The sequence below is a fragment of the Kineothrix sp. MSJ-39 genome, from assembly GCF_018917935.1.
GTDB lineage: Bacteria > Bacillota > Clostridia > Lachnospirales > Lachnospiraceae > CAG-194.
Genome location: NZ_JAHLPN010000024.1, coordinates 1 through 44405, shown reverse-complemented (window position 1 = coordinate 44405; position 44405 = coordinate 1). Strand labels below are relative to the sequence as shown.

General features: G+C 44.4%; 40 protein-coding genes. 35 read left to right on the top strand and 5 right to left on the bottom strand.

Features of this window, described 5'->3' with window-relative positions; all coding sequences use genetic code 11:
- The first annotated feature begins 795 nt into the window (after window positions 1-795).
- The 18 genes from KQI22_RS12575 to KQI22_RS12490 all read left to right on the top strand — a co-directional run bounded on the left by KQI22_RS12575 (window position 796) and on the right by KQI22_RS12490 (window position 17598).
- Window positions 796-1560, top strand: coding sequence for a hypothetical protein (locus tag KQI22_RS12575; RefSeq protein ID WP_253293634.1), 765 nt, complete (start codon window positions 796-798; stop codon window positions 1558-1560).
- 60 nt (window positions 1561-1620) lie between these two features.
- A complete protein-coding gene (locus KQI22_RS13905; protein ID WP_253293633.1) occupies window positions 1621-1803 on the top strand; it encodes a hypothetical protein in 183 nt (60 codons plus the stop codon).
- A 199-nt stretch (window positions 1804-2002) separates the two neighbouring features.
- A complete protein-coding gene (locus KQI22_RS12565) occupies window positions 2003-3511 on the top strand; it encodes a DUF6119 family protein (RefSeq protein WP_216552881.1) in 1509 nt (502 codons plus the stop codon).
- 178 nt (window positions 3512-3689) lie between these two features.
- Complete coding sequence (locus KQI22_RS12560) at window positions 3690-4037, top strand: hypothetical protein (RefSeq protein WP_216552879.1); 348 nt, start codon at window positions 3690-3692, stop codon at window positions 4035-4037.
- A gap of 162 nt (window positions 4038-4199) precedes the next feature.
- Window positions 4200-4691, top strand: coding sequence for a hypothetical protein (locus tag KQI22_RS12555; RefSeq protein WP_216552877.1), 492 nt, complete (start codon window positions 4200-4202; stop codon window positions 4689-4691).
- Between the two features lie 210 nt (window positions 4692-4901).
- Window positions 4902-5180: a helix-turn-helix domain-containing protein gene (locus KQI22_RS12550; protein WP_216552875.1), complete on the top strand. Its 279-nt coding sequence runs from the start codon at window positions 4902-4904 to the stop codon at window positions 5178-5180.
- Entirely contained in the window at window positions 5167-6303 is a 1137-nt protein-coding gene (locus KQI22_RS12545) for a type II toxin-antitoxin system HipA family toxin (protein ID WP_216552873.1), read from the top strand. Before KQI22_RS12550 ends, KQI22_RS12545 begins: the two co-directional genes overlap by 14 nt.
- 24 nt (window positions 6304-6327) lie before the next feature.
- Window positions 6328-7026, top strand: a complete 699-nt coding sequence (locus tag KQI22_RS12540; RefSeq protein WP_216552871.1) for a metallophosphoesterase family protein — start codon at window positions 6328-6330, stop codon at window positions 7024-7026.
- Window positions 7027-7058: 32 nt separating this feature from the next.
- Window positions 7059-8411 carry a glycosyltransferase gene (locus KQI22_RS12535; RefSeq protein ID WP_216552869.1) on the top strand — a complete coding sequence of 451 codons (1353 nt, stop codon included), beginning with the start codon at window positions 7059-7061 and terminating at the stop codon, window positions 8409-8411.
- Between the two features lie 44 nt (window positions 8412-8455).
- Window positions 8456-10129 carry an alpha-glucosidase gene (locus KQI22_RS12530; RefSeq protein ID WP_216552867.1) on the top strand — a complete coding sequence of 558 codons (1674 nt, stop codon included), beginning with the start codon at window positions 8456-8458 and terminating at the stop codon, window positions 10127-10129.
- Window positions 10130-10346: 217 nt separating this feature from the next.
- Window positions 10347-10661: a (2Fe-2S)-binding protein gene (locus tag KQI22_RS12525; protein WP_216552865.1), complete on the top strand. Its 315-nt coding sequence runs from the start codon at window positions 10347-10349 to the stop codon at window positions 10659-10661.
- Window positions 10662-10663: 2 nt separating this feature from the next.
- Entirely contained in the window at window positions 10664-12259 is a 1596-nt protein-coding gene (locus KQI22_RS12520; RefSeq protein WP_253293632.1) for an FAD-dependent oxidoreductase, read from the top strand.
- Complete coding sequence (locus KQI22_RS12515) at window positions 12252-12584, top strand: (2Fe-2S)-binding protein (protein WP_216552863.1); 333 nt, start codon at window positions 12252-12254, stop codon at window positions 12582-12584. The genes KQI22_RS12520 and KQI22_RS12515 overlap by 8 nt, the downstream gene beginning before the upstream one ends.
- The gene (locus KQI22_RS12510; RefSeq protein WP_216552861.1) at window positions 12577-13716 is read left to right on the top strand and encodes an NAD(P)/FAD-dependent oxidoreductase; all 1140 of its coding nucleotides are present in this window, start codon (window positions 12577-12579) and stop codon (window positions 13714-13716) included. The genes KQI22_RS12515 and KQI22_RS12510 overlap by 8 nt, the downstream gene beginning before the upstream one ends.
- Window positions 13717-13894: 178 nt before the next feature.
- The gene (locus KQI22_RS12505; protein ID WP_216552859.1) at window positions 13895-15028 is read left to right on the top strand and encodes a tyramine oxidase subunit B; all 1134 of its coding nucleotides are present in this window, start codon (window positions 13895-13897) and stop codon (window positions 15026-15028) included.
- Window positions 15029-15040: 12 nt separating this feature from the next.
- Window positions 15041-15814, top strand: coding sequence for a helix-turn-helix domain-containing protein (locus KQI22_RS12500; RefSeq protein ID WP_216552857.1), 774 nt, complete (start codon window positions 15041-15043; stop codon window positions 15812-15814).
- A gap of 21 nt (window positions 15815-15835) precedes the next feature.
- Complete coding sequence (locus KQI22_RS12495; protein ID WP_216552855.1) at window positions 15836-16186, top strand: P-II family nitrogen regulator; 351 nt, start codon at window positions 15836-15838, stop codon at window positions 16184-16186.
- Window positions 16187-16197: 11 nt separating this feature from the next.
- The gene (locus tag KQI22_RS12490; protein WP_216552853.1) at window positions 16198-17598 is read left to right on the top strand and encodes an APC family permease; all 1401 of its coding nucleotides are present in this window, start codon (window positions 16198-16200) and stop codon (window positions 17596-17598) included.
- Between the two features lie 6 nt (window positions 17599-17604).
- Here KQI22_RS12490 and KQI22_RS12485 read toward each other — a convergent pair whose 3' ends face one another.
- Genes KQI22_RS12485 through KQI22_RS12475 form a run of 3 tightly spaced genes read right to left on the bottom strand, consistent with a single transcriptional unit; the run spans window position 17605 to window position 20876 of the window.
- Entirely contained in the window at window positions 17605-18774 is a 1170-nt protein-coding gene (locus KQI22_RS12485; protein WP_216552851.1) for an ABC transporter permease, read from the bottom strand.
- Window positions 18761-19906, bottom strand: a complete 1146-nt coding sequence (locus tag KQI22_RS12480; protein WP_216552849.1) for an ABC transporter permease — start codon at window positions 19904-19906, stop codon at window positions 18761-18763. Before KQI22_RS12480 ends, KQI22_RS12485 begins: the two co-directional genes overlap by 14 nt.
- Window positions 19907-19934: 28 nt before the next feature.
- On the bottom strand, window positions 19935-20876 hold the full coding sequence (locus tag KQI22_RS12475) for an ABC transporter ATP-binding protein (protein ID WP_216552847.1): 942 nt from the start codon (window positions 20874-20876) through the stop codon (window positions 19935-19937).
- 214 nt (window positions 20877-21090) lie between these two features.
- On the opposite strand from KQI22_RS12475, the gene KQI22_RS12470 reads away from it, so the two are divergent.
- The 4 genes from KQI22_RS12470 to KQI22_RS12455 all read left to right on the top strand — a co-directional run bounded on the left by KQI22_RS12470 (window position 21091) and on the right by KQI22_RS12455 (window position 24220).
- Complete coding sequence (locus KQI22_RS12470) at window positions 21091-22173, top strand: sensor histidine kinase (RefSeq protein ID WP_216552845.1); 1083 nt, start codon at window positions 21091-21093, stop codon at window positions 22171-22173.
- The gene (locus tag KQI22_RS12465) at window positions 22164-22787 is read left to right on the top strand and encodes a response regulator transcription factor (RefSeq protein ID WP_216552844.1); all 624 of its coding nucleotides are present in this window, start codon (window positions 22164-22166) and stop codon (window positions 22785-22787) included. Before KQI22_RS12470 ends, KQI22_RS12465 begins: the two co-directional genes overlap by 10 nt.
- Before the next feature lie 36 nt (window positions 22788-22823).
- The gene (locus KQI22_RS12460) at window positions 22824-23054 is read left to right on the top strand and encodes a hypothetical protein (RefSeq protein WP_216552842.1); all 231 of its coding nucleotides are present in this window, start codon (window positions 22824-22826) and stop codon (window positions 23052-23054) included.
- Window positions 23055-23152: 98 nt separating this feature from the next.
- Complete coding sequence (locus tag KQI22_RS12455; RefSeq protein WP_216552840.1) at window positions 23153-24220, top strand: GGDEF domain-containing protein; 1068 nt, start codon at window positions 23153-23155, stop codon at window positions 24218-24220.
- A gap of 24 nt (window positions 24221-24244) precedes the next feature.
- Here the strand turns inward: KQI22_RS12455 and KQI22_RS12450 are convergent, their stop codons facing one another.
- Complete coding sequence (locus KQI22_RS12450) at window positions 24245-25123, bottom strand: LysR family transcriptional regulator (RefSeq protein ID WP_216552838.1); 879 nt, start codon at window positions 25121-25123, stop codon at window positions 24245-24247.
- A 176-nt stretch (window positions 25124-25299) separates the two neighbouring features.
- On the opposite strand from KQI22_RS12450, the gene KQI22_RS12445 reads away from it, so the two are divergent.
- The 11 genes from KQI22_RS12445 (at window position 25300) to KQI22_RS14085 (ending at window position 39396) form a co-directional block, all read left to right on the top strand.
- Window positions 25300-26634, top strand: coding sequence for a sodium-dependent transporter (locus KQI22_RS12445; protein ID WP_216552836.1), 1335 nt, complete (start codon window positions 25300-25302; stop codon window positions 26632-26634).
- 196 nt (window positions 26635-26830) lie between these two features.
- Window positions 26831-27547 carry an ABC transporter ATP-binding protein gene (locus tag KQI22_RS12440; protein WP_216552834.1) on the top strand — a complete coding sequence of 239 codons (717 nt, stop codon included), beginning with the start codon at window positions 26831-26833 and terminating at the stop codon, window positions 27545-27547.
- A gap of 12 nt (window positions 27548-27559) precedes the next feature.
- Window positions 27560-30163, top strand: coding sequence for an FtsX-like permease family protein (locus KQI22_RS12435; RefSeq protein WP_216552832.1), 2604 nt, complete (start codon window positions 27560-27562; stop codon window positions 30161-30163).
- A 106-nt stretch (window positions 30164-30269) separates the two neighbouring features.
- Window positions 30270-31754: an AAA family ATPase gene (locus KQI22_RS12430; protein WP_216552830.1), complete on the top strand. Its 1485-nt coding sequence runs from the start codon at window positions 30270-30272 to the stop codon at window positions 31752-31754.
- 210 nt (window positions 31755-31964) lie between these two features.
- Entirely contained in the window at window positions 31965-32471 is a 507-nt protein-coding gene (locus tag KQI22_RS12425; RefSeq protein ID WP_216552828.1) for a hypothetical protein, read from the top strand.
- Window positions 32472-32493: 22 nt separating this feature from the next.
- Complete coding sequence (locus tag KQI22_RS12420) at window positions 32494-34227, top strand: carbon starvation CstA family protein (protein WP_216552826.1); 1734 nt, start codon at window positions 32494-32496, stop codon at window positions 34225-34227.
- 157 nt (window positions 34228-34384) lie between these two features.
- On the top strand, window positions 34385-35575 hold the full coding sequence (locus tag KQI22_RS12415; protein WP_216552824.1) for a sensor histidine kinase: 1191 nt from the start codon (window positions 34385-34387) through the stop codon (window positions 35573-35575).
- 21 nt (window positions 35576-35596) lie between these two features.
- Window positions 35597-36313: a response regulator transcription factor gene (locus tag KQI22_RS12410; protein ID WP_216552822.1), complete on the top strand. Its 717-nt coding sequence runs from the start codon at window positions 35597-35599 to the stop codon at window positions 36311-36313.
- Between the two features lie 81 nt (window positions 36314-36394).
- Window positions 36395-37282 carry a DUF368 domain-containing protein gene (locus KQI22_RS12405; protein ID WP_216552820.1) on the top strand — a complete coding sequence of 296 codons (888 nt, stop codon included), beginning with the start codon at window positions 36395-36397 and terminating at the stop codon, window positions 37280-37282.
- A gap of 4 nt (window positions 37283-37286) precedes the next feature.
- Window positions 37287-38315, top strand: a complete 1029-nt coding sequence (locus KQI22_RS12400; RefSeq protein WP_216552818.1) for a bifunctional glycosyltransferase family 2/GtrA family protein — start codon at window positions 37287-37289, stop codon at window positions 38313-38315.
- A 25-nt stretch (window positions 38316-38340) separates the two neighbouring features.
- Window positions 38341-39396, top strand: a complete 1056-nt coding sequence (locus KQI22_RS14085) for a phosphodiester glycosidase family protein (protein WP_216552816.1) — start codon at window positions 38341-38343, stop codon at window positions 39394-39396.
- Window positions 39397-39573: 177 nt separating this feature from the next.
- Here KQI22_RS14085 and feoB read toward each other — a convergent pair whose 3' ends face one another.
- Complete coding sequence (feoB, locus tag KQI22_RS12390) at window positions 39574-41913, bottom strand: ferrous iron transport protein B (protein WP_216552814.1); 2340 nt, start codon at window positions 41911-41913, stop codon at window positions 39574-39576.
- A gap of 180 nt (window positions 41914-42093) precedes the next feature.
- Here feoB and KQI22_RS12385 point away from each other — a divergent pair, with 180 nt between their 5' ends.
- Window positions 42094-43473, top strand: coding sequence for an MATE family efflux transporter (locus KQI22_RS12385; RefSeq protein WP_216552812.1), 1380 nt, complete (start codon window positions 42094-42096; stop codon window positions 43471-43473).
- A 96-nt stretch (window positions 43474-43569) separates the two neighbouring features.
- Entirely contained in the window at window positions 43570-44286 is a 717-nt protein-coding gene (cobI, locus tag KQI22_RS12380; RefSeq protein WP_216552810.1) for a precorrin-2 C(20)-methyltransferase, read from the top strand.
- Window positions 44287-44405 lie beyond the last annotated feature (119 nt).

Sequence of the window (44405 nt, the reverse complement as noted above, 5' to 3'; positions counted from 1 at the left end):
AGAGGTCTATGGTTTAGATAAAACATTACGCGAGTAAACTCGCACCTAGCGGTTTCCGTGTGCCGGACTGACGGTTTCCGTCACTCCGGACATGCGGTTTCACCGCACAGGAATATTCAATTAGATGAAATGGATGCGGTGGAATGCCGCATAAAATCAGCATTTTTGATTTGATGATACTTCCTTTGGGAAGAGTTTGAGTGATAACGAGCCAAATACAGTTTAATAAAGACAGCATCTGCGGAGCAGATGTCGGACAATAAGGATGCGCCCTGCATGTTTACATGCAAGGGCGTATTTTTATTGCCCGTAGACCTGCATCCGATAGGATGCAGGCTGGCTTTGTTACCGGGTATTCGGCGACAACAGACATCGAGCTGAAGCGAAGCGGAAGGGAGCTGGGGAAATGTGATATATAACAGTTTTGCTATATTGCATATATGGTAGAAAGGTTTTAAAATGTCGAACATTGTCGAGCAAATAATGTTGATATAGCGAATAAAATGTTGGAATATAGGTATGTCAAACAAATGCTGCATTGATGCAAGATAATCCACAGAACTTGTTTTGAAGATTTTATGGAAAGAAAGCTTTGTGGAAAACAGATTTGTCACAAGGTATTGTTGTGAGAGCAGAAAATGAAGATGATTATTTTATCGTCATGGAATGTAGTAGATTAAATGAAGGATTTAAATACACTCAGATAATTTTGACATTAGGTGGATGCTTGTAATTTGAAACTATTTTTGCAAGAGGGAGGAGATTTCAATGTACTCTGTTACTAAACGTGTTAGTATGGTAAAACAGCCATATGGAGGATATCTAAATAAAAAGCAATTTGATATTACTACTATTGATGATGGAAAGGCATTGAATGAAGCAGAGAATATTCATGCTTCGTTAATTGGTCTTGCAGTTGACTATTTGACCCGCTTTATGATGGGAACACCCATAGAAGAAGCTTTCAAAATTTCGTTACAGGGAGCATTGTGTCTTGATTTATTTTTAAATAATGCAAGTGGCAAAAAGGGGTTGGCATTAGGAAATGCTAAGAAGTTATTAAAAGGCGTAAAAGGTCTTGATTATGAGTCTATCAGTAATGCATGTAAATTAGTTGGTTACGATGTTTGTTTCAGAGCGGGTGTAATTGGGTATAAACCAGTAGAAGAAATTGAGCCTGATAGTGATACCATTGAGAATATTGTGATTATGGTTAAACGAGGTCTGACATTTTGGAAAGAATACGGTCCTATTACAAAAGACGGATTTACTTTTGAGGGTGGTTATACGGATATAGTATCATCAGGAGATGGAGATTATTTAACTGAGGATACGTTGTGGGATTTTAAGGTGTCAAAAGAGGAACCCAAAAGTAAATACACATTGCAGTTGCTAATGTACTATATTATGGGATGTCATTCAATATATCCAGAATTTCAGAAAATAAAAAAACTCGGAATATTTAATCCGAGAAAAAACAAAGTTTATATAGCCAAGATATCTTCAATTACTCCTGAAGTGATTGAAAAAGTATCTCAGGATATTATTGGATACAAATAAAGAGTTGGGTTTATTGCTAAAAAGGAAAATGAAAATTGCTTTAGAAGCAATGTTCTAAATATGGCTTTGTTTGGAAAAACAGCAGCACAACGGAGAAGTGAAAAAGGAATAAAAGGTAAAACTCCTAATATCAGAGACTTTGCTTCTGCGGAAGAATTAGTTGTGCTTATCAATCTGAAAGATACAAACGCAGACCTGATAGGACAGAATGTGCCTAAAATTGAACGACTAAAGATATTATGAGAAAAGGCATATCAGCAACTCGAAATTCTTAAAAAGAATCAGGAAACAATACAGGTGTTGAAACGGAATCTTATTGAAGATATAGGAAAAGACAATTAGAAAACAGATATTTTGAATGCGTTCATTATACTTACAATAGAGAAGATTTCAGAGAAAATAGATAATGTGATAAATTCTTTGGGGGAAGAAGTGGGATTATATGAAGGTTAATGTTTTTAGAATTGAAAACGATAAAGTTGGCGATTTGACAGTTGAATTGGAAGATAATGGATTTGAATGTGAGGCGGATAATGAAGACGAAAACAGTTATTCGGCGTTATATTTACGGAAAAAACATTCCCTAAATAGAGGCTGGTTGGAATATTATCAGCAGTTATTATCAGAAGAAAAATTTGCATACTATACTGAAAATATAAGCAGTGAATTCGTTTCAGGACTTTTTCTAATACAGAAAAATGATTATTCATATGCATTTTCTTATGGTCAGACGCATTTTATTGTTCGTAAATATTGTGATAAAGATTTTGGATTGAATCTTGCAGAACGAATTCTTGATCCGCAGGGATTAAAAATGAAACATTCTCAAACATTTACGTCAGCAGGGAAAAAAGATATAACATCATATCTACAAAATAGAAAGTTTGATGATTCTCGTGATTATGGAGAGGCGTTTAGTTATGTGAAATGTAAAACGATAGATAAGGAACTGTGGGGCGAAAGTGCTGATTTTGGTGAATCTGCACGGTTTTCTTTGGGAAAAAGTTTTCATTTAAGTCCACTGGAACTTTATCGTTTTACAGATGAGATTGAAAAAGCATTGAAAGCAGAAGTAAAGATTAAACTTCCAAGATATCATAAAGTTATTGATAAGAATGTTCTTGATTCTTTAAATGAAGAATTAGATAAACATTTTGAGGATTTTGTTATGGATGTTGATGTTAGTGATTATTGGCTGACAGGAGTTAGTTTTAATTTTTCGAATGATTATCGATATTCACTTAAACTCCGCAAAACGGATTTGTCAGATATTAGTGATACTTTGGATATAAATTATATTCGTGAAGCAATTTCTGATAATAAAGAAAAAATTAAAGGAAAATATAATTCTATCAGGGTAATATTTTATAATGAAAATGACGAAGTTCTATTTTCTAAGAAATTGAATGAATTATTGCAAATTACTGTGGAGTTTAATGGAAAATATTATGTTTTCTTTCAAAGTGAATGGGTTGAGTTTAGTGAATCATATATTAAATTTATCCAAGAGCAAGTTGATAGTATTAATTTTTATATAAAACCATCTACAAATCAAACAGAAACGGAATTAATTGATTCGTTGGTAGCAAGTGGTAAATATACACAATTACATAAAGACAATGTGTATATTAATGGGAAATATTGCATAGAAAAAGCAGATCTTATGGATGACGAGAGTGTGGTTATGATAAAGGATCAGCATCAACAGGCGGATTTAGTTTATTTGGTAAAACAGGCTACAACATCTTTGAGATTAGCTAATGCAGGAGAAATAGGAGAAAATGTGTTTAATGGACGTAGTGTATGCTTATGGATGTTAGTTAATCGAAAGAGGTTAACCAAACTTTCAGACTTTAAATCATTTCATCTATTGGATGCATTGAATGATTTTAAAAAGGCGGCGGTGGCTCTGAATTTAACACCGGAAATTTGGATTAGTTTGGAAAAATAATTTGTGATGTGGTTCTGCTGAATGAAACAATAGATTTAAATAATAAAGCAAAAAGTATTAAAGGCTTATAGGAAGTAGCAAAATATTTTAGAAAAACTGTTACAATGTAAGTATTAGAATGTTTCTTAAGGAGGTAATAGTTGTATATGAACAAGAGTTGATTAATTCAGCATATGTATTGATTAAAGAAAAAAGTCATAAAGACGATATGAAAGCGGAAGAGGATTTGTATGTATTAGATACGATTCTCAGTGGAGTTCAGACAAACTTCAATCTTTATGCCATAGATGAAAGGTTGAGAGAAGAGTACAAAACCATAGAAATGTTGGAAAATAAGCAGTTTGAGTATGCTTTTGATGACGGAATACCTATGAAGAGAAGTATTACTGAGGAAGAAAGATTAATAAATAGGCTTGAATCGGATAGAATTGGAGTCATTACAGATGTATTAATAAAACATGCAAAAATTAAGTGTGTTGATGAAATTTATAAGCGTGTTTGTGATAGTAATGTAGCTCATATTTGATAATTTAATAGGTTTTACCAATGTAGATGATACTAACTGATGTTAGCAATATCAAACTTTTTATTGCAGAAATAACAACCAAAGACTATAATTTCCATAGGTAAACAAGCGAACTAGCAGAATTTTATTCTGTGAGTCGTAACCGAAAGGAGTTATAAATTCATGTTATTGACTGTAATTGTGGCACTGGTTTTATGCGTACTGGAAATAACGGCGCTGGTTGTGGCGAGTCCGATGATGAAGCCATCATTTCTGCTAAGTTTTCTGCCGGAGGATGTAAGGATTGCGGCAAAAGATCATCCCGAACCTCCGAAAAGCAAACAGATACTGGCATATCTGATTTTCGCTATATTTATGATTGCCATGATCGGTGGAATTATTTTCGTTGGCATGGATGGGATTCGAAGTGGTTGCGGCTTCTGGAAGCTGACGCTGCGATTTATGGTGGTGCTTTATATCAATAAGGCATTCGATATTCTTGTTCAAGATCAGTGGCTTGTCATGACAGTTGGATTTTATAAAAAAATCTTCCCAGAGACAGCAGATTGTGAAGGCTGGAAGAACAGAGGCTTTAACAACAAAAAGCAGATCGTCAGGATCATTGCATATCCTTTCCTGTGTATGATGACAGCGGGGCTATTTATGCTGCACTGAGTGGACAACAACAAAAATGAACACATTTTTATAAAAAGTATAATATAGATAGTAATAATTGGACTAAAAATAGCCAATATATTAGCTAAAATATACCTTGTAAGTTGATATTAGTTAATATATTGGCTATAATACTATTATAAATTGTTATATTATAATAAAAAGTATATATGAAACGATAATAAGAATACAGGACTGTGGAGAATAACGATGCGAAAATATGTCTGGGAAACGCCGGAAGAAATAAATATGGAAGTGGCAAAGCGTATGAAAACTTTGCGGAAGAGAGTAAAACTTTCCAGAAAGAAACTAAGTGAAGCATGTGGTGTTAGTTATAGCTCCATCAAACGATTTGAGGAAACCGGAAACATCAGCCTTTTGTCACTGACCAAGATGGCGATTGCTTTAGATGCAGAAGGGGACATAAAAAAACTGTTTTCAGAGGTGCCTTACAGATCCATACAGGAGGTAATAAATGAGCAGAAGTAATATAAAATTGGGACTGAAATCATTGTGTGTGAAATATGAGAATCGCGTTGTGGGAACATTGGCACTTGACAAGAATAAAAAAGTGGCTTTTTCTTATGATGAAGGTTGGCTTGCTGATGGTTTCTCAATCAGTCCTTTTTCGTTGCCTCTGGAGGAGAAAGTTTTTATCCCGGAGCAATATCACTACGATGGATTATTTGGTATTTTTGCTGATAGCCTTCCAGATGCATGGGGAAGACTTTTGCTAAGCAGAGTTTTAAAAGAACATCATATAGAACAGGAAATAACTGTGCTTGACAGACTCGCACTTGTTGGGAAAAATGGAATGGGAGCGTTGACATATGAACCGGATTATGAGCTGGTCACAACAGAATCGATCAATGATCTGGATTATCTGTCGGAGCAGTGTAGGCAGGTTTTACAAACTGCCTATGCAGAAGATTTAGATGCACTATATGAAATGGCAGGAAGTAGTGGTGGTGCCAGACCTAAGATCTTAACACATTTAGAGGAAAAGGATTGGATGATCAAGTTTCCTGCTCATGTGGATAGGAATGATATCGGGAAATTAGAATATGACTATTCTCTGTGTGCAAAAAAATGCGGTATTGATATGACGGAAACGAAGCTTTTTCCATCAAAGGAGTGCAAAGGATATTTTGGTACCGTATTGTTTGATCGAGATGAGAAAAAGAATAGGATTCATATGGCAACTGCCGCAGCATTATTAGAAGCTGATTTTAATGTACCCTGTATGGACTATCATACACTTATGAAGCTGACAAGAATCCTTACAGGGGAAAAGAAGCAAGATATAGAGAATATGTTTCGGCGGATGTGTTTTAATGTCTTTTCGCATAACAGAGACGACCATGCTAAGAATTTTACCTTTTTATATCATAAAGAAACGGATAGATGGGGGCTTAGTCCTGCTTATGATCTGACATACAGTAATACTTATTTTGGAGAACATACAACTTCTATTGATGGGAATGGAGCAAATCCGGGAGAAAAGGAATTGATGAATGTTGGAATAAAAGCAGGAATGAAACAGAAAGAATGCAGTGAAATCCTCCATTTTATAAAATCCACAGTTGCACATGATCTGAGAGAATATTTATAAAGTAATTTAGAGAGGATACCAGATATGGCACACCACAAAATAGCCCTCCTCGCAGATACCCATGGTCTTCTGCGTGAGGAAGTTTTACAGAAAATAAAAGACTGCGAAGTGATCTTTCATGCGGGGGATTTCGGAGGACCGGAAATCGTGGAAAGATTGCAGCAGATCGCGCCGGTTTTTATGGCACGGGGAAACAATGATAAAGAATGGGCAAAGGATATGCCTTATTTTGTCAGAGAGCAGATTGGAAACAGTACCTTTTATATGTGTCACAAGAAACAGGATCTGCCGGATGATCTGGGCGGCGTAGATTTTGTGATCTGTGGGCATTCTCATAAATATGAACTGAAACAGGAAGGCAGCATCTGTTATATCAATCCGGGAAGCTGCGGACCGAGACGTTTTCATCAGCCCATTACGTTTGCAATCCTGTATTTTGAGGATGAGGCGGCAGACTACAGGATCGAGAAGATCGATCTTTCCCCAGCATTGACAAAGGAGAATGCCCAAAAGCTTTCCCTGTCAGAAAAAGATCTGGACAGGCTGATCAGCCGTATCATAAAGGAGTTTTCAGCGGGAAAAAGCATCGAGCAGATTGCAAAGAAAAACAGGGTAGAGAAAGACCTGGTAGAAGCTGTCTGCAGAATGTATGCGACGCATCCGGGCGTGACAACAGCCGGGATCATGGAAAAGCTGGAGCTCAGAAAACTGTATGTGAACTAGATAGATATCTGAAATAGGAGTAGAAAGAAGCAATGAAAGTAACCTTATTAAACGATTCCTTCCCGCCGGTCATAGACGGTGTGGCAAATGTTGTAATGAATTATGCAAAGATCCTGCAGGAGGAGAAGCTGGCGGATGTGATGGTGGCAACACCTGCATATCCGGGCGCGGAATATCATAGTTATCCTTATTGGGTGGTGCCCTACCAGAGCTTTGATACGACGAAGATCGTAAAAGGATATCGGGCAGGCAATCCGCTGGATATCAAGGAAATTGTGACGATGAAGGAGTTTGCGCCGGATATCATACATAGTCATTGCCCGGTGTCTTCCACGCTGCTTGCGCGGACGCTCCGGTTTTATACAGATGCACCGCTTGTATTCACTTATCATACGAAGTTTGATATTGATATCGCCAAGGCGGTAAAGTCAAAGCTGCTGCAAAAAGAAGCCATACATGCCCTTGTCAGCAATATAGAGGCGTGTGACGAAGTATGGGTGGTCAGCAGAGGAGCAGGAGAAAACCTGCGCTCCCTTGGGTATACGGGAGAGTATCGCGTGGTCAGCAATGGTGTTGATTTTGCCAAAGGGCGTATTGCGCCGGAAAAGGTGGCAAAAGTAACTGACGGCTATGATCTGCCGGAAGGAATCCCGGTCTTTTTATTTGTGGGAAGGATCGTGAAATATAAAGGGCTTCCGCTCATTCTCGATGCGCTTGCAAAGCTGTCGCAGGATGGCGTTGATTTCCGTGTGGTATTTGTCGGAAGCGGTCCGGATGAAAAAGAAATGAAGGAAAAAGCAGCAAGGCTCCTGAAACCGGAGCAGTATATTTTCACAGGAGCGGTGTATGATAGAGAGCAGCTCCGTGCATGGAATACGAGAGCAGATCTGTTTCTTTTCCCGTCTACATATGACACGAATGGTATTGTCGTCCGGGAGGCAGCAGCCTGTGGGCTTGCCAGTGTACTGATCGGAGGAAGTTGTGCGGCAGAAGGTATCACGGATGACAGAAACGGATTTCTGATCGAAGAAACCCCGGATGCCATGTACCGGTTATTAAAGCGTGTGGGTTCTGACCTTGCGCATCTGTATGACGTGGGCGAACATGCAATGAATGAGATTTACATTTCATGGGAAGATAGCGTACACAGTGCATATGAGAGATATGGCGAGATCATAGAAGCCAAGAAGAGCGGAAAGCTTGTGCTGCGTCATAATGTGATCTCAGGCTCCATGAAAAATATGCAGGAAAAAGTGCAGGATTCCATAAAGGCAACTGAGGAATTTGGAGAGGAATGCAGGGAATCATTCAGAAAAGAATATGAGGAATTCCTGAAAGAATATGATAAAATAGCGGGTATTTTCCATCATCATGAAGGCAGATGATGGGGCGCGATGCGCTTGTGAAGGAACGGAAAAGAGGTATTGGTATGGAAAAAGATTGGTACAAAAGAATGGCATTTTACCAGATCTGGATCAGAAGTTTTTATGATGGAAACGGAGATGGGATCGGGGATCTGTATGGTGTTTACGAAAAACTGCCCTATATAAAATCGCTGGGGGTGGACGGCATATGGTTTTCACCGCTCTATCCTTCACCGAATGCGGATTATGGCTATGATATTTCCGATTATAAAAATATCCACCCGGATTATGGGGATCTGGAGCAGTTCCAAAAGGTGCTCGATAAGGCGCACAGTCTGGGGCTGAAGGTGATCATGGATCTGGTAGTCAATCATACTTCCGATGAACATCCGTGGTTTCAGGAAAGCAGGAAAAGCAGGGACAATCCATACAGCGACTATTATATCTGGCGCGACGGAAAGAACGGGAAGCTGCCAAACAACTGGGACAGCCTTTTTGAAGGAAAGGCATGGGAATACTGTCCGGAGCGTGACCAGTATTATCTGCACATCTTTGCCAAAAAACAGCCGGATCTGAATATGGATAATCCAAAGGTGCGGGAAGAAGTCAAAAGTATCATGCGTTTCTGGCTGGACAGGGGCGTAGATGGGTTCCGTGAGGATGTGATCACTTTTATTTCGAAAGCGGACAATCTGCCGAATGGTCTGCCATTTATTCCGGCAGCGAACGGTCTGCCATTTTATAAAGATGGCCCGCATATTCATGAGTATCTGGCGGAGTTTCGGAAAGTCTGCCAGGAATATGACTGTTTTCAGTTAGGGGAAGGCCCGATGACAAGTACAAGATCTGCGCTTTCCTATCTGACGGGAAAGAACAAATCGCTGGATCTGATGTTTCATTTTGATCATATGTTTGCCGATTGCATTTTTACGGAATATATGCAGCGTCCGTTCCATCTCAGAAGTCTGAAACATGCCTTCAGCAAATGGCAGAAAGCCCTGAACGGAAAGGCATGGAATACCTTGTATCTGGAAAACCATGACCACCCAAGAGTCATCAGCAGATATGGAAATGAAAGGTATCACAGGGTAAGCGGCTCGATGCTTGCGGTCTGCTATCTGTTCCAGCAGGGAACGCCTTTTGTATACCAGGGACAGGAGATCGGTATGACGAATATCAAACTTGCGTCTATTGATCAGTATGTGGATGTTTCCTCCCATAACAATTACCATACGTTCCATTTAAAAGACAGTGTGGAGAAGCGGATGGAGCGGATCCATGCATCCAGCAGGGATTCTGCGCGGACACCGATGCAGTGGGATGACAGCAAAAATGCCGGATTTACAACCGGCAAACCATGGTTTTACATCAATCCGAATTACAGAAGGATCAATGTTGCGGCAGAAGAAGAGCAGCCGTTCAGTATTCTGAAGCTCTATCGCAGATGTCTTCATTATCGAAAAAACAGCGAAGTGGCACTGTGGGGAGATTATAAGGAATACGATAAGTCCAGTAATCAGTTATATGTGTACAAGCGTACCTATCAGCAGAAAAGCCTTCTTGTGGTATGCTCCTTCAGCACGCATTGCCTGAAATGGCATACCATAAAAGAATTCAGAGGAAAAAAAGGAAAGCTTGTGATATGCAACTATCCAAATCCCGTACATGGCATGCTGAAGCCGTATGAAGCAAGAGTCTACGAATATGACAGTGCGTGTGGAGAAACTGGAAAGCGATAAAGCAGGTTGTATCGTTTTTTACAATACAACTTACAATTTAGCCGTTATAATAAAAGCCAAGTTAAGACAAGGGCGTCAATCCAAGTGATTGACGCCTTTTTTGTTATGGCGACGAGGAAAATGCACGCATTTATGCGTTGCATTTGACGACCGCTAATCAGAGCGAGATTCGCAGCGCGTATCTCGTCTCTGTATCATCAACAGGGAGGTTTGCAATATGGGAAGAATAGAAAATCATCCAATCCTCGGGGCGAGCCCGGAAGGGAAACTGGTAACCTTTTATTATAACGGAAAACCGATGGAAGGCATGGAAGGGGAACCGATCATGGCAGCATTGAAGGTAAACGGCGTGATGGTACATCGCTATACGGCAAAAACACATGAGCCGCGAGGGGTGTTCTGTGCCATCGGCAGATGTACAGACTGCGTTATGGTTGTAGATGGCAAACCGAATATCCGCACCTGCATTACACCACTGAAAGCAGGGATGAAGGTGGAAACGCAGTATGGCGTAAGTGCAAAGGAGGCGTGAGTATGGACATCAGACGTTATGATATGATCGTGATCGGCGCAGGACCGGCAGGACTTTCAGCAGCGATCGAGGCTGCAAAGCATGGCGTAAAGCCAATCGTATTCGATGAAAATGCAAGACCCGGCGGACAGCTTTTTAAGCAGATCCATAAGTTTTTTGGCTCCAAGGAGCATAAGGCAAAGATCAGGGGATTTAAGATCGGTGAGGAGCTTTTGGCAGAGGCGGAGAAGTTCGGTGTGGAAGTTGTCTTAAATGCAACAGTTGTCGGGCTTTACCCGGATAAGGAAGTAACGGTAAAGATCGGAGAGGAAATCCAGCATTTCAAAGGGGACAGTATTCTGGTAGCAACAGGTGCTTCGGAAAATATGGTCAACTTCAAGGGATGGACATTGCCGGGTGTCATCGGCGCAGGCGCGGCCCAGACGATGATGAACCTGCATCATATTCTGCCGGGTAAGAAGGTGCTGATGCTCGGAAGCGGTAATGTCGGATTGGTTGTCAGCTTCCAGCTTATGCAGGCAGGCTGTGAAGTGGTAGCACTTTGTGATGCAGCACCGCGGATCGGCGGATATGGTGTACATGCGGCAAAGGTAGCACGCTGCGGTGTTCCGTTTTATCTTTCTCATACGATCATCGAGGCAGAGGGCGATGAATATGTGACAGGTGTTACGATCGGTGAAGTCGGACCGGACTGGAAGATCATTCCCGGAACGGAAAAGCATTTCGACGTGGATACGATCTGTCTGGCAGTCGGGTTATCCCCGATGTCACAGCTTCTGGATCAGGCGGGCTGTCAGATGAAAGATACCAGAGGCGGTTTTGTCCCTGCTTGTGATGCAGAGGGACAGACAAGTGTGCCGGGAATCTATGCGGCAGGTGATGTATCAGGCATTGAGGAAGCAAGCTCCGCTATGATAGAAGGAAGGATCAGTGGTATCACGATCGCGGAATATCTTGGATTTGCAGAAAAAGAGGAAAAGGAAAGCCGGATCAGTGAACTGGAAGCACAGCTCGATACACTCAGACAGGGAATGTTTGCACCGGCTAACCGAGGCAAGAAGATCGAGAAAACAGAAGAGGGCATTGCAATCTCCGAAAATCTTCTGGTAAAGGGATTTGTTTCAGATGAAGAGATCGGTCGTTTCCCGGGGGTAACCAAACAGAGAAAGATCCATCCGGTCATGGAATGTACGCAGAATATTCCGTGTAATCCATGTCAGGATGCATGCAAGAGGGGCTGTATTTCTATTGGCAGCAATATTACATCGCTTCCGGTTGTGGATAAGGAACATGAATGTATTGGCTGTGGCTTATGTGTGGCAAGCTGTTCCGGTCAGGCAATCTTTCTGGTAGAGGAGGATGTGGAACCGGGTTACGGAGAGGTAACGATGCCATACGAATTTATGCCACTGCCTGTTGTAGGGGAAAAAGGAATTGCCTGCGGACGCGACGGCAAAGCAGTTTGTGACTGTGAGGTAACAAAGGTGCGTACTTCACCGGCATTTGATCATACGAATCTGCTGACGATCAAAGTTCCGAATGACATGTTGATGAAGGCTCGTTTTTACAGAGCCAAAAAGGAGGCAGCTTATGATTGATATCAGACAAAAATTAGAAGAGATCGGTGCTTTTGAGCCGCATGCGGACGATGGACTTTTAGTATGCCGTTGTGAGGAGGTAACAAAAGGCGAGATCAGAAAAGCCGTACATGAGGGGATTTTTACGATCGAGGAAATGCGCCGGTATCTGCGGAACGGTATGGGACTCTGTCAGGGACAGACCTGTGGCAGGCTGGTAAAATCGATCATGGCAGCAGAACTGAAGGAAACGCCGGATTATGTGGAACCGGCGAGTGCACGGGCTCCGATGCGGCCGATCGAAATGGAGATTTTAGGAAAGGATCAGGGTGGCGCGTATGAATAAAACAGCAGATGTGATCATAATTGGTGGCGGAGTTGTCGGATGCGCTACCGCTTATTACCTGGCAAAGTCAGGAACGAAACAGGTAATCGTACTGGAAGCATCCAAGAGCATCGGACATGGGGGGAGCTGTCGAAATGGCGGAGGTGTCCGCCAGTCAGGCAGGGATGTCAGGGAACTGCCATATGCCATGTATGGTATACAGCATCTGTGGCCGACTCTTTCCGAAGAACTGGGCGTGGATGTGGAATATACACAGAAGGGAAATCTGAGACTTGGAAAAACACAGGCGCATTTGGAAAAGCTGCAAAAGCTGGCAGATAACGCCAAAGCAGTAGGACTTGGTGTGGAGATGGTAGATGCGAAAGAGGTACAGGAGATCTGTCCGTATCTTTCCAAAGATATCATCGGAGCAAGCTGGTGTCCGACAGACGGACACGCCAATCCACTGACAACAACGCTTGGGTATTATAAGCGTTCTCTGGAAATGGGCGTCAGCTATTACACAGATGCCAAGGTGGCACTGCTGAAAAAGGTAAGAGGAAAGGTTCGTCAGGTCATTTTGACGGACGGAACGGTTTTTGAGGGGGAGCACATTGTACTTTGTGCAGGCTATGAAAGCCGTGCGATCGCGAGAACAGTCGGCGTGGATCTGCCAATGACAAAGCTGATCGATGAGATGTTTGTGACGGAGATGCAGCCACATATGTTTGACATCATGCTTGGTACGGCAAGTGCTGATTTTTACGGACATCAGGCACATCACGGCTCCTTTGTGTTCGGTTCCGAATGCGGATATGAGGAAGTGACGGATATGGAGGATCCTTCCAAACTGTATACAAATGCCATGACATTATCCGCAAGTTGTCGGGCGGTTATGGACTATGTACCATGTCTGAAGGGTGCAAAAGTCGTCAGAAGCTGGTGTGGCTGGCTGGATAATGCATTTGACGGGGTTCCGTTCATCGGGGACTGCAAGGATGCAGAGGGATTGACGGTTGCCTGTGGCTTCACCGGTCATGGCTTTGGAACAGCACCTGCCGTGGGACTGATGCTTTCCCGGATCGTGCATGGAGAAAAGACAGTGGTGGATATCAGTGCACTGGCACCGAACCGTTTCAAACCAAACAAATAAAGAAGGGAACCATTGTATCGTTTTTTACAATACATAGAACAAAATGTGCGTTATCATAAAAATAACAGTTGAACTATCAAAAGCACTGTGGTAAATTAAAGAGGACAAAGGCGTCAGGTATATTACCTGACGCCTTTTTTCTCTTTTATGCACAAGCGTCGTAAAGGAGGATGAAGTTATGGATACAAAAATTGACTTTCTCTATCTTTCAGAGCCTGATATGATCAAGGCCGGTGTCAAGGATATGAGCAAATGTGTAGACTGCATGGAGGATCTGCTGCTTACGCTGAATAAAGGTGACTACATGATGGGCGGAGAAAATCATAATTCACACGGCTGTATGATCATGTTCCCGGATGATCCAAAGTTTCCGGGCATGCCAAAGAACGGACCGGACAGGAGATTTATGGCAATGCCGGCATATCTGGGTGGCAGTCATCAGCTTGCAGGCATGAAGTGGTACGGTTCCAATATTGAAAACCGTGAAAAGGGATTGCCCCGTTCCATTTTGATGATGATGCTGAACGATAAGGACACAGGCGCACCACTTGCCCTGATGTCCGCGAACCTTGTCAGTTCCTACCGTACAGGCGGTATTCCGGGCGTGGGCGCCAGATATCTTGCAAGAAAAGATGCAAAAGTGGTATCGATCATCGGACCGGGTGTTATGGGAAAGACATCTCTTGCAGCATTTATGGCGGTTTGTCCGCAGCTTGATACATTGAAGGTCAAGGGAAGAGGCGCGAGGTCGCTGGAAGATTTTGTATCCTGGGCAAAAGCGGAATTTCCGCAGTTAAAAGAGATCACTATCTGCAAAGATAATGAGGAAGCAATCCGAGACAGTGATATCATCAGCTTTACGACCACGGTACTGAATGATGTATCGACATTTCCGGAGATCCGGGAAGAATGGGTCAAGAAGGGGGCACTCATTTCCATGCCTTCTGCAGCAAGATTTGACAGCAAAGAATTTGTGGCAAAGAAATGCAAAATGGTTGTTGACAATTCAGCCCTGTATGAAGCCTGGGAGGAAGAATATCCGTATCCGACCTATGATACGGTCTGTATTGTAGGTTCTTTATTTACGGATCTGGTGCACGAAGGGCTGGCAAAGAAAGAGGATATTATCGATATCTCGGACATTATTACAGGAAAGCATGCCGGAAGGGAATCGGATGATGAGATCATCATCTTCTCCGTAGGTGGTATGCCGGTCGAAGATATTGCATGGGGACATGAAGTGTACAAAAATGCGATAAAGGAAGGAATCGGCATAAAGCTGCCTCTGTGGGAGAAACCTGATATGGCATAAGAGGTATGGAATATGAATCTGATGCAGCCATTTGTACAAAAAAATGCGAAAGGATATCAAAGCATCCGGGCAACAGTGCCGGAGATATTTGAATTTTATTCGTTTTTGGAGGAACCCAAGGCACAGCCGCTGAATGCGGTACCGGATGGCTGCGTGGATCTTTTATTCGGGATCGGAGAGAAAGACGTCAGATGTTATATCGGCGGAACAGTCCTGAAAATGAAATACTGGCCGTTTGATGAAAACAGGAGATACTTTGGTGTCCGCTTTTTACCGGGGCAATGCATCCTGCCAAAGGATCTGGGGATCGCTGACATTATCAATACAGATATTGAAATTCCGGTCAGTGCATATGGCAGCGATATATCGCAGCAGCTTTATGAGGCAGACTCTATCGGAAAAAAGGCAAAGGTTGTAACAGAGCTGTTAAAGAAGGCTGACAGACGCCCGGCATTTGATACGGGAGAAGAAATAGAAAGCTACATCAGACGGCGTATTTACGAAACAAACGGTACTTTGTCGATCAGGGAGATCTCCGAGGAAACCGGTTATTCGGAATGTTACACGCGCAGAGTATTTCATAAAACGCATGGGATCAGCCCCAAAACGTTTGAAAAGATCGTCAGATTCCAGAATATATTAAGTGAAATGGCAAAACTGCCTTCCACAGATTACTATGCACTGGCACTGGAAAGCGGCTATTATGACCAGTCCCATATGGTAAAGGAATTTAAAAGTTTCATGGGGGCAACGCCGGAGCAATATAGAAAATACATGGCTGAATGATAGCGGAACGGAGGAGTAAATATGGCATCTGGATTATCGAAAATTGAGATTATTACGAATTTTACCAAATTTGCGGAGCTGCAGAGTGAGCTGGGACATCTCGGTGTCCGTGGCATGACAGTTTCACAGGTGTTAGGCTGTGGGATCCAGAAAGGTTCTGCGGAATATGCAATCGAAGAAAATGAGGAGATCGTGCTGCTGCCAAAGCAGATGATCACACTGGTAGTCGAGACTGAAAAGGTGCATGATATCGTGGAAGCAGTCAAACAGACATTGTATACAGGACATATCGGAGACGGCAAGATCTTTGTTTCCTCTCTGGACAATGTTATCAAAGTACGGACTGGTGATGAAGGCGTGGATGCATTATAGGAGGTAGGCTTATGGAGGAGAAAAAACTGGGACTGGGAAGTGTTATTTCTACTTCCGTAGGACTTGTCATTGCGACGAGCTGTCTTGTTTCTCTGGGACAGGGAGCAGGCTCTGTTGGGATCGTATTTATCGGCGCAATGGTTGTTGCCTGTTTATTGAATATGACAACGATCGGTTCATTATCGGAGCTGAATGCACTGATGCCAAACATCACAGGCGGACTGGCACAGTATACGCTTGCCTGTATGGGTCCGCTCCCGACGATCATTTCCATGGTAGGTGGTTATCTGATCTGCAATATCTTATCTGCCGGTGTTGAGGCATCTATTTTTGCTTATGCCATGGCAGAGGTGATTCCACTTCCTATCCCGAGTATTGTATATACGGCGGTCATGATGATCGTAGTCATGGCAACGAATCTGATCGGCGTGGATATGTTTGCCAAGGTGCAGGATCTGGTGGCATTTCTGCTTGTCGGTTCCATGGTATTAATGGGACTGATCGGCATTTTTAAGCTGGGAACAGGCACAGTAGTTGTGCAGCCGGCGAATATGGCATCCAGCCCCGCAGAGGTTATTTCCATGACGGCAGTTGCTTTCTGGCTGTTCATCGGTGCTGAATTTGCCATTCCAATCTCCGGGCAGGTCAAAAATGCAAAACGGAACGTACCGCTTGGCATGGCGCTGGGCTTGATCGTGATCCTGCTCATGCAGGCGATCATGGTACTCGGATTTTATCATTATACACCATGGGATGCACTGGCAGATTCCGCAGCACCGCATATGCTGTACGGCGAACTGCTGCTTGGAAAAGCAGGCAAGATCTGGATGGCATTTGTAGCAGCACTTGCGGTAATCAGTACACAGAATTCAGGTGTGAACGGACTGGCATATATCGGACAGGGCATGGCAAAAATGAACATGCTGCCACAGATCTTCGCAAAGACAAATAAGCGCGGTGTTCCGTACATTGGCGTGATCTCTATTTCCGCTGCCATGTTCCTTTTTGCTTATATTAGTGATGGTTCTTCCGGTATGATCGAGTTCCTGATTCTCGTAGGATCGGTATTCTGGATGATCACTTACATATTTGCCCATATAGATGTGCTGATCCTGCGGAAAAAGCTCCCACATGCACCGAGAAGCTTTAAAGTGCCATGTGGTCCGCTGTTTCCACTGATCGGCATTATCGGAACAAGCTATATGATCTTTTATATCTCAACAGATCCGCATGAACGGCTTATGATCTGGCTGATTACCGGTGTGACCATGCTTGTGCTTGGCATTTACGCTTTCTTCTGGACGAAATATAAGATGAAAATGCCGGTGCTTAAAGCAGTACCGATCGAAAAAGTAATGGCAATGGATAATGAAATGTACTACAAGATCCGCAAGAAGCGCGGTATCTGGTAGAACATTTTACGCAAGACTTGCCCTTTTCCGCTGTTTATTTGCCACAAGGTATACAGAGAAGATCGCAACGAGGAAAATACACTGCATACCGATATATTTCCAGTAATTTGCCAGAGAGTAACTTTCTCCTGACCAGCCTGTTACCATGTTGATGATCTTGATATACCAGTAAGCCGGGAGAAACTTTGCAACGGCTAAAACTCCGGTGCTCAAATACCACTGTGGTACAAAAATACCGCAAAGGAAGCTCATACCGATTCCGATGATATTCGAGATCAGGTTGAGGGAATTGTCCTTCAGACCAAAGGTACTTAACAGCAGCGTGATCGCAACACAGATCTGCGTGAATACAAAACTGTTTAACATACATAACTGTCCCTGTTGGGAAAAAACATTTTTCGGGCCAAAGAACAGAACTGCAGCCAGTGTAAAGACAAGCCATGTCAGAATACTGTAGCAGATACAGCCAAGTCCGAGCTGCAGGGTACGCGATTGGGCAGGCAGGGCAGAGCAGGAGATCCGGGCACTGACATCTGTCTGCTGGAATGTCACAAGGATCGGCACCAGACTGAGGGAGAAGATCATCAAAAAGATATAGCTCATGTACTGGAACCAGTAAAACATGGTGGTGTTCCCGCTGTCTGCCGTCTTTTGAAAGGTAATGGCTTCCACCTTCGGAGAAGCTGCCAGATTTTGATCGGTAGCAGCAATGGCATCTGCCAGGGAATAGCCGCCTGTGCAGTATAGGGAGATAGAATCCAAATAGCTGTTCAGCTGCTCGTTGACGAAAAAGCCGTTCGCATTGTCCTGCCTGATGCTGTGTGACAGCTTCAGGGGCGAATCCGTCAGAAAATGCGCCTCAAATCCCTGGGGAATTGTCAGGACATAGCTGATCTGCTGATAAAAAAGATTGTCTGTCAAAGATTCCGTATCTGTTTTCTCAAGCGTTACCAGATTGTGACGGGAGCCAAGGTAGTCACGTATGCTCTGGCTGAGCACGGAGTGATCCTCGTCCAGTATGGTAATATCTATCTTCTTGGCGCTGAAATCACCGCTCAGTGATCTGGACTGCGAGATGCTCATCAGAAAGATGAGGATCAGGAAAACACCCGAAAAGATAAATACCTGTCCAAGATGTTTCTTCGCAATTTTAAAAAAAATGTTAAATACTTGCATAGCGGGACCTCCTGGTTTTCAAAATACCCAGACCGATAAAGAGAACGGATAAAAGAAGCAGTGTTACAATATTCCGGGTGTATCTTGCATGCCCTTCAAAAATGCTCAGGCAGTAAAAGCTGTCTGCGATCAGGGCAGCAGGATTGATGCGGTTGACAACGGGCGCGATACGGTCAATGAGGACACGCATATTGCCGACCATAAGACCGCTTAAAAAGCACAGGGGCATGATCATGGCAAAGATGAGACCTGTCTTTTCTTCTTTTCCTTTTTTGCCCAGTGTGCCAAAGAAAAAGCCGAGGGATACGCCGGTCAGAACGCCGGTAAACAGTGACAGGACTGCATACGGAAGCTGTGCATCAACGCCGACCTTCAAAATATAAGCAAGGTAGAAAAAACCGGCAAGATTCATGATAAATTCAAAGAAGGCCGCTGCGATCAGTTCGCCGATGACCAGCGTGGACTTTTTCTGGGCAGAAACTGTTTTACGTGCGGCAAGTGTGGAAAGATTGCCCTGATTTTCCACAGCAACGATCACACCAGCCATAGCGGCATATAAGCATGCCATGGCGAGCAGGTTATAAAAATACTGTGTATAAGTATCCACATTCGGATTTTTCTGTAAGGACACTTCCTCGTTGAAAGCATGCGGATTCTGAAAAGCAGAGATCACCATCTCGGCATTTTCAGGATGCTTCTGCATCGTATCGATCAGCAGATCACAGCGGAGATTGAACTCCTCCACGAAAGCTGCCAGAATACTCTGTTTGATATTATCCGCTGCTGTATTGGCGGAAACGCTGAGCTTTGCCTGACTGCCACTTTGGATCATACCGCACACATCGCCGTTTTCCAAAAGCTTTCGTGCTTCCTCCTTGGAGCAGAACGTAGTGTCCAGGAAGGGATCCTCTCCTTCGGAAAGCTGTGTCACGGTCTGCTTGAGGGCTTCTCCATAGTAATCATCGGTAAGGACGACCGCCACAGGAATCGTGCTCATGGATTCTGATGCACCGAGATTGGAAAATGCAATATAAAAGAATGTGCCCAGAACGATCGGAAACACTAAAATCCAGAACATATTTGTTGTATTGCGCAGCAGCCGTTTCAGGCTGCAAAAAATAATCTGTATCATGACTGTACTCCTTTCTGAATCCTATCGTTTAATCGCGCAGCTCTTTGCCGGTAATTTCCAGAAAGACATCATTTAAAGAAGGAAGCTCGGAATGGACATAGCCAAAGGAGTAGTTTTTCTGTTGCAGATAATCAAGCACATGAATGAGATTGTGCTGACCGCCGCTGCAGAGAACCGTTAGCTTATGCTGATCAAAGCTGACCTCATACACATGCGGCAGGTGCCGGATGGCGGAAAGATCTTCTTCTGTCAGAGTGAGGATATCGATCGTGATGATCTCACTTTTCTTGATCAGTTTTTTCAGTTCTTCGGTTGTGCCAAGTGCCAGGTTCTTGCCCTGATCGATGATGGCAATGCGGGAACAGACCTGTTCTACCTCGTCCATATAGTGGGAGGTATACAGGATCGTTGCCCCGCGTTTGTTCAGTTCGACGATCCCTTCCAGAATCTTATTACGGCTTTGCGGATCGACCGCAACGGTCGGTTCATCTAAAATGATCAGTTTTGGCTTGTGTGCGATCCCACAGGCAATATTCAGACGGCGGAGCAGACCGCCGGACAGCTTTTTCGGATAAAACTTTCTGAAATGTTCCAGCCCTACAAAAGAAATCGCTTCTTCTACATATTGTTTTCTAAGTGCCTTATCACGGATATAAAGGCCACAGAAATAATCGATGTTCTCGGAAACGGTCAGTTCATCGAAAACCGCAACATTCTGCATGACAACACCAATTTGAGACTTGAGTTTATAATTGGTTGGTGTGATCTCCTCGCCGAAAATTTCAATGTCTCCTTTGTCATAAGAAAGAAGAGAAAGCAGACAGTTGATCGTAGTTGTTTTTCCGCAACCATTCGGGCCGAGAAGACCGAAGATCTCGCCTTCGCGGATGGTCAGGTTCAAATGATCTACGGCGATGACTTCACCGTATCGTTTGACCAGATTTTCTATTTTAACTGCTGTGTTTGCCATAAATAACCTCCAGATTGTATGATATTGTTGCGCAGATTATCCTGCATGAGAAAAGTATAGAAGGTTTTCTGCCTGATTTGTAGTAATAAATGTTAAGACCTGATATGACATTTGTCATATTTTCATTCTTTCATTATACTATTTGCGCGATCTGTGATAGGATGAATCTGACGGGGAACATTTACGGAAATCACGAAAAGGAGGAGAACATCGGATGCAAAAAGCGATAGATAAACATGTGATACTGATGATGGGACTTCTTTTTCTGCTGAACCGTAATCTGACCTATGAACCGGTGATCACATTTCTGGCAGCACTCATTTCAATGGAACTGATCATTTATCTGGAAAAAGATGTTGTCTTTTATGGGATTGCAGCGGTTTATGTGCTGGCGTGTTTCTTTGCACCGGGACTGATCTTTTTTCTGCCGGTACATATTTATGAGTTTATCTATAGAAAGAAATGGTGGGGCTGTCTTTCCGGCGCATTGGTTTTATACAGAATTTCTTTATTTCAGGAACCGTGGCAGATCCTGTTGTGGTTCGTGACCGTTATGCTGGCAGTTCTTCTGGCGGTCAGAACGAGGCAGCAGGTACAGGAGCATGCTGCCTTTTTGAAACTACGGGACAGCAGTGTGGAAGAACAGACAAAAATGAAGCAGCGCAACAAAGAACTGCTGGAAAAGCAGGATTATGAAATCAGGGTTGCGACGCTGTCCGAGCGGAACAGGATCGCACGGGAGATCCATGATAATGTCGGACATATGCTGTCACGCTGCATCCTGCAGCTTGGAGCTCTCATGATGGTGCATAAAAAAGAAGAAACACTTTATGCACAGCTTTCCAGTGTGAATACATCCTTAAATGAAGCCATGAACAACATCCGGGAAAGTGTGCATGATCTGCACGATGAATCGGTAGATCTGAAACAGGCTGTTGTGGAGGCAACTTCCCAGATGCGTCAGAATTATGAACTGCAGCTTGTGTACGATATGTCACCGCAGATCCCGAGAAATGTGAAGTATGCCATGATCGCTATTGTGAAGGAAGCCATGGCTAACATTATAAAGCATTCCGATGCGACAAAGGTATCAGTCATGCTGCGGGAGCATCCGGGATTTTACCAGCTTCTGATAGAAGATAACGGAACGAAGATCAGCAAAAATAAACAGCCTGGCATCGGGCTTACCAATATGCGGCAGAGAGTGGAGGCACTTGGCGGCAATATCCATTTCAGAACAGAAGCAGGATTTGCCATTATGGTATCGATCAGAAAGGAAATGAAAGAATGCGGGTAATCGTAATTGATGATGATCAGCTTGTGGAGATGTCGCTTACGACAATCCTCGGGTCAGATGAAGAAATAGAAGTAGTGGGCAGCGGACATGACGGAGCGGATGCTGTCGCGCTGTATCAACAAGAAAAGCCGGACGTTGTCCTGATGGATATCCAGATGCAGGAAATGAGCGGACTGGCAGCGTCGGAAGAAATACTTGCCATGGATAAGGCGGCGAAGATCCTGCTGCTTACCACTTTTTCGGATGAAGAATATATTGTAAAAGCACTTGGGATCGGCGTCAAAGGCTATATACTAAAGCAGGATTTTGAAGCGATCATTCCGGCACTGAAAGCGGTTTACGGCGGACAGAGTGTATTTGGCGGTGAGGTGGTATCCAAGATTCCCGCACTTACAACGGCAAAGCATGCATTTTCTTATGCAGACTATGACATCGGGGAAAAGGAACAGGAGATCATTGAGCAGGTGGCGATGGGGAAATCCAACCGGGAGATTGCGCAGAGCCTCTTTTTGTCCGAAGGGACAGTCAGAAATTATATCAGTGCGATCCTGGAAAAACTGTCCCTGCGCGATCGTACACAGCTTGTTGTATTTTATTTTACGAAAATATGTTAACATCCCACAAAGACGATAAAAGAAAAGAGGAATACTATGTTTTATCCAAAAGATAATTCTTACAATGATATCCGGGAAAAGTCGTTAAACAGCTGGCTTTCTGAAATGGAGCAGCATGAGGATCTGGCGGTGCGCGGCGGTGTCAGACTTGCCCGGGAGTACATGCAGTATTTAAAGGATGAAAATAAACGGCTGCTGGAGGAGAATGAATTGAAGAACAGCTATTTGAAGAAAATGGCAGGAGATAAATCAAAAAGAGAAATCTGATCCGGATTCAATTGCCTGAATGGCTTACAGGTGCTATACTATCCTTCGAGACAGGGAACAGGGCGAAATGCTTTGCAAAATGAGGAGAAAAAGTACAAATGGAGATGTATTATACAGCAACGACTGCAATGATAGTGGTCTGTATGCTGATCATGCTTGTATCAATTAATTTTAATATTGGACTGAAGGCAAAACAAAAACAGACATCAGCTATTTTGTTCGGACTGATCATCTTAGGTGTGTTATGCGAATGGTGCGGTGTAATGTTAAACGGACAGGAAGTATCGCAGATCCCGTTACACAAACTGGTAAAAGTGATCGAGCTTTCTTTTTCACCGTTTATCGGTCTGGCATGTGGAAAGAGTTTTGGTGATTCCAAATGGGAGAAACCGTTTTTCTACTGCTTATGCCTGAATGTGGTCTTCGAAGTGATATCTGCCTTTACAGGATGGGTATTTTATGTGGATGCCAATAATATCTATCATCATGGCCGGTTTTATGTGATTTATCTGATCTCTTATGTATTGGGATTTGTCTATTTCATGGCACGTGGTATGGCAATATCCAAGAATTTTCAGGGAAATTACGGGCTTTCCATATTGGGTGTAGTGGTTTTTGCAGCCGCCTGCATTGTGATGCAGACGATAGACAGCAGTGTCCGGATCGATTGGCTTGCGATTGCAATGAGTGCGATCATGCTCTATAAGTTTCATGGAGATATGCTGTTGCAGATAGACGGACTGACAGAGCTTCTGAACCGTTTCAGTTATGAGTACACGCTGCAGAACATTTCACGTAAGGCTGTAGTCCTGTTTTTTGATGTAGATAAATTTAAACAGATCAATGATACCTATGGACATGCATTCGGAGATTTCTGCCTGCAGACGGTGGCAAAATGTATGCATAAAGTATATGGCAATTACGGAATGTGTTTCCGCTACGGCGGGGATGAGTTTTGTGTGGTACTGTACCGTTCGCCGGAACAGGCAGAAAAGCTGAATAAAGATTTTTACACAGCCCTGGAACAGAAACGGAAAAAGGAAAAAAATCTGCCGACGGTTTCTTATGGTTATGCACTCTATGATCCACAAACGGATAAGATTGCAGATACGATGAAGAAGGCAGACGATATGATGTATCAATATAAGCAGGCAAACAGAAAATAACAGCGTTTTAAAAAGAGCAGTGGGCTATGCCTGCTGCTCTTTCAGATATTCGATCACACAGGTGAGCTCAGGAGAGATCCATTTATTGCGGTGATACAGAAGTTGACGCCAGATGCCCGGTGCAGGCATGTCGCTGACTGGCAGACTGATCAGCCGCCCGTTTGCAAGATCTTCCTGCACGACAAATTCTGGAAGATAGGAAATGCCGATATCCTGACGGAGCAGGCTGCAGATCAGCTGGGTATCGCCTGTTTCCATGGCAGGGGTTGTTTCGAGCCCTCTGGCAGCAAGGATTTCGTCCAGTATCGCGCGATAACTCATATTTTTTTCGGTCAGAAGCAGTGGATAGTCGAGTAGATTCTCGATGTCCACTTTTTTTGCTTTGGCGAGCGGATGGTGGGGGCTGGTGACAAAATGGATGTTGACAGGTGCTTCCAGTGCTGTCCTGTAATGATGGCTGTAAATACGACGATCCAGTGTATAGACAATGTCAACCTGATTCTGTCCCAGCATCTGGAACATATCATCCGTGCTTGCGGCGATCAGCTTTAAGCGGATGCCCGGATAGCGGTTGTGAAAATCCTTGAAGTGGCTGTGGAACTGCCAGCTGGAAAGCGATTCTGCGATCGCGATCCTGACAATGCCCGCAGGCGCGGTATTGCCTGCAATATGACCGGCTTCTGCCCAAAGCCGCAGGATCTGATGTGCAAGCGGAAGCAGCTTCTGTCCTTCATTTGTCAGGGTGACTGTATGGCTGATCCGTTCAAACAGCGGAATGCCCAGTTCATTTTCGAGCTGCTTGATCTGAAAAGAAACGGTGGACTGGGTAAAGCCGAGCCGCTGTGCAGCCTGCGTAAAGCTTTTCAATTCGTTGACCATGACAAAGGTCTCTAAATTTTTCATATCCATAGGAAGACCCCTTTCTGCTTGTGTATCGATAAATTCGATAGAAGCTATAAAAATCATTTGTTATACAAATGATAATACAAATTGTATAATAAACAGTACGGAAAAACAAGCTATGGTTTGGAAAGACAGATCACAGCAGCAAAAGAATAGTAAGATTGGGAAGGTATTTTATGGAAAACAGAGAAAGACTGGGGAGCAGACTGGGGTTTATCATGCTCTCCGCAGGATGTGCGATCGGATGCGGTAATGTATGGAAGTTTCCGTGGATGTGCGGACAGAACGGCGGCGGCAGTTTCATGCTGCTGTATATCATTTGTCTGCTGGTGCTGGGACTGCCGGCTATGGTCATGGAGCTTTCGGTCGGAAGAGCGGCGCAGACAAGCCCGCTTTATATGTATGGAAAGTTGTCCGGCAAGAAAAAATGGAACATACTCGGTATCATATGCCTGATCGGTAATTTTTCCATCATGGCATTTTATACGGTTGTTTCCGGCTGGATGCTGTATTATTTTATAAAGTTTCTGACAGGGCAGAATCAGAACTTTGGGTTTGAACAGATGATACAAAATCCGGCGCTCAATGTATTTTATCTGTTTATGACAGTACTGATTGCCTTTGTGATCTTAAGTTTTCATCTGCAAAAGGGGCTGGAACGGATCACCAAATACATGATGTCCGCACTTATTGTGCTGATGCTTGTGCTGGCGGTGCACAGCATGACCTTAAAAGGAGCAGGGCAGGGTTTATCCTTTTATATGATCCCTGATTTTTCCAAGATCAACGGCTCCGTTATTGTGGGTGCCATGAACCAAGCATTTTTCACATTGTCAGTCGGAATGGGTGGCATGGCGATCTTTGGCAGTTATATTGATAAAGACAGATCTCTGATGGGGGAATCGGTTCATATTATCGTGCTGGATACACTTGTGGCGGTCATAGCGGGAATCATTATTTTCCCGGCATGTTTTACTTACGGACTGGAAGTACAAGCAGGCCCAAGCCTTTTGTTTGATACGATGGCGACTGTATTTAACAATATGGCAGGCGGTCGCTGGTGGGGCACGCTGTTTTTCCTGTTCATGGTGTTTGCGGCATTATCAACCGTACTTGGCGTTTGTGAAAATCTGCTTGCAATGGTAAGAGAATATACCGGCTGGTCCAGACCGAAGGGCTGCATTGCCTGCGGAACTGCAATTTTTCTTGCAGCCCTGACGACAGCACTCGGCTACAGTGTATTTCATTTCCAGCCGTTTGCAAAAGGAACCGCATGGCTTGATTTCTGGGACTTCATCGTATCAAACAATGTATTGCCGCTGGGTTCTTTGATGCTGGCAATATTCTGCTGCTATAAGATTGGCTGGGGCTGGGACAGGTTTCTTATGGAAGCAAATGAAGGAAAGGGTCTGAAAGTAAAGAAATGGATGCGTCCGGTCTTTCAGTATGTGGTACCGCTTGTGATCGTATTTATATATATTTATGGTATGTTTACATTTCACTGGAAATAATTACAATCTAAAAACGTTTAATATGCAAAAGATACTCGGAAAAGAATAGTATGATAAGAAGGCACTTACTGATAAAAAATATCAGCAAGCGCCTTCTTTCTTGTAATGAAAAACAATTATGCTATACTGATCCTGACAATTAGATATAACTAACCACAGGAGGCGGATCATTCTGCCCTGTAGAAATGAGGAGAGTATGGCAATAGAAGAGAAGAAATTTTTAGAGATTGTAGACCTGAAAAAGGGATTTGGAAGCGGAGAAACAAGACAGGAAGTTTTACGAGGGATGAGCTTCTCTGTTGCGAAGGGAGAGTTCTGTGTCCTGTTAGGACCGTCCGGTTCCGGAAAGTCTACTTTGTTAAATATTCTGGGAGGCATTGATAATGCAGATTCCGGATACATAAGCATAGGCGGAGATAAGCTGGAGGACATGGGTGAGAAAAAACTGACGATGTATCGCAGAAAACATCTGGGCTATGTGTTCCAGCTTTATAATTTGATCGCAAACCTGAATGTAAAGGAAAATATAGAAGTGGGTGCTTATCTTTCCGACAGCCCGCTGGATATTGATGATCTGTTACATACGCTGGGACTTTATGAGCATCGTTATAAGCTGCCAAACCAGCTTTCCGGCGGACAACAGCAGCGTGTTTCCATCGGGCGTGCGATCGTAAAGAATCCGGATATCCTGCTTTGTGATGAACCGACCGGAGCACTTGACTACAATACATCAAAAGAAATCTTGAAGCTGATCGAGGATGTCAATCAAAAATACGGTAATACGGTCATTATGGTAACGCATAACGAAGCGATCAAAAACATGGCGGATCATGTGATCAAGCTGCGTGACGGTATGGTACGGCATAATGAGATCAACACAAATAAGATTTCCGCACAGGATCTGGAATGGTAAGGGGTGGACAATATGAAGAAAAGAACCAAAAATCCCCTGATCAAAAGAATCCCGCGGGAACTTTCCGGTGACTGGAAGAAATATCTGGTAGTGGCACTTTTCCTGATCCTGACGATCGGCTTTGTATCCGGTATGTATGTGGCAAACGGAAGTATGCTGAAAGCCGCAGAGGACGGAAAAACAAAGTATAAGCTGGAGGACGGTCATTTTGAACTGCAGAAAAAGGCAGATGCAGATCTGCTTGCTGCGATCGAGACCGGCGAAAAGGCAGATGTAAAGCAGTACTATCTGGACAAAGCAACCAAAGAACTGGATGAGAAGTTCAAAAAAGAATTTGATGAAAAATTTGATGCGCAGATGGCAGAAACCATGTCGCCGGAAATGCTGGAGGCTGCAAAACAGACGGGCGCTTATCAGACCGCTTATGATGAGGCATATCAGGAAGCCTATGAGAAAGCACTGCAGGAGATCCGGGATAAGATAGACGATGAATATGCGGATGCGGAAGAAAAATATGAATTAAATGATCCGGATTTTCGGGCGGTAAAGACAACGGTTTATGAAAATTCCTACCGGAATGAAGAGGAAGATTACAACAATGACGGTGAAACGGACGGAACCATCCGAGTTTATGCCAGAACGGATGCAGTCAACGAGGCCTGCATTCTGGACGGGCAGCTTCCGGAGAAAGCAGACGAAATTGCCATTGACCGTATGCATGCGGACAACGTTGGCATAAAGGTGGGAGATACCGTTTCCGTATCCGGAAAGAAGTTTCGTGTAACCGGGCTGATCGCCTATGTGAATTATGCGACACTGCATGAAAAAGCAACGGATTTTATGTTCGATGCACTGAAATTTGATGTGGCAATGGTGACAGAGGAAGGCTTTAGCAGTTTGCATAAAAAAGTTCATTTCACATATGCATGGGTTTATGAGGAAAAACCGGCAGATGATGTGGCAGCCAAAAAACAGTCCGATGATTTCATGCGTGCACTCCTGACCCAGACGGTCGCTTGTGACAATGAGATTGCAGACTATGTACCTGCTTATGCAAATCCGGCGATCACCTTTGCAACAGAGGATATGGGATCGGATGAGGCAATGGGCGGCGTTCTTTTATATATTCTGATCGGTATTATCGCGTTCATCTTTGCAATCACAATCAATAATACGATCGTAAAGGAAGCCTCAGCGATCGGAACACTGCGCGCATCCGGCTATACAAGAGGAGAACTCGTCAGACATTATCTTTCCATGCCGGTGATCGTAACGTTGTTTGCGGCTGTGATCGGAAATGTACTTGGCTATACGGTATTTAAAAAAGTGGTTGTTTCCATGTATTATAACAGTTACAGTCTGCCAACGTATGAAACCATATGGAATGCGGAGGCATTTGTGAAAACAACTTTGATTCCGGTCATTCTGATGCTGGTCGTGAACCTGCTCATCATTACCGGAATGATGCGTCATACGCCGCTGCAGTTTTTGCGTCATGATCTGAAGAAAAACAAGCGGAAGAAAGCAATGAGATTGCCACGCTGGAGCTTCTTAAACAGATTCCGTCTGCGTATTCTGTTCCAGAATATTCCCAATTATCTGGTTCTGTTTGTCGGTATCTTCTTTATAATGGTACTGCTTGCCATGGCAGTCGGTATGCCAAGTACCCTGCAATATTATAAGGACAACGCCGAAAGTATGATGTTTGCAAAATATCAGTATGTGCTTTCCGATTATGAGGATGAGGATGGCAATACGGTCACAACAGAAAATGCGGATGCGGAGAAGTTTGATATGACATCCCTGCAGAAGAAGAGTGACACGTTTGATGAAGAAGTATCGGTCTATGGTATAGAAGATGATAGCCGGTATGTACAGATCGACGGACTTTCTGCCCTGAAAGAGGGAGAGGTTTATATCGCAAAGCCGTTCAGTGAAAAATACAACCTGACGAAAGGTGATACAGTAACACTGGATGAGAAATACGAAAACAAACAGTATACGTTCAAAGTTGCGGGCATTTATGAAAAGTGTCAGAGTATTGCGGTCTTTATGCCGATCAGTCAGTTTGGTAAGGTATTTGATCTGAAAGACGGGCAGTTTGGTGGTTTCCTTTCCGATACCGAGATCACGGATCTGGCGGAAGATCAGGTCGCAACGGTGATCACGATCCGTGATATCACAAAGATGTGCGACCAGCTGGATCATTCCATGGGAAGTTATATGACCTATTTCCAATATTTGTGTATTCTGCTTGCGATCGTTATGATCTACCTTCTGACAAAGCTGATCATTGAGAAAAACGAAAATGCCATTTCCATGACAAAGATCCTGGGGTATAAAAACAGTGAAATTGCAGGACTTTATCTGATGGCGACTACGATCGCCGTGGTGCTTATTGATGCAGTTACCGTCTTTCTGGGTGAAAAAGTGATCGTTTACGTATGGGCGGCCATGATGGCAACTTACAGCGGATGGTTTACTTTTATGGTGGAGCCGGCCGGATATCTGAAGATGTTTGTATTCGTTCTGATCGGTTATCTGATCGTGATGTGCTTTGATTTTAACCGTATCAAGAAGATCCCGATGGATGAAGCACTCAAAAATGTAGAATAAGGATGACTGATTTGCAAAATCCGGAATTGTAAAATTCCGGATTTTGTGGTTTCATAGAAGAAGAGCGTGTACAAAGAATACTTAGGAAAGAAAAAGGAGATAAAAAATGCCGGTTTTTGATTTTAGTGGAAAAGGGACAGGAAAGATAGAGGATGTCTGTACTTATACAACGTTTCTGTCAGACGCAAAGGAGAAAAGCCCGGAGGATCCGATCCTTGTGATCAGTAACAAAGAGCAGCAGTGGAAACATCATACAAACGGTCTTTTCACCAATCAGACAAAAAGAACCTCTTTTGAATTCAAGGAAGAAGGAGAAACCTATCCGGCCGATATTTTAAAGGTAGATGCCAGATTTGTGAATCTGATCAAGTGGCTGGGAGAGAACCGGATCAATGTCCGTCTTTCCGGCAAAAATACAGAGGATGGTTATGCGGTATACAGAATCCGTGAAACTGCATTTGGCGGTGGGACAAAGCTCTCCGCAGCAGACGGATTTTTACAGTATATGATCGAAAGACTGTTGTCCATGACAGCAGTGGAAGAGATTGAAGAGGATGATGATGCGGAAGAGGAAGGCGATGATATGAAGATCACCAGCCTGCAGAGTATTTCCGATTTCATGACCTGCGCAGGCAGAACACTTCCCGATAATATCAGACTCTGGGCAAGACGGAACCTTGCTGTGGCAAGATCCCATGAGGTTTCCCCGGAGGAACGCCGTCATGCACAGCGTGCTCTTTCCATTATGATGAATGTACAGTGGAAGAGCGATTATTTTGAGGCGATCGATCCGGTAGAAGCCAGAAAGATCTTAGATGAAGAGCTGTACGGACTGGAACGCGTGAAGCAGCGTATCATGGAAACGATCATCCAGATCAACAGAACGCATACACTGCCTGCTTACGGCCTTCTGCTTGTCGGCCCTGCAGGAACCGGTAAATCCCAGATTGCCTATGCGGTAGCGCGTATTTTAAAACTGCCGTGGGCTACACTTGATATGAGCTCCATCAACGATCCGGAGCAGCTTACAGGAAGCTCCCGTATTTATGCAAATGCAAAGCCGGGTATTATTATGGAAGCATTCTCCATCGCCGGGGAATCCAATCTGGTATTTATCATCAATGAGCTGGACAAAGCAGCTTCCGGCAAAGGAAACGGCAATCCGGCAGATGTTCTTCTGACCTTGCTTGATAACCTTGGCTTTACGGATAACTATATTGAATGTATGATTCCGACATTTGGTGTTTATCCGATTGCAACTGCAAACAATAAAGAGGATATCAGTGCTCCACTGATGTCACGTTTTGCCGTGATCGATATCCCGGATTATACATTTGAGGAAAAGAAAGTGATCTTCAGCAGATTTGCACTGCCAAAGGTACTGAAACGGATCGGGCTCTTAGAAAATGAATGTATTATCACAGATGATGGACTGGATCAGGTGATCACGCAGTTCACCGATACAACAGGTGTCCGTGATCTGGAACAGGCAGCAGAACATATTGCAGCCAATGCCCTTTATCAGATCGAGGTAGATCACAAAAAGCAGGTTACTTTCGACGCACAGGCGGTGAAAGAACTGTTTGCGTAGAAAATAAAATCAATATCATTCTAAAGAAAGTAATATCGTTGTAAAAAAGGCGGCAAAACTTGATACAAAACGACATGTTTTGTATATTTTCCGCCTTTTTTTGATATTTTTTTTCAAAACAGGTTGCGAAAATGGACGCAACATATTATTATAAATAGGTTATAGTTTATAAAGTTTTTATAATTGAGTATATGGAGTGAATTGAACAACATGGATTATACAAGAGAAACCGCGATAGAACGGCTTTTGAAGAGCTACAGATCCAGTTATAACATTCATCCGGACGAAGATGACCGGAACCCGATCACAGCGCGCTGTGATTTTTTTGAGCATTCAGGGCAATATGTCATTTCCAAAAAGGCTGAGCTTTGGACTGCTGATACAGAAGAATTCTTATATTTTTTGAATATCCCGCATCTCACTCTTGAGCTGTATCAGAAGTGGAGAGATTTTGTACATGAAGATGGCATGAACCGTCTGCATGTCGGACCGGGACATATGGCGTCTTATATTACGCCTGTCTTCATCTGCGATACTTGCGATGAAGATGCCAGAAAGGCACTGAAAAAGTGCCGCATATCAAAAAGTTTTCATTTTTCACTGCATGGCTGGATGGATCACCATACTGCACTTGTAGAGCTGTCAACAGGACAGATTGACGCGAACAGGGGCGGCCGCCACACAGCGAAATTTATGAAAAAGGTACTATATTCGTAAATATTGAAGGGAGAAAGAGTAAATGAATTCATTAGTACTTCTTCTCATCTGTGTTGCCATTCTTGTAATCGGCTACATCTTCTACGGTGGATGGCTTTGCAAGCAGTGGGGCGTTGGTGAGAGCAAAACTGAGACACCGGCTCATACAATGGAAGACGGTGTGGACTATGTTCCGGCAAAAGCACCGGTTCTGATGGGACATCATTTTTCATCAATCGCAGGTGCAGGCCCTATCACAGGACCGATCGGCGCAGCAATCTTTGGTTGGCTGCCTGTAACTCTTTGGATTCTCATCGGAGGTATCTTCTTCGGTGGTGTGCATGACTTTGGCGCACTTTTTGCATCTGTCCGCAATAAAGGCCAGTCAATTGGAGAGATCATCTCCGCTAACATGAGCAAGCGTGCAAAACAGCTGTTCATTATTTTCTCATACCTGACACTGATCCTTGTTGTAGCTGCTTTTGCTTCAATCGTAGCATCAACATTCGGCGCTGTATATGATGAAAGTGGTGCACTGGATGTAGCTAAATCCGCTACACCTGCATCTGTTGCTATGATCTCTGTATTATTCATCCTGATCGCTATCGTATTCGGTTTCTTTGTATACCGTAAGAATGTGCCAATGGGCGTTGCTTCTATCATCGGTGTACTTGCGATCGTTCTGATCATGGCAGTTGGTATGAATTTCCATCCGATTTATCTGTCAACAAAGACATGGATGTGGATCGTAGGTCTTTACATTGCGATCGCATCTGTAACACCTGTATGGATCCTTCTGCAGCCACGTGACTACTTAAGCTCATTCCTGCTTTATGCAATGCTTGCAGTTGCCGTATTCGCTGTTGTTGTAGCACATCCTACATTTGATGCAAGTTTCCCGGCAGTAACAGGTTTTGCAGTAGATAACGGAAACGGTATCCAGTATCTGTTCCCTGTACTGTTCACAACAGTTGCATGTGGTGCTATCTCAGGTTTCCATTCACTGGTTTCCTCAGGTACAACATCTAAACAGCTTGACAAAGAAAAAGATGCAAAGCCGATCGCTTACGGCGGAATGCTCCTTGAGTGTGTACTTGCTGTATTAACTCTTTGTGCAATCGGTTATGCTTACAAGTGGAATCAGGCAAACCCTGACAGCGCACTTGTTGGTGCAACAGCTATCTTCGGTGGTGGTATCGCTCACATGGTTGACGATGTTATCCCGGGCAGCTACACAGTACTGAACTCTCTGCTCGTACTTACATATTCAGCTTTCTGTCTGACATCTCTGGATACAGCAACACGTCTTGCACGTTTCATGTTCCAGGAATTCTGGCTTGAGCCTGGTCAGACACCAAAGGATATTAAGGAAGGCTGGAAGAAGGTTATGGTTAATCCATATTTCGCAACAATCTTAACAGTTGTACTTGGTATCTTACTTGGTATGACAGGATATGCTAAGATCTGGGGTCTGTTTGGTGCAGCTAACCAGTTACTTGCAGGTATCGGTCTGTTAGCAGTTGCTACATGGCTTGGTAATGCAGGAAAGAACAACAAGATGTTCTTAATTCCTATGGCGTTCATGATCGTTGTTACGATCTGCTCACTTGCTCTGACAGTAAAGAACCAGATTGGTATCATCGCTGCAGGCGGAGCTGACTGGGGTCCATATGCACAGGTAATTCTTGGCGCATTACTGATCGTTCTGGCTGTCATCCTTGTAATTGAAGGTATCCAGACACTGAAGGGTCAGAAGGCAAAAAAGGCTAACGCTTAATCGGAAGACGAATAACAGTTAGATACAGAAAGAGGCATTCATGGAAATGGATGTCTCTTTTTTATGCGGAAATGTATTCTGTTTAGCATTTGTTTAGAACTAACCATTGCATTTCTTTAGGGTTGTCTGTTACGATCATACAAAGGAGTGGTCTGGGATGAAAAAGACAACGGTAAGACAGAGGATCTTTATTTCCAATGCGGTAACGATATTGATCGCATTATTCGCAATGGTGCTCATCAATCTGGGTATGGTAAAGCTGTACGCGGAGTCGATCGAGAAAGAGTGGCAGCAGACCATGGAATCGGTGATCGATTCGGATCAGGTGGAAGAGCTGCTGGCAGACTGGACAATTCATAAAAATTCATTTATACTGCTGTTTCTGGTAGATGCGTTGTTTTGCATCTGTGCGCTTATTCTGGTCAGCCAGATCTGTACGAGGCATCTGGCAAACCATATCAGTAAGCCGCTGAAAGCACTGGAAACGGGTGCTAACCGTATCCGGGAAAATGATTTGACGGAAGAGATCGATTATACGGGGGATGCGGAATTTGAAACGGTATGTACGACATTTAATGAAATGCAGCAGCATATTTTGGAGCAGCAGGAGCGGAACCGGAAATACGAAAAGGCACGGACGGATATGATCGCAGGTATTTCTCATGATCTGAAAACACCGCTGACTGCCGTAAAAGGCATGATCAAGGCGGTACTGGATGGCATTGCCACGTCGCCTGCGCAGACGGAAAAGTTTTTGCAGACGGCTTACCGCAGGACAGAGGACATGGATATGCTGCTCAATCAGTTGTTTTACCTTTCCAAGCTGGAAACGGGAAATATGCCGCTTCATCAGCAAAAGCTGGATCTGACCGCATTTTTGCGGGACTATGTACAGGGAAAGCAGAGCTATCTGGGAGAGGAGGAAACGCTCTCATTTCAGGTGGAGGATCGTGCGGATGAGCTGGCAGGAGAAACAGAGTCTGCGCATGTAATGGCAGATCCCGAGCAGCTACAGCGTATTTTGGATAATCTGCTGGAAAACAGCCGGAAATACAGTGAGGTAAAACCGCTGCAAATGGAGATTACGCTTTCCCGGAAGCAGGACAGATGGCAGATCTGCTTTGCAGATCATGGTGTCGGTGTTGCAGCAGAGAAACTGCCGTATTTATTTGATGAATTTTATCGCGGCGATGAATCTCGCAACAAAAAGGAAGGAAACGGATTGGGACTATACATTGTCAAATATCTGACACAGGCAATGGGCGGTCAGGTAAGGGCTGAAAGTAAGCATGGGCTGCAGATAGTGATGGAATTCCCACAAAAAGCAGAAAGTGCAGATGAAATATAAAAAGAGAAAGGAACAGAGAAAGTGGCGGAAGGAAAGAGAATCTTGATCGTGGAGGACGATGCGGATATCAGTATGATAGAAGAAGCCTATTTGCAGGCATCCGGTTTTACAACCGTGGTCGCAGAGGATGGCGGCAGTGTGACAGAGCTTCTGCAGAAGGAAAAATTTGATCTGATCTTACTGGATCTGATGCTGCCCGGTAAGAGCGGTTATGTGTTATGCAAGGAGATCCGGGAAAATCTGAAGCTTACGATCCCTGTTCTGATGGTAACTGCGCGGACGGAATCCGTAGACAAAATCCGTGGACTGGGATTGGGCGCGGATGATTATATCGCCAAACCGTTTGATCCGGCGGAGCTGGTTGCCAGAGTGCATGCCAATATCAGGCAGTATGAACGGCTGGCAGGCGCAGCGACGGAGGAGAAAAAGCCCGAGGAGATCAGGATCGGATCGCTTACCATATTGCCGGAAAGCTGGAAGGTGTATAAGGATGGAAAGGAACTCCGCCTGCCTAACAGAGAATTTGAACTGCTGTTGTTTCTGGCGAAGCATCCTAATATCGTGTTTTCCAAGGAACAGCTTTTTGAAGCGGTCTGGGGCTATGAGTATATGGGAGATAATGCAACCGTCATGGTGCATATCAACCGGATCCGGGAAAAAATAGAAGAGGACAGCAAAAATCCGAAGCTGCTGGAAACCGTCTGGGGTGCAGGCTATCGGCTGAATGCACCGGTTTAGGATTTGTTTAGAATATAACCTCCTGTTTGTTTAAGGTAACTTGTTATGCTGGTTACAGAAACGAACAGGAGGTTTTTTATTATGTTAAAAGAAGGCATCAATGGATTTTGTATGGCACTGGCGGACAGCGTGCCCGGTGTATCGGGCGGAACGGTCGCCTTTATCATGGGATTTTACGACCGGTTTATCGGTGCAATCCATGCACTTGTATTTTCCGGCTGGAAGGAAAAAAAGGAGGCAGTCAGATATTTATGGAAACTGGGACTGGGCTGGATCATTGGTATGGGAATGGCAGTACTTGTCCTGACCTCCTTATTTGAAAGTCATATTTATGTAGTCAGCTCTTTGTTCCTTGGATTTGTGGCAGGTTCTATCCCACTTGTGATCCGGGATGAAAAAGAGAGCTTCCGACAGGTCGGACAGGGCATCTTTTTTGGCGTTCTTGGTATGCTGCTCGTTGTACTCATCAGCTATTTAAACGGCAGGACAACAGGAGCTGCAATGGATCTGGGACAGTTTTCGATGACTCTTGGCATCCGGCTTTTCCTCATTGGCATGGTTGCCATATCCGCGATGTTTCTGCCGGGAATTTCAGGCTCTACACTGCTTCTGATTTTTGGTGCCTATATGCCTGTCATGCATGCGATCCGGTCTTTGCTTTCCCTGCAGTTTTCTTATCTGCCGGCTGTTATGTGTTTCGGCCTTGGCATTGTCTGCGGTGCAGCAACGGTTGTCAAGTTGATCCGGTATTGCCTGCAGCATTTCCGTGTTTTTTCGGTATATGCGATCCTGGGCATGATGATCGGTTCTTTTTATGCGATCTGTATGGGACCGACAACTCTCTCCATTCCGCAGCTTCCGCTTGATCTTTCCCATTTTCACCCGGTAGCCTGTGTAATCGGAATTGCATTGGTACTTTCTCTGCAGCTTTTAAAGGACAGAGATGAAAAGAAAACAGAAAGGGCGTGAGCATATGGCAACTATCATAATACCGGCTTATCAACCGGACGAAACTCTTTTGAAGCTGGCAGGACAGCTTTGGGAGGCAGGAGATGAGATGATCGTCGTGGACGACGGAAGCGGTGAAAATTACCAGTCCATTTTTGACCGCCTCGAAGACATCTGTATCGTGCTCCATCACAGGGAAAACAGAGGAAAAGGGGCAGCGATCAAAACAGCACTCTGCTATATCAGGCGGGAAATGTGGGACTGCGATGTGGTCGGTATTATGGATGCAGACGGACAACATCTGCCGACCGATATGCAGAAACTCACGACCTATGCGCATACCCACAGAAATACGATGGTACTTGGTTGTCGGAGCATTGCACAGATGCCATTCCGCTCGCGGATCGGGAATGCTGTGACAAGAGAAGTATTTCATCTTTTGTCCGGTGTCAGGGTAAAGGATACCCAGACAGGGCTGCGGGCATTTGATGCACAGTTGATCCCACAGCTTCTGGCAGTGGAAGGGCAACGCTATGAATATGAAACCAATGTGCTGATGACACTTGCAAAGAAGAAAATCCCGATCGAGGAGGTAGAGATCCATACGATCTATCATGATAAAGAGAATTCCTGTTCTCATTTTCATGTGCTGCGGGATTCTTTCCGGATCTATCAGAATATGCTGAAATTTTCCTTGTCTTCCGCCTCCAGTTTTCTGGTCGATTATCTGCTGTTCGCAGGGTTTATAACAGTGTTACCGCATACAGCAGGCATGGTACTTCTGGCAAATGTCATGGCAAGACTGCTGAGTGCTTTTTACAATTACAGCATGAACTGCAGATTTATCTTCCATACAAAAAGGAAGTTGTCGAGCGGAATGCAGTATTTTCTGCTGGCAGCGGGCATCCTGCTCATGAACAATGTGATCCTGATGGTATATACAGGTCTGGGACTGCCTGTTTATTTTGCAAAGATACTGACAGAATGCACACTGTTTCTGATCAGCTTTAACGTACAGAGTAAACTGATCTTTAAGCGTAATGTTGCAGTTTAAAGAGATGTAATAGAAGGTGAGAAAAGTGACATGGAAAAGACGGATAGGAAGTATTTTGATCGATCTGTGCATTGCCTGTCTTATTTTACTTGGCGTATGGATCCTCAATTATAAATTGCCGCACCGTATGGCGGCAGAAATTAAGCAGCCACTACCACAACAGTCGGATCAGACGGAAATACAGATTCCATATGCAGAAGAACCGGGACCGGAAGCGATTGCGGAAGAAAACAGCATTGTACAGACCGGCAATTTTAAAGAAAAGTTTGCGGATCAGTTTACCGATCAGGTTGTAGAAACGGCTGATTCTTATACAAGTCCTGATCTGGCGATCCACATCAGCCATCAGTCTTATGATTCGGGCAGGGTGGATACGACCGATCAGCGGCATGTGAAGTACGGAACGAAGATCGCCTATACGGTTGCGGATATTTATGTCAGTGATATTTCGTGCCTGAAAACAGCATTTGCACAGGATACTTATGGGATAGGCTATGAGGAAAAGCTGACATCGATGGCAAAACGGCTTGGTTCTAAGCTGGCGGTCAACGGCGATTCTTACAGCAACGACCATAATAAAGAGAAAGGGACTGTCATTCGAAACGGCATTTATTACAGAGTGGGACAGTCGGATGCGGAAACCTGTGTGCTGAATCAGGATGGTACGATGGATATTTACGCACCCGGAACGGTAAACCGACAGACACTGGAAGAAAAGGGGGCTTACCAAAGCTGGGTATTTGGACCAAGCCTTCTGGATGAGAACGGAAAGGCAAAGACAGAATTTGTGACATGGGATTATATCAGGCAGTCTCATCCACGGACTGCCATCGGTTATTATGAACCGGGACATTACTGCCTGGTGCAGGTGGATGGCAGACAGAGCAGTACAAGAGGCATGTTTCTGGAAGAAATGGCAAAGCTGTTTGAAACGCTTGGCTGCCAGAAGGCATATAATCTGGACGGCGGACATTGTTCTTTTATGGTCAGGGATACAACAGTGGAAAATCATCCATATAAGCCGGAGCATGGTGTGGCAGACGGTATTTTCATCATGGAGCAGGGAGGTACAGACCTATGAAAACATGCAAAAAAATACTGCTGCATATCTGTATGATCTGCAGCAGCATAGATATTATGACGATGGTGCTTGATTATTTTAATCCGTATATGAATTTCAGTGGTGCGGTCAGATGGCTGCATCTGACGCTCTTTGGTTGTCTGTTGCTACTTTTGCTTTTGCCGCAGCCGCGAAAGACTAAAACAGACTACCGGCAACATGTACCAGATAAGCCGCAAGCCAGGCGATCACACACTGACCGACAACGACCACTGCAGCCCACTTTCCACCAAGTTCACGTTTGATCGAGGCAATCGCCGCAACACAAGGCGTGTACAGCAGACAGAAGACAAGAAGGGCTGCTGCTGAAAGGGGTGTCAGAACTGCCTGCAGGGAAGCGGTGGAGCCAAATAATATGGAAAGTGTGGCAACAACACTTTCCTTTGCCATGAAGCCCGTGATCAGAGCTGTGGATATACGCCAGTCACCGAATCCAAGCGGTGTAAAGAGAGGCGCGATCAGTCCTGCTACGGCGGCAAGGATACTGTCCCTGGAATCTGTCACCAGATTCAGGCGCAGGTTGAAGGTCTGTAAAAACCAGATGATGATCGTAGCAAGGAAAATAACGGTAAAAGCTCTTTGCAGAAAGTCTTTTGCCTTTTCCCATAGAAGCTGGCTGACATTCTTTATGCCCGGGAGTCTGTAGTTTGGCAGTTCCATGACAAACGGAACGGCTTCTCCGTGAAACAGGGTAGAGCGCAGCAGAAGTGCCATTAAAATACCGATGACAATACCGCCGAAATAAAGGGCGATCATAACAAGTGCACCATGTCCCGGGAAAAAGGCAGCGGCAAAAAAGCTGTAGATCGGCAGCTTGGCAGAGCAGCTCATAAACGGTGTCAGCAGGATCGTCATTTTACGGTCCCGTTCGGATGGCAGGGTACGGCTTGCCATAACACCCGGAACCGTACATCCGAAGCCGACCAGCATAGGGACAATGCTACGGCCGGAAAGCCCGATCTTACGGAGCAGTTTATCCATCACAAAAGCAACTCTTGCCATATAACCGCTGTCTTCCAAAAGAGACAGGAAGAAAAAGAGTGTGACGATGATCGGCAAAAAGCTGAGCACACTGCCGACGCCGTTGAAAATACCATCAATGATCAGGGAATGGAGCACGGAGTTGATGTGTGCTGCCGTAAGAAGCTGATCCGTCAGATGCGTCAGCGTATCGATCCCAAGCTGCAAAAGATTGGAAAGTGCAGAGCCGATCACATTAAAGGTCAGGAAAAATACAAGTCCCATAATGGCGATAAAACAGGGGATGGCGGTAAAATGTCCTGTCAGTATTTTATCCATTTTGACGCTGCGCATATGCTCGCGGCTCTCATGTGGTTTGACAACCGTTTCTTTACAGATCTTTTCAATAAACGTAAAACGCATATCCGCAATGGCAGCAGCACGGTCAAGTCCGCGCTCCGTTTCCATCTGTACAATAATATGTTCCAGTGTTTCTTTCTCATTTTCATCCAGCTGCAGCTGCTCTAAGATCAGATGATCGCCCTCTGCCAGCTTTGCTGCAGCAAAACGGACCGGAATGCCTGCAGATTCCGCATGGTCTTCGATCAGATGCATAATACCGTGCAGACAACGGTGTACAGCACCGCCATGATCTTTTGCATCACAGAAATCCTGTCTGCCCGGCCGTTCCTGATATTTTGTGACATGCATGGCATGTGCGATTAGTTCGCTGATGCCTTCATTTTTGGCAGCGGAAATGGGAATGACGGGAATACCGAGCATTTCCTCCATCTGGTTGACTAAAATGGAGCCGCCGTTGACGCGCACTTCATCCATCATATTCAGGGCAAGTACCATCGGGATATCAAGCTCCATAAGCTGCATGGTCAGATACAGATTCCGTTCAATATTGGTAGCATCCACAATATTTATAATGCCTTTCGGCTTTTCGTTTAATACAAAGTTACGGGTCACGATCTCTTCATTGGAATAAGGAGACATGGAATAAATGCCGGGCAGATCTGTTACAAGTGTATTTTTCTGCCCGCGGATCGCACCGTCTTTCCGGTCTACCGTGACACCGGGAAAATTACCGACATGCTGGTTAGAGCCGGTCAACTGGTTAAATAAAGTTGTCTTACCACAATTCTGGTTGCCCGCAAGAGCGAAAGTCAGAACAGTGCCTTCCGGCAATGGGTTTTCTTCCTCTTTATTGTGGTATCTGCCGCCTTCTCCAAGTCCAGGATGATCGATAGGCTTCAGTGCCTGTCTTGGCGGAAGCGGTTTCTTTTCATATATATTTTCAATGGTGATCTTTTCGGCATCTGCCAGTCTGAGTGTCAGCTCGTAGCTGTGGATGCGCACCTCAACCGGATCGCCCATAGGGGCATATTTCACCATGGTGATCTCGGCTTTTGGAATGATACCCATATCCAGAAAATGCTGACGCAGGGCACCTTCACCGCCAACGGTGACAATGGTTGCGGTTTTTCCGATCGGAAGTTCTTTTAATGTCATGTTATCCTCCGTGAAATAGTAGAAAGTATTATTGATAAAAAATCTCATTAGTAGTATAGACATAAATCAAAGATGCGGTCAATGCTCCAAAATGATTTTTCAGAAAAGAAACTGAATAAAACGGTAAAGTGTGTTATAATTTCGGAGGATAAAACCTCAGAAAGTACGCAGGAGCATGGTATGCAGACAGAAACCAGACAGAAGAAAAACAAATATGAAATAGATATGACAAACGGAACATTGATGGATAAGCTGATCTCATTTTCACTTCCACTGATGTTATCCGGCATTTTACAGCTGATGTTTAATGCGGTGGATATCATTGTGGTAGGAAGATTTACGGGAAGCAGTGCACTGGCAGCGGTCGGTTCGACCACTGCACTCATTAATGTATTTACCAATCTCTTTATCGGGATATCATTAGGTGCCAATGTGCTGGTTGCCAGATTTTATGCAGCGGGCAGAGAAAAAGAAATGTCAGAGACAGTGCACACAGCCATTGCTCTTGCGCTTGTCAGTGGACTTATCATGGCAGTGGTGGGAGTAGTGTTTGCCAGGGGCGCCCTTACGTTGATGGATACCCCGGCAGATGTCATCGGACAGTCTGCCTTGTATATGCGCATTTATTTTGTGGGAATGCCATTTTTTATGCTGTACAATTATGGTGCAGCTATTTTGCGTGCGGTGGGAGATACAAAGCGTCCGCTTATTTTTCTGATCGTATCCGGTGTGATCAATGCACTGCTTAATCTGTTTCTCGTTATCGCGTGGGATATGGGTGTTGCAGGCGTTGCCATTGCGACCGTGATCTCCCAGATGATCTCCTGTATTCTGGTGCTGCGCTGTCTGTATCAGACGCAGGGAAGTTATCAGCTCCGGTTTTCAAAACTGGCGATCAGGGGAGAATATGTCGGACAGATCTTTCAGGTAGGCGTTCCGGCGGGCATCCAGAGTACGGTCATCAATTTTTCAAATGTGCTGCTGCAGTCGTCTGTCAATTCCTTCGGCTCTATAGCTATGGCGGGGTATACCGCGGCTAACAATATTCTCGGTTTTTTGTATGTCTCCGTTAATTCCATCACGCAGGCATGCATGAGCTTTACCAGCCAGAATTACGGCGCAGGCAAGAAAAAACGTATGGATAAGGTTTTGCTGGAATGTATGCTGCTATCGGTTGTTTTTGCGCTGCTCTTAGGCAGCAGTGCCTATCTGTTCGGCCCTGAAATTTTGCAGATCTATACAACGGATCCGGATGTTATAGCCTGTGGCATGGAAATTATGTTATATACGACCGTGACCTATTTCCTGTGCGGACTGATGGATCTGTTTCCGGGAGCACTTCGTGGTATGGGACATTCGGCAGTTCCGATGATCCTTTCCGTGATCGGAACAGTCGGTACCAGAATCGTCTGGATCTATGGAATCTTTCCACAGCACAGATCATTAAAGATTCTGTTTATTTCTTATCCGGCTTCGTGGATCATCACGATCGCCATGCAGGTGATCTGTTACTATTTTGTAAGACGAAGCGTTTATGCAAAAATGCCGGATGACATGTAAAGCGCCTAAAAGACCGGAAAGAATGGTTGATGATGGTAAGAGGGATTTGCCGGGGAAGAAGGAAAGAACAAAATAAACAGAAGGATAGAGAAGTAAATGGAAGGCATATTATATGGAATCGGCGTCGGACCGGGAGATCCGGACTGCCTTACTCTTGGTGCAGTCAGAAAAATAGAGGAAAGCGACCTGCTTTTGTTGCCGCAGGAAAAAGAAAAGTGTTATGCATACCAGATCGTAAAACAGGCAGTGGCAGTTGCTGAAAAGGAAACATGTGTCCTTTCTTTTCCGATGACAAAGGAAAAAGCAGTTTTAGAGCAGGCAATGGAAGAAAATGCAAAAGTTGTCTGCGGCTTACTTGAACAGGGAAAGACACTGGCTTTCCTGACGATCGGGGATCCGTCTGTGTACGCAACCTATATGTACCTGCAAGAGCGTGTGCAGGCACTGGGCGGAAACGTGCAGATGATCAGTGGTGTTCCTTCCTTTTGCGCGGTAGCGGCAAAGCTGGGCATTTCACTCGGAGAACAGGAAGAAGAAATCCATGTGATCCCGGCAAGCTATGAGATCAGCCGTACGATGCAGTATCAGGGAACCAGGATCTACATGAAAGCGGGCAGAAAGCTGGAAGAACTTTGCGAAATGCTTGCCCGGGAACAGAAAGAGCGGGAAAAACAGGGAGAGGAGCTGCAGGTTTACGCGGTTTCCGACTGTGGTCTGCCAAGCGAAAAGGTCATGTATGGCTTGGAGGAACTGAAAAGCGGCAGCTATTTAACGGTTGTGATCGTGAAGAGCATAAAAAGAAAGACTAGATAGAAGGGGCTGTAAAATAAGTCCCTAACAAAGAAACGCCAACTCCGGCAAATGTCGGTTTTGGCGTTTCTTTGTATGATTTTTTCTATTTTTGAACAGGTCTGCATCTTTGGGTATAAAAA

What these genes read in the sequence shown, in the direction of transcription:
- KQI22_RS12575 (WP_253293634.1), top strand. Translation starts at nt 796, where the DNA reads ATGGTAAAACAGCCATATGGAGGATATCTAAATAAAAAGCAATTTGAT.
- KQI22_RS13905 (WP_253293633.1), top strand. Translation starts at nt 1,621, where the DNA reads ATGGCTTTGTTTGGAAAAACAGCAGCACAACGGAGAAGTGAAAAAGGA.
- KQI22_RS12565 (WP_216552881.1), top strand. Translation starts at nt 2,003, where the DNA reads ATGAAGGTTAATGTTTTTAGAATTGAAAACGATAAAGTTGGCGATTTG.
- KQI22_RS12555 (WP_216552877.1), top strand. Translation starts at nt 4,200, where the DNA reads ATGTTATTGACTGTAATTGTGGCACTGGTTTTATGCGTACTGGAAATA.
- KQI22_RS12550 (WP_216552875.1), top strand. Translation starts at nt 4,902, where the DNA reads ATGCGAAAATATGTCTGGGAAACGCCGGAAGAAATAAATATGGAAGTG.
- KQI22_RS12545 (WP_216552873.1), top strand. Translation starts at nt 5,167, where the DNA reads ATGAGCAGAAGTAATATAAAATTGGGACTGAAATCATTGTGTGTGAAA.
- KQI22_RS12540 (WP_216552871.1), top strand. Translation starts at nt 6,328, where the DNA reads ATGGCACACCACAAAATAGCCCTCCTCGCAGATACCCATGGTCTTCTG.
- KQI22_RS12535 (WP_216552869.1), top strand. Translation starts at nt 7,059, where the DNA reads ATGAAAGTAACCTTATTAAACGATTCCTTCCCGCCGGTCATAGACGGT.
- KQI22_RS12530 (WP_216552867.1), top strand. Translation starts at nt 8,456, where the DNA reads ATGGAAAAAGATTGGTACAAAAGAATGGCATTTTACCAGATCTGGATC.
- KQI22_RS12525 (WP_216552865.1), top strand. Translation starts at nt 10,347, where the DNA reads ATGGGAAGAATAGAAAATCATCCAATCCTCGGGGCGAGCCCGGAAGGG.
- KQI22_RS12520 (WP_253293632.1), top strand. Translation starts at nt 10,664, where the DNA reads ATGGACATCAGACGTTATGATATGATCGTGATCGGCGCAGGACCGGCA.
- KQI22_RS12515 (WP_216552863.1), top strand. Translation starts at nt 12,252, where the DNA reads ATGATTGATATCAGACAAAAATTAGAAGAGATCGGTGCTTTTGAGCCG.
- KQI22_RS12510 (WP_216552861.1), top strand. Translation starts at nt 12,577, where the DNA reads ATGAATAAAACAGCAGATGTGATCATAATTGGTGGCGGAGTTGTCGGA.
- KQI22_RS12505 (WP_216552859.1), top strand. Translation starts at nt 13,895, where the DNA reads ATGGATACAAAAATTGACTTTCTCTATCTTTCAGAGCCTGATATGATC.
- KQI22_RS12500 (WP_216552857.1), top strand. Translation starts at nt 15,041, where the DNA reads ATGAATCTGATGCAGCCATTTGTACAAAAAAATGCGAAAGGATATCAA.
- KQI22_RS12495 (WP_216552855.1), top strand. Translation starts at nt 15,836, where the DNA reads ATGGCATCTGGATTATCGAAAATTGAGATTATTACGAATTTTACCAAA.
- KQI22_RS12490 (WP_216552853.1), top strand. Translation starts at nt 16,198, where the DNA reads ATGGAGGAGAAAAAACTGGGACTGGGAAGTGTTATTTCTACTTCCGTA.
- KQI22_RS12485 (WP_216552851.1), bottom strand. Translation starts at nt 18,774, where the DNA reads ATGCAAGTATTTAACATTTTTTTTAAAATTGCGAAGAAACATCTTGGA.
- KQI22_RS12480 (WP_216552849.1), bottom strand. Translation starts at nt 19,906, where the DNA reads ATGATACAGATTATTTTTTGCAGCCTGAAACGGCTGCTGCGCAATACA.
- KQI22_RS12475 (WP_216552847.1), bottom strand. Translation starts at nt 20,876, where the DNA reads ATGGCAAACACAGCAGTTAAAATAGAAAATCTGGTCAAACGATACGGT.
- KQI22_RS12470 (WP_216552845.1), top strand. Translation starts at nt 21,091, where the DNA reads ATGCAAAAAGCGATAGATAAACATGTGATACTGATGATGGGACTTCTT.
- KQI22_RS12465 (WP_216552844.1), top strand. Translation starts at nt 22,164, where the DNA reads ATGCGGGTAATCGTAATTGATGATGATCAGCTTGTGGAGATGTCGCTT.
- KQI22_RS12460 (WP_216552842.1), top strand. Translation starts at nt 22,824, where the DNA reads ATGTTTTATCCAAAAGATAATTCTTACAATGATATCCGGGAAAAGTCG.
- KQI22_RS12455 (WP_216552840.1), top strand. Translation starts at nt 23,153, where the DNA reads ATGGAGATGTATTATACAGCAACGACTGCAATGATAGTGGTCTGTATG.
- KQI22_RS12450 (WP_216552838.1), bottom strand. Translation starts at nt 25,123, where the DNA reads ATGAAAAATTTAGAGACCTTTGTCATGGTCAACGAATTGAAAAGCTTT.
- KQI22_RS12445 (WP_216552836.1), top strand. Translation starts at nt 25,300, where the DNA reads ATGGAAAACAGAGAAAGACTGGGGAGCAGACTGGGGTTTATCATGCTC.
- KQI22_RS12440 (WP_216552834.1), top strand. Translation starts at nt 26,831, where the DNA reads ATGGCAATAGAAGAGAAGAAATTTTTAGAGATTGTAGACCTGAAAAAG.
- KQI22_RS12435 (WP_216552832.1), top strand. Translation starts at nt 27,560, where the DNA reads ATGAAGAAAAGAACCAAAAATCCCCTGATCAAAAGAATCCCGCGGGAA.
- KQI22_RS12430 (WP_216552830.1), top strand. Translation starts at nt 30,270, where the DNA reads ATGCCGGTTTTTGATTTTAGTGGAAAAGGGACAGGAAAGATAGAGGAT.
- KQI22_RS12425 (WP_216552828.1), top strand. Translation starts at nt 31,965, where the DNA reads ATGGATTATACAAGAGAAACCGCGATAGAACGGCTTTTGAAGAGCTAC.
- KQI22_RS12420 (WP_216552826.1), top strand. Translation starts at nt 32,494, where the DNA reads ATGAATTCATTAGTACTTCTTCTCATCTGTGTTGCCATTCTTGTAATC.
- KQI22_RS12415 (WP_216552824.1), top strand. Translation starts at nt 34,385, where the DNA reads ATGAAAAAGACAACGGTAAGACAGAGGATCTTTATTTCCAATGCGGTA.
- KQI22_RS12405 (WP_216552820.1), top strand. Translation starts at nt 36,395, where the DNA reads ATGTTAAAAGAAGGCATCAATGGATTTTGTATGGCACTGGCGGACAGC.
- KQI22_RS12400 (WP_216552818.1), top strand. Translation starts at nt 37,287, where the DNA reads ATGGCAACTATCATAATACCGGCTTATCAACCGGACGAAACTCTTTTG.
- feoB (WP_216552814.1), bottom strand. Translation starts at nt 41,913, where the DNA reads ATGACATTAAAAGAACTTCCGATCGGAAAAACCGCAACCATTGTCACC.
- KQI22_RS12385 (WP_216552812.1), top strand. Translation starts at nt 42,094, where the DNA reads ATGCAGACAGAAACCAGACAGAAGAAAAACAAATATGAAATAGATATG.
- cobI (WP_216552810.1), top strand. Translation starts at nt 43,570, where the DNA reads ATGGAAGGCATATTATATGGAATCGGCGTCGGACCGGGAGATCCGGAC.